Origin of the sequence: Alicyclobacillus sp. SO9 (assembly GCF_016406125.1) — a bacterium.
GTDB lineage: Bacteria > Bacillota > Bacilli > Alicyclobacillales > Alicyclobacillaceae > SO9.
Window position 1 is genome coordinate 2,249,182 of sequence record NZ_CP066339.1, and the last position, 57,671, is coordinate 2,306,852.

The 57,671-nt window shown below is 50.2% G+C and carries 51 protein-coding genes and 2 rRNA genes (2 of these 53 only partly in view); 49 read left to right on the top strand and 4 right to left on the bottom strand.

What is annotated here, in order from left to right; all coding sequences use genetic code 11:
- Positions 1–1,177: the 5' portion of a Glu/Leu/Phe/Val family dehydrogenase gene (locus GI364_RS10150; RefSeq protein WP_304503177.1), read on the bottom strand. It extends 113 nt beyond the left edge of the window; 1,177 of the gene's 1,290 nt are visible here — the first part of the coding sequence; its start codon is at positions 1,175–1,177; the stop codon falls past the left edge of the window.
- 110 nt (positions 1,178–1,287) lie between these two features.
- Here GI364_RS10150 and GI364_RS10155 point away from each other — a divergent pair, with 110 nt between their 5' ends.
- Positions 1,288–2,721 (top strand): DUF2254 family protein, encoded by a 1,434-nt coding sequence (locus GI364_RS10155; RefSeq protein ID WP_198853462.1) that lies wholly within the window; start codon positions 1,288–1,290, stop codon positions 2,719–2,721.
- Between the two features lie 139 nt (positions 2,722–2,860).
- Here GI364_RS10155 and GI364_RS10160 read toward each other — a convergent pair whose 3' ends face one another.
- Positions 2,861–4,645, bottom strand: coding sequence for an Rqc2 family fibronectin-binding protein (locus GI364_RS10160; protein WP_198853463.1), 1,785 nt, complete (start codon positions 4,643–4,645; stop codon positions 2,861–2,863).
- A 107-nt stretch (positions 4,646–4,752) separates the two neighbouring features.
- On the opposite strand from GI364_RS10160, the gene GI364_RS10165 reads away from it, so the two are divergent.
- From GI364_RS10165 to spoVM, 16 genes are all read left to right on the top strand, one after another.
- Positions 4,753–7,503, top strand: coding sequence for a calcium-translocating P-type ATPase, SERCA-type (locus tag GI364_RS10165; protein WP_198853949.1), 2,751 nt, complete (start codon positions 4,753–4,755; stop codon positions 7,501–7,503).
- Positions 7,504–7,668: 165 nt separating this feature from the next.
- The gene (locus tag GI364_RS10170) at positions 7,669–8,541 is read left to right on the top strand and encodes a YicC/YloC family endoribonuclease (protein ID WP_198853464.1); all 873 of its coding nucleotides are present in this window, start codon (positions 7,669–7,671) and stop codon (positions 8,539–8,541) included.
- Between the two features lie 40 nt (positions 8,542–8,581).
- Entirely contained in the window at positions 8,582–8,848 is a 267-nt protein-coding gene (remA, locus tag GI364_RS10175; protein ID WP_198853465.1) for an extracellular matrix/biofilm regulator RemA, read from the top strand.
- 5 nt (positions 8,849–8,853) lie between these two features.
- Complete coding sequence (gene gmk, locus GI364_RS10180) at positions 8,854–9,459, top strand: guanylate kinase (RefSeq protein WP_233096092.1); 606 nt, start codon at positions 8,854–8,856, stop codon at positions 9,457–9,459.
- A 127-nt stretch (positions 9,460–9,586) separates the two neighbouring features.
- A complete protein-coding gene (rpoZ, locus tag GI364_RS10185; protein WP_198853466.1) occupies positions 9,587–9,793 on the top strand; it encodes a DNA-directed RNA polymerase subunit omega in 207 nt (68 codons plus the stop codon).
- Between the two features lie 82 nt (positions 9,794–9,875).
- Positions 9,876–11,090, top strand: coding sequence for a bifunctional phosphopantothenoylcysteine decarboxylase/phosphopantothenate--cysteine ligase CoaBC (coaBC, locus tag GI364_RS10190; protein WP_198853467.1), 1,215 nt, complete (start codon positions 9,876–9,878; stop codon positions 11,088–11,090).
- Complete coding sequence (priA, locus tag GI364_RS10195; RefSeq protein WP_198853468.1) at positions 11,083–13,599, top strand: primosomal protein N'; 2,517 nt, start codon at positions 11,083–11,085, stop codon at positions 13,597–13,599. The genes coaBC and priA overlap by 8 nt, the downstream gene beginning before the upstream one ends.
- Before the next feature lie 45 nt (positions 13,600–13,644).
- Positions 13,645–14,130 (top strand): peptide deformylase, encoded by a 486-nt coding sequence (gene def / locus GI364_RS10200; protein ID WP_198853469.1) that lies wholly within the window; start codon positions 13,645–13,647, stop codon positions 14,128–14,130.
- Positions 14,127–15,116, top strand: coding sequence for a methionyl-tRNA formyltransferase (gene fmt / locus GI364_RS10205; RefSeq protein WP_198853470.1), 990 nt, complete (start codon positions 14,127–14,129; stop codon positions 15,114–15,116). Before def ends, fmt begins: the two co-directional genes overlap by 4 nt.
- Positions 15,113–16,501, top strand: a complete 1,389-nt coding sequence (gene rsmB, locus GI364_RS10210) for a 16S rRNA (cytosine(967)-C(5))-methyltransferase RsmB (RefSeq protein WP_198853471.1) — start codon at positions 15,113–15,115, stop codon at positions 16,499–16,501. Before fmt ends, rsmB begins: the two co-directional genes overlap by 4 nt.
- Positions 16,502–16,576: 75 nt before the next feature.
- Complete coding sequence (gene rlmN, locus GI364_RS10215; RefSeq protein ID WP_233096093.1) at positions 16,577–17,626, top strand: dual-specificity RNA methyltransferase RlmN; 1,050 nt, start codon at positions 16,577–16,579, stop codon at positions 17,624–17,626.
- A gap of 131 nt (positions 17,627–17,757) precedes the next feature.
- Complete coding sequence (locus GI364_RS10220; RefSeq protein ID WP_198853473.1) at positions 17,758–18,531, top strand: Stp1/IreP family PP2C-type Ser/Thr phosphatase; 774 nt, start codon at positions 17,758–17,760, stop codon at positions 18,529–18,531.
- Positions 18,528–20,546: a Stk1 family PASTA domain-containing Ser/Thr kinase gene (pknB, locus tag GI364_RS10225; RefSeq protein WP_198853474.1), complete on the top strand. Its 2,019-nt coding sequence runs from the start codon at positions 18,528–18,530 to the stop codon at positions 20,544–20,546. Before GI364_RS10220 ends, pknB begins: the two co-directional genes overlap by 4 nt.
- A gap of 39 nt (positions 20,547–20,585) precedes the next feature.
- A complete protein-coding gene (gene rsgA, locus GI364_RS10230; protein WP_198853475.1) occupies positions 20,586–21,473 on the top strand; it encodes a ribosome small subunit-dependent GTPase A in 888 nt (295 codons plus the stop codon).
- A complete protein-coding gene (rpe, locus tag GI364_RS10235; protein ID WP_198853476.1) occupies positions 21,470–22,156 on the top strand; it encodes a ribulose-phosphate 3-epimerase in 687 nt (228 codons plus the stop codon). The genes rsgA and rpe overlap by 4 nt, the downstream gene beginning before the upstream one ends.
- Positions 22,157–22,266: 110 nt before the next feature.
- The gene (gene spoVM / locus GI364_RS10240) at positions 22,267–22,347 is read left to right on the top strand and encodes a stage V sporulation protein SpoVM (protein WP_198853951.1); all 81 of its coding nucleotides are present in this window, start codon (positions 22,267–22,269) and stop codon (positions 22,345–22,347) included.
- A gap of 577 nt (positions 22,348–22,924) precedes the next feature.
- On the opposite strand, the gene rpmB is transcribed toward spoVM, so the two are convergent.
- Positions 22,925–23,116: a 50S ribosomal protein L28 gene (gene rpmB, locus GI364_RS10245; protein ID WP_198853477.1), complete on the bottom strand. Its 192-nt coding sequence runs from the start codon at positions 23,114–23,116 to the stop codon at positions 22,925–22,927.
- Between the two features lie 351 nt (positions 23,117–23,467).
- Between rpmB and GI364_RS10250 the strand changes: the two genes are divergently transcribed.
- The 8 genes from GI364_RS10250 to GI364_RS10285 all read left to right on the top strand — a co-directional run bounded on the left by GI364_RS10250 (position 23,468) and on the right by GI364_RS10285 (position 32,089).
- The gene (locus tag GI364_RS10250; protein ID WP_198853478.1) at positions 23,468–23,833 is read left to right on the top strand and encodes an Asp23/Gls24 family envelope stress response protein; all 366 of its coding nucleotides are present in this window, start codon (positions 23,468–23,470) and stop codon (positions 23,831–23,833) included.
- A gap of 10 nt (positions 23,834–23,843) precedes the next feature.
- Positions 23,844–25,517, top strand: coding sequence for a DAK2 domain-containing protein (locus GI364_RS10255; RefSeq protein WP_198853479.1), 1,674 nt, complete (start codon positions 23,844–23,846; stop codon positions 25,515–25,517).
- Between the two features lie 5 nt (positions 25,518–25,522).
- The gene (gene recG / locus GI364_RS10260; RefSeq protein WP_198853480.1) at positions 25,523–27,571 is read left to right on the top strand and encodes an ATP-dependent DNA helicase RecG; all 2,049 of its coding nucleotides are present in this window, start codon (positions 25,523–25,525) and stop codon (positions 27,569–27,571) included.
- A 204-nt stretch (positions 27,572–27,775) separates the two neighbouring features.
- On the top strand, positions 27,776–27,997 hold the full coding sequence (locus GI364_RS10265) for an alpha/beta-type small acid-soluble spore protein (RefSeq protein WP_198853481.1): 222 nt from the start codon (positions 27,776–27,778) through the stop codon (positions 27,995–27,997).
- 97 nt (positions 27,998–28,094) lie between these two features.
- A complete protein-coding gene (asd, locus tag GI364_RS10270; protein WP_198853482.1) occupies positions 28,095–28,940 on the top strand; it encodes an archaetidylserine decarboxylase in 846 nt (281 codons plus the stop codon).
- 300 nt (positions 28,941–29,240) lie between these two features.
- Positions 29,241–30,392, top strand: a complete 1,152-nt coding sequence (locus GI364_RS10275; protein WP_198853483.1) for an NAD-dependent epimerase/dehydratase family protein — start codon at positions 29,241–29,243, stop codon at positions 30,390–30,392.
- Between the two features lie 8 nt (positions 30,393–30,400).
- Positions 30,401–31,555: a glycosyltransferase family 4 protein gene (locus GI364_RS10280; RefSeq protein WP_198853484.1), complete on the top strand. Its 1,155-nt coding sequence runs from the start codon at positions 30,401–30,403 to the stop codon at positions 31,553–31,555.
- 72 nt (positions 31,556–31,627) lie between these two features.
- Positions 31,628–32,089, top strand: coding sequence for a GtrA family protein (locus tag GI364_RS10285; RefSeq protein ID WP_233096094.1), 462 nt, complete (start codon positions 31,628–31,630; stop codon positions 32,087–32,089).
- A gap of 132 nt (positions 32,090–32,221) precedes the next feature.
- Here the strand turns inward: GI364_RS10285 and GI364_RS10290 are convergent, their stop codons facing one another.
- Positions 32,222–32,854: a CBS domain-containing protein gene (locus GI364_RS10290; protein ID WP_198853485.1), complete on the bottom strand. Its 633-nt coding sequence runs from the start codon at positions 32,852–32,854 to the stop codon at positions 32,222–32,224.
- Positions 32,855–33,218: 364 nt separating this feature from the next.
- Between GI364_RS10290 and rsmD the strand changes: the two genes are divergently transcribed.
- The 24 genes from rsmD to GI364_RS10410 all read left to right on the top strand — a co-directional run.
- Positions 33,219–33,770 (top strand): 16S rRNA (guanine(966)-N(2))-methyltransferase RsmD, encoded by a 552-nt coding sequence (gene rsmD / locus GI364_RS10295; RefSeq protein WP_198853486.1) that lies wholly within the window; start codon positions 33,219–33,221, stop codon positions 33,768–33,770.
- Positions 33,771–33,833: 63 nt separating this feature from the next.
- The gene (gene coaD, locus GI364_RS10300) at positions 33,834–34,316 is read left to right on the top strand and encodes a pantetheine-phosphate adenylyltransferase (RefSeq protein WP_198853487.1); all 483 of its coding nucleotides are present in this window, start codon (positions 33,834–33,836) and stop codon (positions 34,314–34,316) included.
- A gap of 35 nt (positions 34,317–34,351) precedes the next feature.
- Positions 34,352–35,143, top strand: a complete 792-nt coding sequence (locus GI364_RS10305; protein WP_198853488.1) for a patatin-like phospholipase family protein — start codon at positions 34,352–34,354, stop codon at positions 35,141–35,143.
- Between the two features lie 14 nt (positions 35,144–35,157).
- Positions 35,158–35,667: a YceD family protein gene (locus GI364_RS10310; RefSeq protein WP_198853489.1), complete on the top strand. Its 510-nt coding sequence runs from the start codon at positions 35,158–35,160 to the stop codon at positions 35,665–35,667.
- A 36-nt stretch (positions 35,668–35,703) separates the two neighbouring features.
- Positions 35,704–35,877 (top strand): 50S ribosomal protein L32, encoded by a 174-nt coding sequence (rpmF, locus tag GI364_RS10315; protein WP_198853490.1) that lies wholly within the window; start codon positions 35,704–35,706, stop codon positions 35,875–35,877.
- A 317-nt stretch (positions 35,878–36,194) separates the two neighbouring features.
- Complete coding sequence (gene fapR / locus GI364_RS10320) at positions 36,195–36,794, top strand: transcription factor FapR (RefSeq protein WP_198853953.1); 600 nt, start codon at positions 36,195–36,197, stop codon at positions 36,792–36,794.
- Positions 36,778–37,800, top strand: a complete 1,023-nt coding sequence (plsX, locus tag GI364_RS10325) for a phosphate acyltransferase PlsX (RefSeq protein ID WP_198853491.1) — start codon at positions 36,778–36,780, stop codon at positions 37,798–37,800. The genes fapR and plsX overlap by 17 nt, the downstream gene beginning before the upstream one ends.
- 85 nt (positions 37,801–37,885) lie before the next feature.
- Entirely contained in the window at positions 37,886–38,869 is a 984-nt protein-coding gene (locus tag GI364_RS10330; RefSeq protein WP_198853492.1) for a beta-ketoacyl-ACP synthase III, read from the top strand.
- Between the two features lie 84 nt (positions 38,870–38,953).
- A complete protein-coding gene (gene fabD / locus GI364_RS10335; RefSeq protein ID WP_198853493.1) occupies positions 38,954–39,895 on the top strand; it encodes an ACP S-malonyltransferase in 942 nt (313 codons plus the stop codon).
- Between the two features lie 10 nt (positions 39,896–39,905).
- Positions 39,906–40,646: a 3-oxoacyl-[acyl-carrier-protein] reductase gene (fabG, locus tag GI364_RS10340; protein ID WP_198853494.1), complete on the top strand. Its 741-nt coding sequence runs from the start codon at positions 39,906–39,908 to the stop codon at positions 40,644–40,646.
- 65 nt (positions 40,647–40,711) lie between these two features.
- On the top strand, positions 40,712–40,945 hold the full coding sequence (gene acpP, locus GI364_RS10345) for an acyl carrier protein (RefSeq protein WP_198853495.1): 234 nt from the start codon (positions 40,712–40,714) through the stop codon (positions 40,943–40,945).
- 156 nt (positions 40,946–41,101) lie between these two features.
- Positions 41,102–42,346 carry a beta-ketoacyl-ACP synthase II gene (fabF, locus tag GI364_RS10350; RefSeq protein ID WP_233096096.1) on the top strand — a complete coding sequence of 415 codons (1,245 nt, stop codon included), beginning with the start codon at positions 41,102–41,104 and terminating at the stop codon, positions 42,344–42,346.
- Positions 42,347–42,503: 157 nt separating this feature from the next.
- Positions 42,504–43,211, top strand: a complete 708-nt coding sequence (rnc, locus tag GI364_RS10355; protein ID WP_198853954.1) for a ribonuclease III — start codon at positions 42,504–42,506, stop codon at positions 43,209–43,211.
- 19 nt (positions 43,212–43,230) lie between these two features.
- Positions 43,231–46,806: a chromosome segregation protein SMC gene (gene smc, locus GI364_RS10360; protein ID WP_198853497.1), complete on the top strand. Its 3,576-nt coding sequence runs from the start codon at positions 43,231–43,233 to the stop codon at positions 46,804–46,806.
- 99 nt (positions 46,807–46,905) lie between these two features.
- A complete protein-coding gene (gene ftsY, locus GI364_RS10365; RefSeq protein ID WP_198853498.1) occupies positions 46,906–47,823 on the top strand; it encodes a signal recognition particle-docking protein FtsY in 918 nt (305 codons plus the stop codon).
- Between the two features lie 136 nt (positions 47,824–47,959).
- Complete coding sequence (ylxM, locus tag GI364_RS10370; protein WP_198853499.1) at positions 47,960–48,310, top strand: YlxM family DNA-binding protein; 351 nt, start codon at positions 47,960–47,962, stop codon at positions 48,308–48,310.
- Positions 48,311–48,321: 11 nt separating this feature from the next.
- The gene (ffh, locus tag GI364_RS10375) at positions 48,322–49,824 is read left to right on the top strand and encodes a signal recognition particle protein (RefSeq protein WP_198853500.1); all 1,503 of its coding nucleotides are present in this window, start codon (positions 48,322–48,324) and stop codon (positions 49,822–49,824) included.
- Between the two features lie 36 nt (positions 49,825–49,860).
- A complete protein-coding gene (rpsP, locus tag GI364_RS10380; RefSeq protein WP_198853501.1) occupies positions 49,861–50,133 on the top strand; it encodes a 30S ribosomal protein S16 in 273 nt (90 codons plus the stop codon).
- A gap of 312 nt (positions 50,134–50,445) precedes the next feature.
- Positions 50,446–50,691, top strand: coding sequence for a KH domain-containing protein (locus GI364_RS10385; RefSeq protein WP_198853502.1), 246 nt, complete (start codon positions 50,446–50,448; stop codon positions 50,689–50,691).
- 76 nt (positions 50,692–50,767) lie between these two features.
- The gene (locus GI364_RS10390; protein ID WP_233096097.1) at positions 50,768–51,190 is read left to right on the top strand and encodes a YlqD family protein; all 423 of its coding nucleotides are present in this window, start codon (positions 50,768–50,770) and stop codon (positions 51,188–51,190) included.
- A 272-nt stretch (positions 51,191–51,462) separates the two neighbouring features.
- Positions 51,463–51,993, top strand: coding sequence for a ribosome maturation factor RimM (gene rimM, locus GI364_RS10395; RefSeq protein WP_198853503.1), 531 nt, complete (start codon positions 51,463–51,465; stop codon positions 51,991–51,993).
- Between the two features lie 198 nt (positions 51,994–52,191).
- Complete coding sequence (trmD, locus tag GI364_RS10400) at positions 52,192–53,031, top strand: tRNA (guanosine(37)-N1)-methyltransferase TrmD (protein WP_198853956.1); 840 nt, start codon at positions 52,192–52,194, stop codon at positions 53,029–53,031.
- Positions 53,032–53,791: 760 nt separating this feature from the next.
- Positions 53,792–55,338 (top strand): 16S ribosomal RNA (locus tag GI364_RS10405).
- A 319-nt stretch (positions 55,339–55,657) separates the two neighbouring features.
- Positions 55,658–57,671, top strand: a 23S ribosomal RNA gene (locus GI364_RS10410) (it continues 948 nt past the right edge of the window).
- Together the 16S and 23S rRNA genes form the textbook arrangement of a ribosomal RNA operon.

The window sequence follows — 57,671 nt, forward strand, 5'->3', positions numbered from 1 at the left end:
CCGATTTGACCATCAATTCTTCCATCTGTTGGTTGACCTTATCCTCGTCCCAATACCAACCTTGATTGTTCTGTACCCATTCAAAGTATGAGACCGTGACACCGCCTGCATTTGCAAGGACGTCAGGTACTAGCAAAACGCCTTTGCTGTGAAGAATTTCGTCTGCAGCGGGTGTGGTAGGACCGTTTGCGGCTTCGACAACAATGGACGCGTGAATGTCCGATGCATTTTCTTCTGTAATTTGGTTTTCCAAAGCAGCGGGAACCAGAATATCGCAGGGTTTGACCAAAAATTCCTCATTCGACAGCACGTTGCTGTAGTGTGTGCTGACCATCCCGAAGGAGTCCCGTTTCTCCATCAGGCTTGGAATGTCTAATCCTTCGGGCTCGTACAATCCGCCGCCGGCATCGCTGACACCTACGACCTTGACTCCCATCTCGTGAAGGATTGAGGCCACGTGACTGCCTACGTTACCAAACCCTTGGACAAGAGCTGTGAGTTCGTTAAGGTTTTTGCCCAGGCTTTTGGCAGATTCTCTAATCGCAATGCATACGCCCAATGCTGTAGCTTTCTCTCGACCCTTTGACCCGCCGAGAACGATTGGTTTACCTGTAATGAAGTTGGGGGAATCGTTCTCACGCATGAGGCTGTACTCATCGTACATCCATGCCATGATTTGAGGGTTTGTATACACATCGGGTGCCGGAATGTCCTTTGTGGGACCTACAATCTGACTGATAGCTCGCACATAGCCCCTCGCCAGACGTTCTTGCTCAGTCGTTGACATGGTTCTTGGGTCACAGATGATTCCGCCTTTCGCACCGCCGTACGGAAGGTCAAAAATGCCGCATTTAATGCTCATCCAAATGGACAGCGCTTTGACCTCATCAAGGCTTACATTGGGATGAAAACGGATTCCACCCTTGGTTGGACCAACGGCGTCGTTGTGCTGAGCACGAAACCCTGTAAACACTTCTGTATGGCCATCGTCCATTCGAACAGGGATGCGGACGGTCATGGTGCGAATTGGCTCGGCCAGCAATTCGAACATTTCGTCTGAATATCCCAGCCGCTCCAGCGCTGCTTCAACAGCGTTTTGAGTATTAATCAGGACGTTTTCGCCATGGGCCGGCATCCTTGCGCCCGCGGCTAGCCGTTTACTGACTTGACTCGTCATGAAATGCGCTCCTCTCGCAGTTAACCACTACATAATTGATTTGCTCCGTTTCATAATAAATCACTCGGGGAAGGATGGAAAGTAGCAGTGAGCACGAAAGGGAGAAAAGTATGGGGGAAAATCAGGGGAATGTAACGAAAAATGAGGGTGGCCTTCGCCGCTTGAACGCTTCCTGGAGCTTTCACGCAATTTTGGCAGTCCTCATCATCATTTTGGCATTTTCTCATCCGCCCATGTTATTTTACGGGGATACCGACACGGCGAGAAACTACCTCAATACTATTGTTTCCTCGCTGTCCACTATCCTGGCCCTGTGTATTTCCGTGATTCTTGTGGCTATTCAATTGGCCGCAAGTAACTATACTCATCGGGTGCTGGATTTTTACATTCGACTCCCCTACAATGCGTCATTGTTTTTGCTGTACTTAGTGACCATCTTACATAGTTTCTATTTAATGGCTAAGATTCGCGATCCCGTTCGAGAACCGCTTCAAGTCGCTCTTCGTCAAGAAATGAGTGCAGACCTGGTCCTTGTCATGATTTGCTTCATCAGCCTTTTGCTATACATGTACGCGGTAGTGACGCTGTTGAAACCTGACAGAATCATCCACTTGATTTATCGGGATTACCACATTGCATCCCGACGAAAACACTGGCAAAAAGCACAAGCAAATGTGGAGCAACTGTGCGACATTGCCAAACGAGCCGCTTCTGTCAGCGACTCCGTAACAGGTACACTGTGCATGAGAGTCATGCTGGATATTGGGAAAGACTTGCCGCTGCCGGAAAATGAGCAGGACAAACTGCTGAGAGTGCATCAAAACCTGATTGATCAATGGATTGAAATGGTGGGTGTTTGCGCCAAGGAAAAAGAAACTGGACTCATGAAAACTGTTTTGGACGGCTTGTATGAGCAGGGACAGTACTACATTCAAAAAGAGTTCTGGACGGCTGCAGTGGTGGTCATTCGTGCCTACCGCCACATTGTATTCAGTCACTTGTTGGAGGAGGGGCAGTACTACTATGTGGAGACTGTCGCCGTGAGGTTGTATGCTCTAGCAGATGAAGCGACGGCATACGGAGAGCGGGGGCAACTGTTTACGCTTCGGACTTGGAAGGTGATTTGTGCTATTGGTGAGCATATTTTTGCAAGTTCTCCTGAAACCGAGGTGACGTTTCTTCAAGGGTTTTTGCTGTCGAGACACGTTTTTACCACTTTGAACGAACTTCCAGAAGACTTGCGGATTGAAGGGCTGTCCCTTTATTTTCAATTGTGGAAGGCTTTCGCAGTCAGCGCGCAAATGCGTGAAGCTGCACGCTTTGCAACTTGGTGGAAAGAACAGTTTCACGGAAGGCGCGTGTTCCATCAAGGACAACAACTGGCCCTGCAGCTCTGCAGGCACCTGGGACGCGAGGAGATTGAAAAAACGCTTTGTCATGTCTGGGAACTCGAAGAGATTGAACTTCAGCCGCTGCCGGAATTTAATAAATTCCGGCTTGCGTTATTTGACGGTTGGCCAAAGGATACATTCGCCAAGGGATAAAGCGGTATGCTCCACACAGTGAATTCTTCTCTGGTGCAATCATGTCTTGCGGATGCAATACAACTGTCCGCTTGCAGCTTTCTGTTTCAGCGTCGTCAGTCAGGTGTTGTCTCTTCTTTATCCAAATGCGGTCTCTACTTCAGTCAGATGCCTCTTCTTCAGTCGTTTGTTCCATGCTTTTGACGACGCTTCTGTCGGGGGTTACATAGAGTGTTGACTGATCCTTATATAAAGCAAATCCAGGGCGCGCTCCGTTTGGCTTCCAAACGTGTCTGATTTCCGTGAAATCGACAGCAACGTTGGATGACTCCCGTCCTTTTGAGAAATATGCGGCCAAGGTGGCAGCCTGGTGAACCGTTGTTTCGGGGACATCCTTACCGGATGTACGGACAACCACATGTGACCCGGGCTGGTCCTTGACGTGAAACCAAAGGTCGCTTTGTTGGCTGCGACGAAACGTGATTTCATCGTTTTGTGTGTTGTTTCTTCCCACAAAGACAGCAAACCCGTCTTGACTCCGGTATTGTTCTGCTGACTTCTTTTTTTCGGTCCGCTTATCATTAGCTTTCTTTCGCTTTCGCGACGGCTTAAGAAAACCTTGGTCTGTCAACTCTGCTCGCAGTTGCTCTACGTCTTCCGCAGAAGCGTCTTGCGCAATCAGGAGGCAGCTTTCCAAATACGCGATGTCCTGCTCTACAGATTCTTCTTCCGAGACGAGCAAAGACAGGGCACGTTTTTTCTTTCGAGCACGTTTAAAGTATGCTTGTGCGTTTTCGATGGCATCTTTGGCAGGGTTAAGCTCGATAGTCTCCATTTCATTATTTTTATAGAAATTTGGCAGGGATACTTCGGTTTTCCCTTTCCCCAGCTCGTGCGCATAGGCTGTCAGGAGCTCTCCAAAAATTCTATCCGATTCGTGTTCTTCACCGCGGCTTAGTTCCCGGCTTAGTCTTGTCCGCTTGGCGTGCAGGCGGTCAATGGCCTCATTCAGTTTTGCAGTGAGTTCAGAATGCAGTGCTCCTGTTCGCTTTCGAATAGAAATGTCCCGATAGTATTCCTCTATGGCCTCATCCAGCGATGCACATGTTTCCGTCTGTTCGCATGAAGTCAATTGGAACGGTGCATAACTTGACAGTCGTCCAAAAGCGTCCATTCCAAGACACGGGACTTCCCGTCTGTTCTTGACAATTGAAAAGAGGGAAGAGAGGGCATTGACAACTGAAGTCAAGTCGCGGTCTCCATCACTACCCTGAGCCCGAGCCCGCACTAGGGCTTCTTTTGCCGTTACCGGGCCCACTCCTGAAATCAACTTTGGCAGTTGTTTAGCAAGCTTGTCTGCGGTTTGACCCCAGTCTAGATGAGTTAAGGTTTCTTCCGGTTTTGACGCAGACAGTTCAGCCACTGTTTGCTTGGCCTGTGCAGGAGCTCTTGTATATGTAGTTCCTGGAAGAATCGGCCGAACACGGCTCATGTCCGGTGTGACCCGCACAATGCTGTCAATAATACGTCCGGGCTGACCGTTTTCAACAGCGCATATCATTAAGTTGCTGTGGCGGCCCATTAGTTCGAGGATGATTGCGGTTTGAACGGGATCGCCTAAATCATCGTAGCCGTCCACGTAAATCTCCAACACTCGGTCTGTGCCTTGCTGTTGAATCCGTGCTATGCGCCCGCCTTCCATATGTTTCCTTGTCAACATACAAAACATCGGCGGTGCTTCGGGGTTTGCGGGTCGCTGGCCCCGTATCTGATGGGCTCGGTAAAAGTTTCGGTGTGCACTAAGCATTAGTCTTGTCGTACCGATGGATGAGCTTCGCAGTGTTATGACTAAATCCCTCTCAGCGGGCTGATGGATCTTTTCCACCCGCGCCCCAACGAAACACTGCCATTCCTGAATGAGAGCACTTAACATAAGTCCGTCCAAGTTAACTTCTCCCTTCTGCACTACGAGTATAACTGGGTGCGTATTACGTGTCTAACAATTTGGTGTGCTTGTCAGCCTTGTCGACATGTTTGTCCTCGTACAAGCATATGGATTATCAGACATTGCTTAAAGGGGTGGCTCCAGTGGAGAAGAACTGGCATTCTCTAACTCCCAAAGATTGTTTGACTCTGCTTGAAACCACACCAGCGGGTTTAGACCCAGGAGAGGTTGAAGAGCGCCGACGGCAATATGGTGCAAACCAGCTGGTGGAGGGCAAGAAAGTTTCGTTGTTGACGGTATTTTTTAACCAGTTTCGGGATTTTATGATTATCGTCCTGATTGTTGCCACGCTCATCTCAGGCCTCTTGGGTGAGTATACGGATGCCATCACGATTATTGCCATTATTATTCTCAATGGCATTTTGGGATTCGTGCAGGAGGTCAAAGCTGAGAAATCTCTGTCAGCCTTAAAAGAGCTGACAGCCCCTCTGGCCCGTGTGCGACGAAAGGGCGAGATGGTGTCTGTGCCGGCCAAGGAACTTGTTCCAGGCGACATTGTATTGTTGGAAGGCGGCGACAGGGTGCCAGCGGACGGGCGTCTGATAGACGCTTGGGGTATGGATGTAGAAGAATCGTCCCTTACAGGTGAATCAGTTCCTGTCAACAAGCAAGCCCACTCGATGGTTGAAGAGCTGTCCAATCTCGGTGACAGAACCAATATGGTTTATATGGGGACAATGGTGACGCGAGGCAAGGGTGAAATGATTGTAACGGGTACAGGTATGACAACCGAGATGGGAAAGATTGCAGACTTGATGGAGCAGTCGGAGGAGAGCTTGACTCCGTTGCAACAGAGGCTCGACCAACTGGGTAAAATTTTGGTATGGCTGGCACTGGCCATTACAGTTTTGGTCGTCATTGCAGGCGTTTTGCACGGTCAAAATATCTATCAGATGTTTCTTGCAGGTGTGAGTTTGGCTGTTGCAGCGATACCAGAAGGTCTGCCCGCCATTGTCACGATTGCTCTGGCTCTCGGTGTCCAGCGGATGATTAAGCGCAACGCCATTGTCCGAAAGCTGCCCTCCGTTGAGACGCTGGGATGCGCCACAGTGATTTGTTCAGACAAGACAGGCACCTTGACGCAGAATCGAATGACAGTGCAGCGCGTTTGGTCCGACGGAGAGTGGGTCAAAGTGACAGGTTCCGGTTACAATCCCGCGGGAGAGTTTCTGTCTCATGACAATCCTGTCACGCCCCTCAAACGTCCTGGACTAAGGCGGTTAATAGAAGTCTCCGCAGTTTGCAACAACGCTGTCATGCATGTGTCCCAAAGGTCGGAGGAGGAGAACTGGGAAGTGGACGGGGATCCGACTGAGGGAGCCCTGCTGGTTTTGGCAAAGAAGGCCGGGGCCGCTGATTTGGATGAAGAGTTTAAGCGAGTGGATGAAATTCCCTTTGATTCTGAACGAAAGCTGATGTCTGTGCTGGTGGAGCACAACAAAGAAGTCTATTTGTTTGTCAAAGGTGCTCCGGATGTCCTTGTCAATCGCTCGACAAAAATCTATTCCAGCGGGCGCGAAGAAACACTGTCCAAAAACTTGAAAAAGAAAGTCTACGACGCGAACAACCAGATGGCCTCTCAGGCCCTTCGAAATCTAGCCTTTGCCTATCGGGTGTTTCCGTCACTGGAAGCTGCGAAATCTCAGGCAGACCCGGAACAGGACTTAGTCTTTGTCGGTTTGGTTGGGATGATGGATCCGCCTCGTGAAGAGGTGTTTGATGCCATTGGGGTCAGTCACAGAGCTGGGATTCGGACAGTGATGATTACAGGTGATCACCAGGAGACGGCGACTGCGATTGCTCGGCAATTGAACATCCTTCCCAGCGATGGACGTGTGATGAACGGCAGTGAGTTGGACAATGTGTCTGATGAAGACTTGGTTCACCTTGTGGAAGAAACGTACGTGTATGCCCGTGTTTCGCCCGAACACAAGCTCCGCATCGTGAGGGCGCTGCAACAGAACGATGAAGTGGTAGCCATGACTGGAGACGGTGTAAACGACGCGCCTGCCATTAAACAGGCAGACATTGGTATCTCCATGGGAAACACAGGAACAGACGTGGCGAAAGAAGCTTCCGCACTAGTCTTGTCTGATGACAACTTCGCCACCATTGTAGCTGCGGTTGAGGAAGGGCGGGGAATCTACGACAACATTCGAAAGTTTATTCGTTATCTTCTCGCAAGTAACGTTGGCGAGATTATCACGATGTTTGTAGCGATGCTGGTTGGCTTGGCCTTACCCCTGCTCCCCATACAAATTCTGTGGGTTAACCTTGTTACTGACGGCCTTCCTGCCATCGCGCTGGGGGTAGACCCGGCAGAGAAAGATATCATGGCCCGACGTCCGCGCAATGTGAAGGAAGGTATCTTCGCGGGGGGACTGGGGCTTAAAATTCTGAGCAGAGGGGTTCTCATTGGAGCGGTGACACTCGGTATCTTCATCTTGACGCTGCGTCTTGCTCCAGGCAACTTGGCAAAAGCACAGACGATGGCTTATGCAACCTTAACCATGTCGCAATTGATTCTGGTGTTTGACTGTCGCAGTGTAAACGGCGGCATTTTCAACAGGAATATTTTTGAGAACCTGTGGTTGTGGTTGGCCGTACTGTCGTCGGTGGCACTGTTTCTCGTTACCATCTATTTACCGGGGTTGGCAAAAGTGTTTAGCACGGTGCAGCTTGGGCCAAAGGATTGGCTGTTCGTCCTGATTGCTGCAGCCATTCCGACCTTCGCGTTGTCACTGCGCAGAGCGGGCCGAAAGGCGCTCGGGAGCAAATTGTCATCACGTGAGGCGTAAGACCGCAGCAGCGACTCGCGAGCAGACATGAGCGCTTCTAGCGTTGCGGATTTGATATCATCCGATAAAGGCAGTGAATTGCAGGGGCTGTGAATTGTTCACAGCCCCTTACTTGTATTTTCAAAAAAATGTAGAGTAGAATAGAAGCACTCTGGAGGCGTTCACATGGCTGTAAAAAGTATGACTGGGTATGGACAAGCTTCTGTTAAGGAAGGCAATGTTGCGGTTTCCGTCGAGATTCGTGCTGTCAATCACCGTTTTTTTGAATGCGTTGTTCGTGCACCAAGAGATTTGATGATGGTCGAAGAGGCGGTTCGACAGCAGGTGAAAGCCAGTTTTGCCAGAGGTCGTATGGATGTGTATATCTCTTTAGACGAAACGTCGGCAGCAGGGACACTGTCGGTCAACTCAGGACTGCTGGACCAACTGAAGGCGGCAGCAGAAGAAATACAGGCTCAGATTTCAGATATTGGGCCAGCCACTGTGGTAGACTGGCTGCAGTACCCTGGCGTCATTACACCAGTTGTCAGTTCCGTTCAGAGTGAGACATTGTCCGCCGTAACCCTGCGTGCTGTGGCAGACGCGGTCGGCCAATTACTTGCGATGAGGATCCGCGAGGGACAGAGATTAGCAGAGGATATGAAGGAAAAAGTCAGAAACGCACAGGAGCTAACGAACTCTATTGAAAAGCGTGCTCCAATTGTTCTAAAGGCGTGGGAACAACGTTTGCGTGCCAAGTTAGAGGAAGTCGTAGCTCGAACGGATGAGAGTCGAGTGATGACAGAAGTCGTCCTAATGGCAGACAGAATGACAATTGATGAAGAGTTGACGCGACTTCGCAGCCATATTACGGAGTTTCATGCGTCATTGCAGTCTAGCTCAGCCATCGGACGAAGATTGGATTTTATCATTCAGGAAATGAATAGAGAAGTAAATACCATTGCCTCAAAGTCCCAGGACGTAGAAATTGCTCAGACCACGGTGAATCTGAAGGCAATCATTGAACAATTGCGGGAGCAGGTGCAAAATATTGAGTAGCGAAGAATACTAAAGTTTCTTCGCGGGAGGGGAGAACCTGATGCCTATCAAGCTCATTAACATCGGCTTTGGCAATATCGTTTCGGCAAATCGGATAATTTCCATAGTGAGTCCTGAATCTGCACCAATCAAACGAATCATTCAGGAAGCAAGGGACAGAAGCATGTTGATTGACGCAACCTATGGACGCCGAACAAGAGCGGTTATTGTTACCGATTCCGATCACGTAATTCTGTCCGCGGTACAGCCAGAAACAGTGGCTCACCGTCTAAATACGAAAGACCAACTTATTGACGAAGAGGAATGATGGTTTTGACACGTTCGCGATCCGGGATATTATTTGTTCTCAGTGGGCCCTCCGGAGCCGGGAAAGGTACGGTATGCGGCGCATTGATGCAAAGAACACCGGAACTCTCTCTCTCCATTTCAGCGACAACCAGAGCTCCGCGACCCGGAGAAGAGCACGGTGAAAATTATTTCTTTACATCGCGGAGTGAGTTTGAAGAGAAGATAGCGAACAATCAATTGCTTGAGTGGGCAGAGGTATACGGGAACTACTACGGGACGCCCAGGGATTTTGTGGAACAGAAGCTTGCTCAAGGACAGGACGTGCTCCTGGAAATCGATATTCAGGGAGCCATGCAAGTAAAACACCACTATCCAACGGGAGTGTTTCTGTTTCTCGTCCCTCCATCAGCCACTGAACTGAAAGCTCGCATCTTGGGGCGAGGAACCGAGTCTGAAGAATCTTTTCGCAAACGCTTTGGAGCTGCCAGACAGGAACTGCAGATGATGCGCGAGTACAACTACGTTGTGGTTAACGATGTCGTGGAGGCAGCGTGCCAGCGTATCGAAGCCGTCATCGAGGCGGAACACCTGAGCGTCAAACGAAACCTGGATCTATTGCTGGACTGGTGATGTCTTGCTTGATTCACAGGAACTTCGTAAAATAGGATAGAGGATTTGGAAAGTCCGGTTTTGTGGTATGCTAAGAGGTGCCTTAAGATAGAAGCCTTGAAGCAAGTGAAGGAGATGAACCAAGTCTGTGTTATACCCGTCAATTGATGAGCTGGTGAAGCTGGTTGACAGCAAGTACACGCTTGTTGTAACAGCGTCCAAAAGAGCTCGACAGCTGCAAGAAGAGACCATGGACCAACCAGGTGCATCGGCTACGAAAAACGTCAGTCGTGCCCTGTGGGAAATCTACAGTGGAAGCATCACTTATGTGCGAACGCACGAAGGCATTAAATAAGACCAAAGTTTTGCAGCAGAGCAACCACATGGTTGTTCTGTTTTTGTAAATACCTGATTCTAGAGATTGCGGAGGAATCCCCATGGCTCGAATTTTGGTTGGAGTCGGGGGCGGCATCGCCGCCTACAAAGCTGCCTCACTTTGCAGCTTGCTGATGAAGGCTCAGCACGAAGTACAAGTGCTGATGACAGAAAACGCAACGAAATTTATCACGCCGCTAACACTGCAGTCGCTCACGCGCAAACCCGTCGTAGTGGATACATTCAACGAACCGAATCCCACTGAAATTGCACATATTGCCCTGGCGGACAAGGCTGATTTGTATGTGATTGCTCCTGCGACAGCCAATCTCATTGGGAAGCTTGCGGCTGGCATTGCTGATGACATGGTGAGTACTACTGCTCTGGCCGTCACGTCTCCACTGCTCATTGCTCCGGCTATGAACGTTCACATGTTTGAGCACCCTGCGGTTCAACAGAATTTGGCTACCCTTCGGCACAACGGAGCTCTGATTATCAATCCGGGTTCCGGTCCCTTAGCATGCGGATATACCGGCAAAGGCAGACTGGCAGAGCCTGAGGATATCCTGCAAGTGATTACCGCTGTCCTGAACCAAAAGACTGACATGGCTGGGGTACACCTTGTGGTTACCGCTGGACCGACGATTGAAGACATCGATCCCGTTCGTTACCTCAGCAACAATTCCTCCGGAAAAATGGGTTATGCACTGGCCGAGGCTGGAAAACAACGGGGTGCACGAGTGACGTTGATATCAGGACCTACAAATTTACCAGACGTTAGCGGCATCGAGATGATACGCGTGCGGTCCACACAGGATATGTATGATGCAGTAGACAAGGTGGTGGATACAGCCGACATTTATATCAGTGCTGCCGCACCAGTAGATTTTCGCCCTGTGGTAAGACATCATCAAAAGTTGAAGAAAGGTGCCGGTGTCACGCACTTGGAGTTGGAACAGACCACAGATATTCTTCTGTCTGTTGCGGGTCGTAAGCAACCGAGTCAAACATTTGTCGGCTTTGCAGCGGAAACAAGCGATGTCCTGCAGTACGGCATGGCCAAACTCGAACGTAAGAACCTGGACATGGTGGTCGTGAACGACATTCTGGCACCCGGTGCAGGCTTTGCCGGAGACACCAATGTGGTTACTATTCTCATGCGAGGACGGGAGCCAATCGCACTGCCTGTTCTCAACAAGTTTGAGGTAGCAAACAGGATTTTGGACCAAATCCAGGTAGTTCGTCACGAACAGACAGGCGGAATGGATTGTGACTAGATTGACGGCAGAGGTCGTTGTCGATGCAAAAACACGACAAGTGAGCGGGAGTTATACCTACCTCGTCCCCGAGAGGCTAAAAAACACCATACGGCCGGGTCATAGAGTCTACGTTTCGTTTGGCAGACAGCATTTGCAGGGATTTGTTGTGAGCGTAGAGTCAGTTGAGGAAGACATTGATCGAACCGAAGGTACTGATATAGGACCCCGAGCAGATACATATGATAGAACTACGATACTGCGTGCGAGCGACGAAAACCCGAGCCCGTTCAAACCCGTGTTAGCCGTACTTGACAGTGAACCGCTGCTGCGACCGGAACTGCTCTCCTTGCTTCAGGACATGGCACACAGGTACGCGTGTACGCTGTTGGAAGCCATTCAAACAGCAATACCAGGGGCCTACAGAGTTCAGGCAAAGCAAGTATACAAAGGTAATCCGGATGTGAAGCCAGAGCGCCTTGAAGAGGTTCCCTTATGGGAGACGCTGTGCCGACGTCCCCTGTCATTTTCGGAAATTCTGCGGCGTTTTCAGGAGAATGCAAACATTTGGCTGGAATCGCTGATTGCTTGTGGTTCTGTGCATGAAGCGGCAGACCTCCGTGACAGGGTAGCAGCCAAAAAACAAGCCTCGCTGCATCTGACATCCGATGTGAATCAGGCGCGAGGGTTTATCGAGGAAAAGCAAAAGCAGGCCCCAAAACAGGCTCGCTTACTCGAGCAGTTGCTGCATCAATCACCTCAGTCTGTGCATTCGCTGGGCGTTGTCCCTTCAGATGGTGCTGTGAGGGCTTTACTTCGTGCCGGATTAGTCCGTGTCTCAGAAGAAGAGGTGTACAGACGACCGCTTGATACTGGGCTCAATGAGACGGTAGATTCCCAGCGCGAACTGACAAGATTACAGACTGCCGCTGTGAAGGCAATCGAAGAGGCAGTCAGTTCTTCTGTCTACCATGAATTTGTTCTGCACGGAGTGACAGGGAGCGGGAAGACGGAGGTTTATATCCGAACCATTGCCAGTGCCGTAAATCAGGGCGGCGCCGCCGCTGTTTTGGTGCCTGAGATTGTCTTGACCCCTCAGATGGTGGGACGGTTTACCGGTCATTTTGGGAGTTTAGTGGCTGTATTGCACTCGGGGTTGTCGCAAGGAGAGCGCCGGGACGAATGGCTCAGAATTCGTCGGGGTCAGGCAAGGGTTGTCATCGGAGCGAGATCGGCTGTGTTTGCGCCTGTGGAGAATTTGAAGCTGATTATTGTTGACGAGGAGCATGAGGCATCCTACAAGCAGGAGGAAACACCTTATTATGATGCTCGGGAAATCGCTTCGATGCGGGCAAAGAGGGAGCAGGCTGTGGTTGTGTTTGGCTCAGCAACACCGTCACTTGAGACGATGTACAAGGCAGAACAGGGTCAGGCCAGAATCCTGACACTCCCCTCGAGAATTAATGATCAGCCGCTGCCGCCGGTGGAGGTTGTGGATATGCGCGAAGAACTTCGCAGCGGCAATCGTTCGATTTTCAGCAACTCGTTGCAGGAAGGTGTCGAACAAGCTGTACGTCACGGTCAGCAAGCGGTTCTGTTTCTGAACCGGCGCGGGTTTGCTTCGTTTGTTTTATGCCGGGAATGCGGCGAAGTCATGCAGTGCCCGCGCTGCGATATATCACTGACCTTACACGGACGACCGGGACAACATTATCTAGAGTGCCATTACTGCCAGTTTCACACACCGATGTCGTCGGTGTGTCCTCACTGCGGTGAATCTGCTTTACGTCCGTTTGGAATTGGAACACAGCAAGTCGAACAGCATTTGAACGATTTATGGCCGGATTTTCGTGTGCTCCGCATGGATGTGGATACGACTCGCAAGAAGGGTGCCCATAAGCGGGCTGTCGAGCAGTTTTATGAAGGAGGGGCGGATATCCTGCTCGGAACGCAGATGATTGCGAAGGGTCTTGACTTTCCGAACGTGACCTTCGTCGGTGTCATTGCTGCGGACACTCTCCTAGCAATCCCGGACTACAGGGCTTCAGAGCGCACGTTCAGCTTGTTGACACAAGTGGCCGGCCGGGCCGGAAGAGCAGACTTGCCGGGACGCATTGTGGTTCAAACCTATCGACCCTCTCACTACGCCATCACGGCAGCTGCACGTCATGACTACCGCGAGTTTTATGAGCTGGAACGTCAACTGCGAGAGAATTTCTGGTATCCTCCTTTTTGCGAAATGACGGTGTTCAAAGCTGTTCACAATGAAGAGAACATAGCGAAAGGTGCGGCGAGGCGGTTCGAGCGTGAACTGAAAAGACGTCTGCAGGACGAGACTGTAACTGTGCTGCCGGCTGCTCCGGAGCGAATTGCGCGCATTGAAGATAAATTCCGGTTTCAAGTTGTGGTAAAGTATTCACAGTGGCACCGCGTTGCGCAGGGTATCACAGCGGCTTATCGCGTTGTGGACGAGAAAATGAGAAAACTCAAGGGCATTTGTGTCCTTGATGTCAACGCGGGTAGAATTTAATCCATACACTTATTTGGAGAGGTATATAGAAAAGGAGTTATCCAAATGGCAATTCGAATTATCCGTACGGGCAATGATCCAGTGTTAAGGGACAAAGCAAAACCTGTCCCGAAAATTAACAAAGCAATTGAAAAGCTGTTGGACGATATGGCACAGACCATGTATGATGCTGACGGAATTGGTCTGGCTGCAAACCAAATTGGAATTGCGAAACAGATTGTCGTAGCAGATGTGGGAGATGGGTTGTTCGAACTCATTAACCCTGAAATTATAGAACGCTCTGAGGAGACCGACGCAGCCCATGAGGCTTGCCTGTCTCTTCCGGGGTTGCGGGGAGTTGTTACTCGGCCAAGCAGAATTCGTTTCCGTTATACAGACCGCAACGGAAACGAGAAAGAACTGGAAGCTGGAGAGTTGTTTGCTCGCTGCATCCAACACGAGATTGATCACCTTCATGGGATTCTCTTCACAGACTATCTGAAACCAAATGAAGTGGAACGCGTTCAAGAGAAGGAGTCTCAAGGACGATGAAGCAAGCTCCACGCGTAGTGTTTATGGGAACACCGGATTTTTCGGTACCAATTTTGCGCTCCTTGGCTGAGCATTCCTATGACATCAGAGCTGTTATTACACAACCTGACAAGCCGGTGGGACGCAAACGGACTTTGACACCGCCGCCGGTCAAGTCTGAAGCGCAGCGCCTTGGCTTGACTGTGCTGCAGCCAAAAAAGGTACGAGATGAGGCGTCCTTAGACGCGATTGCAAAGTTGGATCCGGATGTGATTGTGACCGCCGCCTATGGACAGATACTTCCGCAAAAGCTCCTGGAGATTCCGAAAGCAGGCTGTATCAATGTGCACGCTTCTCTGTTACCGAGGTGGCGGGGGGCTGCACCGATTCACCGGGCCCTGCAAAACGGAGACAGGAAAACCGGGATTACACTCATGGAAATGGTACTTGAATTGGATGCCGGCCCGATTCTTAGCACGCGTGAGCTGTCTATTACCGCAGAAGACAATGTGGGGACACTACATGACAAACTTGCCCATTTAGGCGCAGAACTGCTCATTGCTACCTTGCCTGAGTATGTGGCTGGCCATATTACACCGCAGCCTCAGCCCACAGACGGCATTACGTATGCGAACCGGATTTTGTCAGACGACGAGGAAGTCGACTTCACGAACTCATCCGAAGCAGTCCACAACCACGTGAGAGCATTGTCGCCATGGCCTGGGGCACGTACGAGCTGGAACGGAGTGCGGCTGAAACTATGGCAAACAAGACAGATGTCCGCAGATTCGTTTACCGGTACAAATCACATCGGCGAGGGTATTGTTCCAGAATCTCTTACCCCGGGTACAGTCTTTGCCAGTGCTCAAGGCAGCGTGCTTGTACAATGCCGAGACAAACCTGTGCAACTGGTTCAAGTGCAGCCTGCAGGTAAGAAGGCAATGGCTGCTGAGGACTGGTTCAGAGGGATTCAGACGGATAGGACCATGCTGGGTGAAAACGGATGAAGATAACAACACGGCGGTGTGCCTACAGTGTTTTGTACGAAGTTGCAGTGAAAGACGCCTATGTCAATCTGGCCTTGCAACAAGCTTTGCGCACATCGGCTCTTGATGAACGAGATAAGGCTTTGTGTTCTGAAATTGTCTACGGCACTGTAAAACGTCAGCGTACCCTGGATGTTCTCATTGGGCAGGTCTGTAATCGGGCTGTCACTGACTTGGAAGCAAGTGTTTTGACTATATTGAGAATGTCAGTGTACCAATTGGCATTTTTGGACAAGGTGCCTGTATATGCAGTGTTAAATGAAGCGGTGGAATTAGCGAAACAAGAACAACGCCGTGCCGCAGGCTTCGTGAATGGTGTACTTCGTTCTTATGTTCGGGATAAACGATCATGGCGTGAACGTGTTGATACGGCTGCAATCAGGGATGAAGCAACGAGAATTGGAGTCGAGCTGTCCTACCCCACGTGGTTGGTCAAGCGTTTATTCGCAGCATACGGAAAAAAGCGCGCACTCAGTATATTACAGCATTCGAACCAAAAGTCTCATTTATCTGTGCGTGTTAATACACGAGTGACTACGGTTGAGAAAGTGCTCGACGACATAAACAACAGGGATGGTTTAGCAGAAGCGGTCGCGTCAGAGGTGTCTCCCGTTGGGCTCAGATTGATGCGGGGTTTGGATGTGGAACGGTGGTCGCTGTACCAGGAAGGAAAGGTGTCTGTGCAAGACGAAGCAGCCATGTTAATTGCACCGTTGCTACAACCCTCTCCTGGTCAAAGAGTGCTCGATATGTGCGCTGCGCCTGGAAGCAAGACGGCACATATTGCGGAACTGATGGACGACGACGGTGCTGTTACAGCCGCGGACATCCATCCTCATAAAGTGAAACTCATTGCTGGCACGGCAACGAGGCTGCACCTCGAAAGTATTCAGACAATGGCAATGGATGCTAGACTGTTACCTCAGTTTCCTCATTACCAGGCCATGTTCGACAGTGTGTTGCTTGATGCTCCCTGCAGTGGTCTGGGTGTCCTCCGACACCGACCGGACATTCGCTGGCGCCGCAAGGAGTCGGATATCGCTGAACTGGCAAAACTCCAGGTGCAATTGCTGGAGGCCGCAGTGGAAGTTGTCAAGCCTGGCGGCGTCATTGTCTACGCTACTTGCACTTTACTGCCTGAGGAAAACCAGCAAGTCGTTGCGGATGTACTGGCAAGACACAGTGAAGTAACTGAGGACTCGGTCATCCCGGATCTTCCGAAGGAACTGCGTGATGCGTTTGCCGAAGTACAAAATGGCCCCGGTTTCATTTTGACCCCGGATGTATACGGTACTGATGGTTTTTTTATGTGTCGGATTCGGAAAAATCGGGATGATCGTGCATAATACATGGATGCAATCCGCTTGTGTAACAGATTTTTTGAAGAAGAGAAACTAGGGCAATTTAAGGAGAAATTAAAAGTGAAACACTTATATGGTTTGCGACGCGAGGAATTGGCTGATTGGCTCAAGACAGAACTGAATGAGCCGTCTTACCGAGCGACACAACTGTTTGAATGGATGTATCAAAAAAGAGTAACGAAGTTTAAGGACATGACGAACTTGCCAAAGCATCTTCGCACCAAGTTGGAAGAATCCGCTGTTCTCGATACATCTGCTGAACGACTGCGCCAGACGTCGAAAGATGGTACCGTGAAGTTTCTTTTGGGCTGGTCAGATGCAGTGACTGCTGAAACGGTGCTGATGCGTCACGATTACGGGAACAGCGTATGTGTGTCGTCTCAGATTGGCTGCAAGATGGGGTGCAACTTTTGTGCTTCAACTCTTGGCGGTATGATTCGCCAGGTATCTGCAGGAGAAATGGTTGAGCAGTTGCTGCACAGTCAAAAACTGCTGGACCGGGAAGGGGGAAGAGTCTCCTCAATCGTCATGATGGGCTCTGGCGAGCCCATGGACAATCTAGACGAAGTCTTCCGGTTCATGGACATTGTGCACGATGAAAAGGGATTAAACATTGGCTTTCGGCATATCACGATTTCCACCGTCGGTATCGTTCCCGGCATAAAGCGGTTGGCTGACGACGGGCGTCCTGTTACACTTGCTGTTTCATTGCATGCAGTGACGGATGAGAAGCGGTCATCCATGATGCCAGTCAACAAAGCGTACCCTATTGCGAAACTGTTGGATGCCTGTCATTATTACGTAGAACACACAGGAAAGCGAATCAGCTTTGAGTATGCCCTGATTGGCGGAGAAAACGACAGTTTGCAAGATGCTCGCAATCTAGCGAATCTCCTTAAGGAGATTCCAAACCATATCAATCTCATTCCAGTTAACTATGTTCCGGAACGGGATTATACAAGAACTCCTGAAGAGCAAGTTGAGGCGTTCGTCAAGGAACTGCAGCGTCTCGGGATGAATGCTACGGTGCGAAGAGAAAAAGGGCACGATATCTCTGCGGCCTGCGGGCAGTTGAGAGCGGAACATGAAAAACAAGGAGTTGAAAACTAAACTGGCCAAAAGAAGCCAAACTGAACAATATACGGCCATTGTCTCACAAAGTATCGTATATTGGAAATTGGAACGTTGAACACGAAGCAGTCGGGCACACAACGGCCCGCAAAGGTAGTGGAGGTGGCTTTATGCTGTATGCGGCACAATCCCACGTGGGACTTGTTAGACAGACGAATCAAGACGTATTCGAGCTCAGTGACATCCCGGCAACACATCAATATATGATTGTCGCAGATGGTATGGGAGGCGCCTCTGCTGGTGATGTGGCAAGTCGAATGGCCGTCGACACGGTTGCAACAGGCTTGAAACAAGCCTTGCAAGACCATCGTACAGAGGACATTCCTGAGGTGTTGCGAGAAGCCGTTCTGGAGGCGAATCGAAAAGTCTGGGAGTCGTCACAAACTCATGAAGAGTACTTTGGCATGGGGACAACTATGGTCGCAGCGATGTTTGATGGCAACGAGGTCGTTTTTGCCCACGTTGGAGACAGCAGGGGATACATTTTAATGGCAGGCAGTTTGCAGCAAGTGACCAGTGACCACTCCCTTGTGGCTGAACTGGTCCGCAGAGGTCAGTTGACCCCGGACGAAGCTGTGCATCATCCTCAGCGGAACATTGTTACTCGGTCCTTGGGTACTGATAGTCAGTCCATTGTCGACATTGATGTTTTGAAGTGGAAAGAAGGAGACGTAGTCCTGTTGTGTTCAGACGGATTGACCAATTTGGTTGGAAAAGAGGAACTTGAACACACCTTGTTTCCACTGCAGATTGCAACAACGAATGTTGAGGTCGAAAACGTGGTGCAAAAGCTGCTGCAGATGGCACTCCATCGGGGTGCACCGGACAATGTCACAATTGCGATTGCAGTACATAATGGCAGCATGAGGAGTGAAGACGCATGACCCGCCGTCTGGGAAATCGTTATGAATTACAAGAGCAGATTGGCGGCGGCGGAATGGCGGTTGTGTATCGAGCTGTAGATACACTTCTGGATCGGATTGTTGCTGTAAAAATGTTGCGGCCTCAGTTTGAGGGAGACGAAGAACTGATTGAAAGGTTTCGGCAAGAAGCACAATCTGTTGCGAAGTTAGCTCATCCTAATATTGTTAACATCTACGATGTCGGTATTACGGATGGTGAATACTACATCGTGATGGAATATGTGGATGGGCCGACTCTGAAGGATTTGATTCGCGAGCGCGGTCCGCTGTCTCCCTCGGAAACCGTTAACATTACTCAGCAAATCTGTAAGGCTTTGGAGCACGCCCACAGCCATCACATTATTCATCGCGACGTGAAACCACATAACATTCTGCTGACAAAATCCAATCAAGTGAAGGTCACGGATTTTGGCATTGCTCGTGCGATTACCGGAAATACTGTGACTTATCACAACGAGAAGTCAGTCATGGGTTCGGTACACTATTTTTCACCGGAACAGGCACGGGGCGGTACAACCGATATTAAGAGCGATATTTATTCTCTCGGTGTAGTGATGTACGAAGTCCTGACAGGGCGGTTGCCCTTTTCCGGAGACTCTGCGGTAAGTGTGGCGTTAAAACACTTGCGCGATAATTTTACGGATCCGCGGCACATCAATCCTGACATTCCGCAGAGTTTGGAGAATATCGTGCTGCGTTGTTTGGTTAAAGCGCCGGAATACAGGTACCGGGACATGAATGAAGTTCTGCAGGACCTGAACGGCGCCTTGCAGAATCCTGATGTACCAAAGTTTCAACCTCCATCCAGTGTCACGGAGCAGACGATTGCTGTTCCCGCGGTTCAGGATGAACAGTATCGGCGCCAGCAGGATGGGCAACAAGAGGAAAACGCTCCGGCGAAAAAACGGTCCATCTGGAAAACTCTCATGTGGATCACGGTAGCCGTCGTCATGGTCGTGGTCGCTGTACTGGCGGCGTACTACATCTTGATGAGTCTGCTAAAAGTTCCCAACATCAATCTCCCGAATGTGGTGGGAGACAAACAATCACAAGCTGTTACTAAGCTAGTCGGGGCAGGTTTGACGAAGTCCCAAATTACAGAACAACAAGGTCATAGTTCAAAACCCAAGGGAATTGTGTATCAACAGGACCCCAGCGGGAATCAGGAGATTAAGAAAGGCCGGACTGTGACCATCTATGTAAGCACTGGGGCACAACCCATCAATATGCCAGACTTGTCGGGCATGGAACTCAGTCAGGGTGAGTCTTGGTTAACAGGACCCAATTACGGTTTTCCGAAAAAGAACATCAAGGTACAAAAGGCTCTCAGCAGCAACTTTCAACAGGGACAAATCATATCTACCAATCCTGCAGCGGGATCGAAGGTGACGACCAATCAGACAATCACCATCAAAGTCAGCAAGGGTGCACCGCAGACAACGGTTCCTGCGATTGTCGGAAAATCGATAGACAAGGCTACTCAAATGCTGAAGCAAAACGGATTGACCGAAGGCACAATTACGCAGCAGTCAAGCAGTCAACCCTCAGGAACGGTGCTTAGCATCGACCCTTATAAGGCAGGGCAGAAGGTTGACAAAAATACATCCATTGATTTGGTCGTATCAAGCGGGCCGGCACCTGGTTCCGGGAATAACAATTCAACAGGGTCGTCGAACTCAACGGGATCGTCCAATGGCGGCGGGTCTTCAAGTGGAGGCGGGACCTCAACTGGAAACTTACCTCCTGGCACCAAGCAGAAGACTGTGGATGTTACCATTCATGACAATAACAATCAAACACATCAAGTGTTGATTACGAAAACAGATGCCACAGGACAGGACCAAACGGTTGTCAGCAAAGTAATCAATAAGACGTCGTCCTTCACGGTACAGATGTATATCGCCCCGAACACCACAGGGACGATTCACGTGACGGAAGACGGAAAGGAAATCAAGACGATACCGGTGTCATACTAAACCAGGAAAATCAGGAAATATGCTTAAAGGGGGATTTGCGTGAAGGGAACAGTTGTACGAGCATTCGGCGGCTTCTTTGCTGTAGACAGCGAAGAAGGCACGGTAGAGTGCAAGGCCAGAGGTGTGTTCCGTAAGCAAAAAGTGAGCATACTGGTTGGCGATGTTGTCGAGTGGGACGCTGTTTCCAGCACAGACGGAGTTGTGACAGAGGGGCTGATCACGAAAGTGGAGCCTCGTCAGACTCATTTGATACGTCCTCCTATTGCAAACTGCAATCAGGCTGTTCTCGTGTTCTCGGCGCTCTCTCCTGATTTTCACAGCCACTTATTGGACTGCACACTGATTTCTGCAGAAGCCGAAGGGTTGCGGACGGCCATTGTCCTGTCAAAGGTGGACCTCATTTCGGATGAGCAAGCGACGAAGCTGGTAGAGCCTTACGTTCAGGCAGGGTATAAGGTTGTCTTTGTGGGTTCGCAAGACGGCACAGGTGTGGCGAAAGTTCGCGCTTTGCTGCAAGGCAAAATTTCAGTTTTTGCGGGGCCGTCCGGGGCTGGCAAGTCATCTTTGGCTAATCGAATCGCACCTGAACTGGGACTGAAAATGGGGAAGATAAGCGATAAGTCTCGTCGCGGCAAGCACACCACGACGCACGTCGAGTTGTTTCGTTTGGAGAATGAGACCTATGTGGCTGATGCCCCAGGTTTCAGTCAGATAAATGTTGAACTTCCAAGTGAAGAACTGCGCACCTACTTTCCAGAGTTCATGCTGGTTTCAAACGATTGCGAATATCGTGGTTGTCTGCACATTGATGAGGAAAACTGTGCTGTAAAGGAGGCCGTCCAATCCGGTCGGATTGCAAGCAAACGCTACGAGAGCTACCGGACACTGTATGAACACGTCAGGTTGAAGGAGGAACGAAAGTATTGACAGTGAAAATTGCTCCATCCATTCTTGCCGCAGATTTCGCCAATCTTCAAGGCGAAGTGAGGTCTGTGCTCTCGGCCGGAGCTGACTGGATTCACGTAGATGTCATGGATGGCCGCTTTGTTCCAAATATCACAATGGGCCCCAATGTCGTTTCGGCGTTGCGTAAACACTTTGACTGTTTCTTGGATGTCCATCTTATGATTGTGGAACCTGAAAAATACATTGAACAATTTGCAGCGGCCGGTGCCGACATGATTACGGTACACGCGGAGGCATGCCCCCACTTGCACAGGACGCTGCAACAAATTCACGACTCCGGTGTCCAAGCAGGTGTTGCACTGAATCCTGCAACAGATTTGGGAAGTCTGGAATATATCGCGGAAGAGATGGATATGTTGCTATTAATGACCGTGAATCCAGGCTTCGGTGGACAGTCTTACATCTCTGCTGTAACGAGGAAAATCCTCGAAGCTCGTACAACTCTCAAACGGTTAGGCAGAGGAGATGTTCCCATTGAAGTAGATGGAGGCATCAAGCGGGAGACAATTGGTGAAGCGGCAACAGCCGGGGCGTCTGTATTCGTTGCGGGATCAGCAGTTTTTGGTCAACAAGACAGAACGAGTGCAATTCAAGAATTGAAGCAACTCGGAGAACATGCCTTCGAGAATGGAGTTAACAGCTAAGCACACTCTCTCGCGCACATTTTATGCCCCCGGGAATATACATGTAGCGATGAGGACATTCGTCCAGAAAAGTCGACTCCTGTGGTACACAGGACAAGGAGGGACCGGGGATGAAATTCTACACGATAAAGCTCCCAAAGTTTCTTGGAGGAATTGTCAAAGCGTGCATCGGAATGTTCTCGAAGGACTGAGGGCTTATATCGAGGCGAGGGCTGTCCAAAAGTCATTACTGATGGCTGCAGGACAGCCCGTTTAACTTACGTGTAGGAGATTATTTGGTGTTTCATTTATTTTAGGTCGCACTTATGCGACAGTACACTGATATAGGTGTCTGCCGAGGAACTGCCGAGGAACTGCCGAGGAACTGAGGGCGGAGATGAAATAGTGATCCCTAATGACACTATCACTTCTGGCGCGGAGCCATAGTGATCATTTGTCGCACTATGGCCCATGAGGAGTCTACCCTTAGTGATCTGCATGATCACTATCACCTAGGCTAGAGTCCAATTTCATCTACTTAGTGCCTCTTCGTGACACTAAGTTTTATGTATTTGTGAGTTAGGGATCTTTCGGATCCTTAGCCTAGCTGAGTTTCGATTAATAGGGAGATTTGCGATCACTAAGGATCGCCTTGCCGCCTTGCCTTTCCGCAGTCCGCAGTCGCACCCGTTGTAGTCGTAGTCGGCGGATGTGCCCTATAGAAATGAAAAAAGCACCGACATCGGTGCTTCTTCAGTAGTGCTTTACGTTTAAAGTATGGTGACTCAATTATACCGCACGGGTAACTTTTCCCGCTTTCAAGCAACGGGTGCACACACGAACGCGTTTAACAGTTCCGTTCACGTTGGCCCGAACTGTTTGGATGTTCGGTAACCAACGGCGCTTGTTGAGGATGTGCGAGTGACTCACCTTATGGCCGGTTTGCGGACCTTTGCCGCAGATTTCGCAACGTCTCGCCATTCTTCCGCACCTCCTAAAGACCATCATGGGCCAGACTGTGCAACGCTCGTATTTTATCACAGCACAAAACATATGTGCAACTACATTTATTGAATGAAGCTAAATGCAGTTGAATGCTGCTGATTTCAATTGAAGGAAATTGAGTAAAGCAGCACAAGAAACTCTATAGTATTCGCGAGACACTGTGTGCAATGTCTGAAATATGTCTGAAACATGCCTGAACCGTGTCTGAATTATGTCAGAAAAAAATGTAGGTGATTCGTTTTATTACAGTGTAAACATAGATGATTTTATAGTCTGTGCATGATATAGTACAATTGCATTAAGTTGGAGTTTCCAGGGGGTGCCCTCATGCCAAAGACAATAGAGACACCGCTTGGGACCATTTCGATTGCAGAAGACGTGATTGCAACCGTTGCCGGTATGGCAGCGATAGATTGCTATGGTCTCGTCGGAATGGCTTCCCGAAAACAAGTGAAAGACAGCCTCAGCGAGTTACTGGGCCGGGATAATCCGGGTCGTGGAGTGGTTGTTCATGTTTCCGACGAGCGTGTAGAAGTGGATCTCTATATTATAGTCAGCTACGGAACAAATATTTACGAAGTGGCGCAAAATGTACGTGAAAAAGTAAGGTACTTTTTGAACGATTCTATCGGTATCGAGGTAACTCGGGTCAATATCTTTGTGCAGGGTGTTCGTGTCACCAGCGACATGTAGGAGGCAAAGGATGGCGTTGAAGTATCAGCTGTCAACAACTGAATTCATGGAATTAATGGCTGCGGGTCATGGACGCCTGAAGGAAAAGGTAAGCGAAGTCAACGCGCTGAATATTTTCCCTGTTCCCGATGGGGATACAGGAACAAATATGGAAATGTCCATGGCGGCCGGGGTTGAGTATCTTCATACGAGCAATGCAACTCAGCTGCGTAAGGCTGTTCAAGCTTTTTCGACGGGACTTATGATGGGAGCGCGAGGCAACTCCGGTGTCATTTTGTCACAGTTGTTCCGCGGCTTTTCTAAAGCAGGTCAAGACGCCGAAACCTTGAATGTGGCTGCTTTTGCGTCTGCTCTGCAGGAAGGCGTGCAGATTGCCTATCGGGCCGTTGCGAAACCCGTAGAAGGTACCATTTTGTCTGTCGCACGCGCCGCCGCGCAGACGGCGTTGAAAGAAGCCAGACAGACCGAGGACATAGCTGCTCTGTTTGAGGTCGTATATGAAAGCGCGCAACGGGCTCTGGAGAAGACCCCAAGTCAGTTGGAAGTTCTAAAACAAGCGGGGGTTGTCGATTCAGGTGGACAAGGGCTTGTTTTTATTTTCGAAGGCTTTCTTCGTTATCTAAAGGGCGGTCAGCTTAGTGTTGCGTCGGCGGCAGTAACCAACTCGGACGCAAACGGTGTCGGGACACTGCAACTCGACTATGCTGGTGCTCATATTAGTCACGACGGGGAATACGGCTACTGTACGGAATTTCTATTGCGAACAGAGGCTGTGTCAGCGTCAGAGGCTGAACAGAAATTGAGGAGAGACCTGTCCCGGCATGGGGATTCATTGCTGGTGGTCGGGTCTGAAGAACTGGTTCGTGCTCATGTACATACGCTTCATCCTGGTAAAGTGCTGGAAGAGGCTCTTGCCATCGGACCGCTTCTTAAGGTTAAAATTGACAACATGACTGAGCAACATAGCGAAATTAGGGCGCAGCAGGATGCCGTGCCTGCTCCCTCCTCCTCTAATGCGTCAGAGCGCAAGCCGCTGGCGGTCGTTGCGGTGGCAGCGGGGGACGGGTTGCGGGAAGCTTTCGTCAGTCTGGGAGTCGATGTAGTGCTTGAAGGCGGACAGACGATGAATCCAAGTACGGAAGACATTGTAACGACCGTGAATTCGGCCAACTGCGATGAATGTATTCTGTTACCAAACAACAAAAACATATTGTTGGCAGCTGAACAAGCCAAGAGTGTCGTGGGAGCAAAACTCCATCTTGTCAAAACGGAGACGATTCCTCAGGGAATTGCTGCAATGATGGCATTTCATCCGAATCATTCAGTTAACGATAATGTGCTGAAGATGATGTCGGCAATTCACGATGTGTTGTCGGGTCAAGTTGTGCGGGCTGTGCGAGACAGTACATTTCAGGAGAGGGAAATTCGGCAGGGACAATATCTTGGTCTGGTAGACCAGGAGTTGATGGAAGTGGGGGAATCCCGCGTTGACACTGCAGTAGCCGTCGTAAAGGAAATGAACAAGGACGGCCTCGCCGAGTTATTGACGCTGTTTTACGGAGCGGATGTTTCAATGGATGAAATTCAACAACTGCGGCTAAGGCTTGAAGCTGAGTATGACATCGAGATTGAAGCAAATTACGGAGGCCAACCCGTCTACGATTATATATTTTCCTTGGAGTAGTCGACATGTTGAATAAAAAGCCAGTCTCGCATGTTGCCGGTGTCGGAAAGGTGAAGCAGCAATTGTTGGCTCAATTGGGAGTCCACACGGTGTCAGACTTGCTTCACTACTTTCCGTTCCGATATGAAGACAGGTCCCTTAGACCGTATGAGGCCTTCGTGGACGGAGATAAAGTAGCTGCCAAAGCTGTCATTCAGGGAGCGGCTTCTGTTCGCTGGTTTCAGCGAAAGGCTATGGTGTCTGCAGAATTGCGTATAGACGGAGTTCACAGGGTCCGCGGCATCTGGTTTAATCAGCCTTATTTGAAGGGGAAACTCACTGATGGTCGAAGCTTGGTCGTATATGGTAAATACAACCAATTGCGCAGGCAGATCGTCGTGGAAAAAACCGAGTTCAGCTTTGGCAAGGCAACGGCACTGGCCGGGGACTGGATTCCGGTTTATAGAGTTGTTCGCGGTCTCACTTCGCAGCAACTGCAGGTTATTATTCAGAAAGCACTAGGTCAATATGCCAATCAGCTTGAAGAAATACTGCCGTACGAACTTACGGCCAAGTATCGGTTGATTTCTCATCAAGAAGCCGTTGTGCACATGCATCAGCCGAATTCGGAAGAGGCGAGGCGCCAAGCGCATCGCCGTTTGTCGTTCGAGGAGTTTTTTCTGTTTCAATTGCAGTTACACTGGTACCGCATGAATGGGACTTCTGGCCCAAGTGGAGTAGTACGGCCTGTGTCCGATGACGACTGGCGGCAATTTACGTCCTCCTTGCCGCACGAGCTCACGAATGCCCAAAAGAAGGCTTGTCACGATATCATGACTGACCTCCAGTCAGACAGAGCGATGGCCAGATTGATTCAGGGTGATGTCGGTTCAGGCAAGACATGGGTCGGGCTGTGGGCCGCATATGCGGTGGCCAGGTCGGGGGCACAGACGGCCTTTATGGCTCCGACAGAAATCCTTGTCGAGCAGCACTATGTAGAAACGAAAAGGCGTCTGAGTCCACTGGGACTGCAAGTAGGACTAGTGACAGGAAACACGCCTCAATCCCGGCGAAATGCTTTGGTGAAGGCGATTGAGCAGGGAGAAATCAATGTTGTTGTGGGCACACACGCGCTTCTCACAGAAGATGTTTCATTCCACAACCTAGGCTTAGTCATTACGGATGAACAGCATCGGTTTGGTGTATCACAGCGATCGGGCTTGCGTCAGAAAGGGCAGACTCCGGATGTCTTGTTCCTGTCTGCTACACCTATTCCAAGGACACTGGCCATGGCTGTGTACGGAGATTTAGATGTGTCGGTGCTAAATGAACTTCCGCGGGGAAGACAACCAATCAAGACCTACATTGTTGGGGAGAGCAGGCTTGAACGAGCACTGCGTTTTGTGCGCAAACAATTGTCGCAGGGTAGACAGGTCTATGCAGTGGCACCGTTGATTGAGGACTCTGATGAACTTCCGGATATACTCTCTGCCGCGCGTTTGTACGACGACTTGCGAGAGAGTTTTGCAGGATTTACGGTGGGCTTGCTTCATGGGCGCTTGCCGGCACGGGAGAAAGAAGGCATTATGGATGACTTCGGAAACGGGAAGATCCAAGTTCTTGTCAGTACCACAGTGATTGAAGTTGGAATTCACGTACCTAATGCGACTGTTATGATGATCTATCATGCGGAGCGGTTTGGATTGGCGCAACTCCATCAATTGAGAGGTCGTGTCGGAAGAGGAGAATTTCAAAGCTATTGCTTTCTCGTGTCTGCATCAGCTTCAGATGTAGCGAAAGAACGCCTTCAGACTATGGAGAAGACAACGGACGGTTTTGAAATTGCAGAACGGGACTTGGAACTGCGGGGACCGGGTGAGCTCTTTGGCACGAGACAGAGCGGATTGCCGGAATTTAGTGTCGGCGATCTCGTTCGTGACTTTAAGGTGATGGAAGTCGCCCGCGAAGAAGCCGAGCGAATCCTCGGCTCTTCGGATTTGTGGCTTCTGCCGCAGTACGAAGGTTTGCGAAGGTCCATCTTTGAGGCGGTATCGGACATTTCTGTGAAGGACTAGAAAAAACCAAAACGCTGGCGGCGCCGCGCTCGAGGAGACCGCGCGGCGCCCGGAACCCAAACTCTCGTTTGCCCGGGTTTCAGATTGTTTTCGACGGTTATCGCGGAAATTTGGCTGCATTCGCCATTTTACCGGGAATAATGTGGAATTCATATCTTTCTTCCCCTGCAGGCATAATAGGCGTACAACAAGGGGGTGAGAGAGATGGCAGAAGGACAGAAAAGCAACACTCCGATTTATCCAGGCGCCCTGAAAGCCTTGGAGCAATTCAAGTATGAAGTTGCCTCAGAGCTTGGCATCAATCCTCCACAGGATGGATACTGGGGAACGATGACCACGCGAGATACTGGATCCATTGGTGGTAACATGACTCGGAAATTGGTGGCGCTGGCTGAACAGCAGCTTTCCAACCGCGGCAGTTACTAATCCGCTTGTTGTTAACAGGAAGGGGTCAGCTATAGCTGGCCCCTTTTTGAATGTGATAAAATACGGGAAGAAATGTCTACTCAGGAGAGAAAACAGTTTGAGATTATCGAAAACGTTACTTTACGCAATGCCCAAGCGGACCCTGACCGCTGCAGTTGGAGCCTTTTCAAGGAGACCTGCAAGTCGGCATGTCATTCCCCTATATGCAAAATTTTATCACATCAATACGAACGAATCGGAACAGGATGTCTCCGAGTACACGTCATTGGCTTCCTTCTTTAGCCGTCGGTTACACCAGGGAGCACGTCCGGTGTCACACCAAGGCATTGTTTCTCCCGTGGATGGTACGGTACAGGGCCACGGGGAGATTCGTCAGCAGGAGTTGCTTCAAGCCAAAGGCTCTCACTACACTGTGGAAGCCTTGCTTGGCGACAAGAAAGATGCGGAAAAATTTATTGGAGGACAGTATGTAACGTTGTATCTGAGTCCTCGTGATTACCATCGGATTCACATGCCGATAGCCGGAGTCTTAAAGCGCTGGCGTTACATCCCCGGAAAGCTGTACCCAGTAAATGCCCTTGGCGTACGGCACATACACGGGTTGTTCACCAAGAACGAGCGCCTCGTTACCTTTGCCGACGCTTGTCAGGGCCAGTTTGCCGTTGTCAAAATAGGAGCCACCATCGTGGGCAGTATTAGAACACCCTATGGACCAAGCTATAAGGGAGCTTTTGTCCGTACGAGAAGGACGTATTCCGAAGGTACTGTAGCCTCAAGCCTCAGTGCGGGAGCAGAGCTTGGATACTTTGAATTTGGTTCAACGGTTATCCTCTTGTTTTCAAAAGACATGGGGGTTGAGCTAAATGTGTCGACAAATCAATTCGTTTTAATGGGCAGTAAAATTGGAAATTGTGAAAAGGATTATTCTGGATTTCGAGAATAAAGATGTACGAAGCGGACACCCTAATTTCGAGGTGACCGCTTATGAAAAAAGTCTGGAAAGCCTGTGGAAAAGGGCTCAAATGGTATTGGACTTGGTTTGTTAAGACCCAAGAAATGCAAGCGAATAATTACCATAGGTGGGAATGAGCTACATGGAGAGGCGCACAGACGCCTCTCTTTTTTGTCTTGTCAGAGATTGTGTGCTTGCCCAATTGGGCGAAAACTTGTACATTGTAGGGGAGAATGCCGATTCTGCGCTCCCTATTTTTGGTGCGTACTAAGGTTATGAGGTGACAAGCGAATGAGAATTTTGGTTGCTGGCGGTGACGGTTTCTGTGGATGGCCCACTGCTCTGTATTTTTCCGAACGCGGGCATGAGGTGGCTATCGTGGATAACATGATCCGCCGTCAGTGGGATGAAGAGTTGGGTAGCAACTCGCTCACTCCGATTTATTCTATGGAGGACAGGATTAATGCTTGGGAAGACAAATCAGGGAAGGCCATGAAGCTTTATGAAGGGGACCTTACCGAATACGAATTTGTCCATTCTTTTATGCAGGACTTCAAACCCGAAGCATTTATTCACTATGCTGAGCAACGTTCAGCGCCTTACTCCATGATTGATCGCGAACATGCGGTCTTTACTCAGATGAACAATGTGGTAGGCACCTTGAATGTGCTGTATGCCATTAAAGAGATTGTCCCTGACTGCCATCTGATTAAGTTGGGTACAATGGGTGAATATGGGACACCGAATATCGATATTGAAGAAGGCTATATCAAAATTGAACACAACGGCAGAGAGGATGTACTTCCTTATCCCAAACAACCGTTTTCGTTCTACCATTTGTCCAAGGTTCACGACAGCCACAACATCATGTTTACCTGCAAATCTTGGGGCATTCGCGCCACGGATTTAAATCAGGGTGTTGTGTACGGTTTGTGGACAGATGAAACTAAGCTGGACGAGAAACTATATAACCGTGTAGACTACGATGGGGTGTTTGGAACTGCCCTGAACCGCTTCTGTATTCAAGCGGCCGTGGGCCACGACTTGACTGTCTATGGAAAGGGAGGACAAACCCGCGCTTTCTTAGACATTCGAGACACACTGCAGTGTGTGGAACTGGCGACATTGAATCCTGCCGATCGCGGTGAGTTCCGCGTGTTCAACCAGTTCACTGAACAGTTCTCTGTGCTGGAGCTGGCCGAGCGCGTTAAGCGTGTTGCCGAAGAACAACTGGGCTTGACTGTCAACATTGCGCACCTGGAGAATCCACGCGTGGAAAAGGAACAACATTACTATAAGGCGGTTAATTCCAATTTGGTGGATTTGGGACTTAAACCTCATTTCCTATCAGATGAATTAATTGCTGACTTAATTAAAACCGCACAGCGGTACCAAGACAGAGTTAAAACAAGTGTGATTGCACCAAGCACAACTTGGAGGTAGTGATAGGAATGCGGATTGCCATGTTTACAGAAACCTTTTTACCGGGAACCGATGGGATTGTAACTCGTTTGTGTGCTACGCTAAAACACTTGGAGGAAGAAGGACATGAGGTCCTGTTATTTGCGCCTGCAGGGGCTCCAAGCGAATACGCTTCGGCAAAGGTGATTGGTGTACCGGCTTTCCGTTTCTTTCTCTATCCTGAAAAGAAATTTGCAATGCCGTGGGGTGGCTTTGCGAAGCAAATTCGAGAGTTTCAACCTGACTTTATCCACACGATAAACCCTGCATTTGTGGGATTGTCAGCTATCTATTATGCAAAGCGGTTTCGACTGCCCTTGGTGGCGTCCTACCACACCAACGTTCCAGCCTATGCCAGGCACTACCACCTGAATTGGCTGGAACCCGCTTTGTGGTGGTACTTTCGAACGTTGCACCGGCAGTCACAAATAAATTTATGTACGTCGCGAGCAACCATGCGTGAATTGGAGCAACACGGATTTGAAAATTTGGGCCTGTGGGAACGCGGTGTGGACGTACAATTGTACTCCAGTGCCCGCCCGAGTGACGCAATGCGGCAGCGTCTCGCACCGTCTGCAGGACCGACAGATAAAATTCTTTTATACGTCGGACGCTTGGCCACAGAGAAAAACCTGGAGGGATTGCGTCCGGGTCTGGAACGCATGCCGAATGTTCATTTGGCGATTGTAGGTGACGGACCGCATAGACAGGGTTTGGAACGCGTCTTCAGTGGAACGCATACAGTGTTCACAGGTTACATGCATGGAGAAGAACTGGCACAGGCATACGCTTCAGCAGATGGATTCGTATTTCCGTCTACGACTGAAACCTTAGGCCTCGTGTTGTTTGAAGCCATGGCCAGCGGACTGCCGATTATGGCAGCGAATAGTGCGCCGACGCAGGAAGTTTTGGAACACGGGAAAGCTGGGCTCATTTTTGACGCCGATGATATTGAATCCATGGTCGCTACGATGGACGAGTTGCTGTTTAATGAGGAACGCCGAGCTGTCTTGAATCAGCGGGCACAGGAAATTGCCCAGGATTTGGATTGGAGTGGACCGACCGAACAATTGCTGCACCACTATGAGCGGCTGTACGCCGAATCTGTGAAGCTTCAGTCCACGCCAATACGCGGGTCACGGTAGTTTAATACTGTGAGGCGAGATCAGACCTCCGGGAAGGATGATTCTCGGGATGTCCAGTCAGGGGGACAGCAGTTGCAAACCTCAGAAGTGCAGTATACTGGTGTTTTTAGGCATTCCATCAAACGCTATACGAAGTTTTTGCTTGTAGGAGCGGCAAACGCGTTTGTAGATTTGCTTGTCTTGAATGTTCTTATGCTGTTGACGCCAAATGCAACCGCGGTTGAGATTTTGGTGTACAACACGATTGCGGTTATGTGTGCGATTGCAAACAGCTACTTTTGGAATCGGCGCTGGACTTTTGCAGATACGACGGACGGAAGTGTCAGGGAGCGGTTGCTGTTCTTCTTTCAGGCCCTCATCAACATTGGACTGAACGACGTCATTGTAGTTTTGCTGTCCACTTACCTGATTTTTAGCAAATCTGTCCCTGTCTTTGTCAGCAGCAATGCTGCAAAAGGTCTTGCGATGTTTTTGTCCTCTTCCGTCAGTTACCTGTTTATGCGCTTGTTTGTCTTTCGCTCTAGCAAGCGGTGATATTCCGTGTCAGGTGACCACCGCCGCGTCAAGCCCCATCTGTTGCTAGGCGGTTCTGCTTGCAGGTTCCCCGCGTAGTCCCATCTGTTTTTTGAAGGCTGTGCCTAAATCCCAATTCTGATGTGGAACGACTTAATTTCCTGAATCGACTACATAAAAACCCGCCTTTTCCAGGTCAGCAATCAAGGTGTGCAGGTTCTGGGTTGGCTCAATTCTCAAAATAAGGCGCCGGTTCAGCATGTTAGGACCAGCGTCAAACGGGATTGCCGTAATGACATTAATCCCCAGCCGGTGCGTAACACGGAAGAGTTGGTGCAATGCTCCTTCAATTTCAGCCATTCCGAGCAATAAACGCTGGGACTCAACATTGGTAGCGAATGCGATTTCCAGGGCTCTGTTGATGTCTCCCCGTTTTACAATTCCCAAAAATTGATTGCCGTCTACCACAGGCACAAAAGGATACCGAATAATGACGTCAATGGTATGTTCAAAGTAGTTAGAAACACTAAGAGCAGGAATCGTCGTATCAACGGCTGGTTTAATGGCCTGAGTCAAAAATGATTCATATGTAATGCCACTGTCAAAAGACTCCTCAAATGCTTCAAAAATAGTCCTTTTACTCACTATTCCGACAAACTTGTTGTCGTCATCTGCACATGGTACGCTTAAGTGTCCCTCCATTCTCTGAAGCACCGACTGAACAGAATCTGTCGGACGTACCACCGTTAGTTCTGATTTATCCGTCATGTAGTTTTTAATAAACACCTTATCTACCTCCCACAAGCGTCTAATTTGATTATACTATGCCCTGTTGCTTTTGCGAGATGATTTCACGCAAAAACCCACGCCCGGGTACGCGTGGGTTTTTGCTGCCGTTGTTGTCGATGTTTATTCAACAACAACGATGCTTTCTGGGAGAGGAGAAACCGGAGGAAGCGCTTATGGGGAACTAAGCTCTTCCACGGTTGCCTACAACAGCTTGCTGCCGTTGTTAGTATCATCATGGACTATTGGAGCAAACTCTATACCTTTCCCCAGTAATTTTGGAGACTAATCAGAAATTGTGGTACAGTGAGCATAAATCTTATGGAATTACTAAGACAAACTCTGATTTAGCAGGTGTAAACTGTTGAGAATTATATCCGGTGAGTGGAAAGGGCTTAGATTGCAAGGCCCAAAAGGTGCACAAGTTCGCCCCACAACTGACCGCGTAAAAGAGGCAATGTTTAACTTGATGGGCAGTGTTCATGAGACTTTACCCGTCGTAGACTTGTTTGCGGGTTCTGGCGGGCTTGGGCTTGAAGCATTAAGCCGAGGGGCGGCGCATGCGGTCTTTGTCGATAAGAGCGGCCTTTCTTTAAAGGTACTGAAGGAGAACATTAGTCGATGTGGCGCAGAGTCCAGGAGTTCTGTCCGAAGGATGGACTGGAAAGAGGCTCTGTCCCAATTGCGAACGGAACACAAGCGACTTGGGTGGGTTTTTGTCGACCCGCCGTACCGGATGGATTTGTGGGAGTCAGTGCTGGAGTTCCTTCAAGAGCTCGGATTTGAAATGGTCAATGGAATCGTATGTGAGCACGGACGTCAATACCAGTTGCCACAGGTAAAAGGCGTCTATGAGATGTTTAAACAAAGGGCATACGGCGACATTGTTTTGACTCTTTACCGTGAGCGGAACTAGAGACCATCAGGGCGCTAGAGACGTTCGAGGAACGAGAGATACTGTGTCAAAGGACGATGCAAAATGAGGATTGCCATTTATCCAGGGAGTTTTGACCCAATTACATACGGACATTTAGACATTGTAAAACGGGCTGCAAAGTTGTTTGATAAAGTGATTGTGGCTGTTTTAAACAATCTTGATAAAAAGCCTGTTTTTACAACGCATGAGCGCATAGATTTGATAGGTGACGCTGTGTCGCAAATTGACGGTGTCAGTGCTGACAGTTTTGACGGTTTGCTTGTGGATTATGTGCGGTCTAAGGGTGCGGATGCAGTGATTCGCGGTCTCAGGGGAATTTCGGACTTTGAGAGTGAGTTTAGAATGGCACAGATGAACCGCAAACTCGACGAAGGAATCATTACTGTGTTTTTACCCAGCGATGCTGGCAATTCTTATGTGAGTTCTTCGCTAATTAAGCAAATTGCAGCTTATGGAGGAGATTTGTCAGAGTTCGTACCTGTACAAGTGGCGGCTGCACTACGAGATAAGTTCAGAGGGCACTAACACAACTGGCTGTCGGCTAATCAGGGGTGATAAAAGTGACACAGAGGAGAGTTGGAGTTGCACTCGGTTCAGGCGGAGCCAAAGGATTCGCACACGTAGGTGTGCTAAAGGCGCTTCAGGAATATCACGTGAACATTGATGTGGTTGCAGGCGCCAGTATGGGGAGTTTAATTGGAGCATTTTACGCCACCGGCATGACAGTCGACTTCATGGAGCGCTTGGCGTATACGCTTCGTTGGAGACACTGGGTCGATCTTACGGTTCCGAAAGTTGGTTTGATTGCAGGCGATAAGTTGCATGCTATGGTCAAGTTGTTGACCCGAAGCCTAACCATTGAAGAATCTCCGATGCCTTATGCAGCCGTAGCTACAGAATTGGTTGGAAAACAGCTAACGGTGTTTCGCACAGGTTTGATGGCAGATGCTGTGCGGGCCAGTACGGCAATTCCTGGAGTCTTTGTTCCTTTTGCCAAGGGTGACAACATCTATGTCGATGGCGGAGTGATGGAACCAGTCCCTGTGCAGGCAGCGAGGGACCTCGGGGCTGAGGTGGTAATTGGTGTGGATGTTTCAGCACCGGCCCGCGGCATCCCTCCATCAAATATGATGGAGGTTATTCTTCACTCTTTGGAAATCATGCAGGAGCAAGTCCGCGTCAGTGATGAAGCGACGGTCATGATTGTCCCGGACTTGCAAAACGTGGGCTCGTCTCAGTTCCACCGTGCGAAGGAGGCAGTTGCTGCCGGTTATACGGCTGCTGTCAACGCAATGGATGATATCTTGGCCGCAGTGTCTGAGCACCAGTCGTCCGATGCTGCTGGAGTATAGAAGGGGTGTTCTATGTGTTGTTCGATATTGATGAAGTGTTAAGGACAGGGGCTGTGGAGAAAACAGCACAATTGGACTGTGATTCCATTGCAAGCGAAAATGTTCAGGTAAAGGATATCGATAAAGTGGAGGTACAGCTTCGAGCCTTTGCAGATGGAGACGTGTGTATCACCAACAGTCATGTACAGACAACAGTCCGTTATATCTGTTCTCGGTGTCTCTCTCAGTTTAAAGAGCCTTTGGCCACAGATTTTCAGGAGCTGTTCACGCGAACTCAGGCCGCAGCGGATGAAGCAGAGGAGATCCACTTTGTCAAACAGGGCGAGGTTTTATTAGACCCATATGTGGAGCAAGCGATTAATCTTGTATTAAAGCTAAAGCCATTGTGTACAAGCGACTGTAAAGGTCTCTGCCCGGAATGCGGCACAAACCTCAATGAACACACCTGCAATTGTACGGTAGAAACCATTGATCCGCGTTTGGAAGTGCTAAAGGGGTTGCTTTCTGGGGACGAATCGGAGTAAGATGTTGAACGGTAGTGTATTAGGGAGGTGTTCGTAATGGCTGTACAACAACATCGCGCCTCTAAGACTCGCAAAAGGCTGCGCCGTACGCATTTTAAGCTTGAAATGCCGGGAATGGTACGTTGCTCTGAATGTGGAGAATATAAGCTTTCTCATCGCGTTTGCCCAAGTTGCGGGACTTATAAAGGACGAACTGTCGTTTCAAAGTGATGTATGAGTGAAGAGCAAGGGGGTCGGCACAGGTCGGCTCCCTTGTGTTTTTATTTCTGTGCGCGACCTTGTGAATTTTCACTCAACAACGCCAGACAGTGCCTTGAAGCAATGAGTTTTACTGGTTGACCGTATTTGTGTTCGGTGCACGATGGTGCAGAGTGTTGAGTTTGAACATATTTTACAGTAAACTTATGACCAGGTCTTAAGACTTGGTGCTAAGACTTGGTCATAAGTCTACTGGGACCTTTGTTTGGGCCTTGGCACACCAAGGGACGCTATTGGGATGTTGAAGAGCAACAAGGAGGCGACCATTCCTGAAAAAATCAGAGCGCAGAGTAGCCTTGGTTCGCACGGTAGCGGAGGTTCCTTTTGCTACTGATGAACAGTTAGCTGAGCGCTTCGGGGTGAGTGTTGCGACGATTCGGTTAGACAGGCAAGCATTGAACATTCCAGAAGTCAGAGAGCGTATTCGCCAGGTAGCCACGACACGCCGGGACGAAGTTCGCGCGTTGGAGCAACAGGATGTAATTGGGGATATCGTCGAACTGCATCTGAACCGCTATGCTGTTTCTGTACTCTCGGTTCAGTCGGGTCACGTCTTTTCTCGAAACGAAATACTCCGTGGTCATTTCCTGTTTGCCCAGGTGAATTCTCTTGCGATAGCACTTATGGACGCAAATATTGCCGTCACGGCACGGACTGATTTGAAGTTCCATAGACCCGTATATCTTGGCGAGCAATTGCGCGCGCGCGTAGATGTGATTGCCGAGCATTATGGCGTCGTGAAGTGTCATGCGGCGACCGAGTCTAATCATGACACCGTATTAGAAGGTACAATTTTTGTTGCAGTGGAACCGAGGGGACTCGTTCTCCCGAATTCTGAGAGGAGAGATGGCATTGAAGCTGGCGATTGATGTAATGGGGGGCGATTACTCACCTCAAGTGCCAGTAGAATCCGCTCTGGCTTTAGCGGGAGCACGACAAGATGTGGATTGGATATTGTTTGGTAATGAAGCACAAATTAGGGAATATACCGCAAACCGACCGCTTAGTAATGTGGAAATTGTCCATTCCTCAGAGGAAATTGAAGCTGGGGAAGAACCTGTGCGAGCGGTCCGGAAAAAACGGTTATCCTCACTCGTGTTGGCAGCCACAGCTGTTCGTGACGGTCGTGCCGATGCCATGGTTTCAGCAGGTAATACAGGGGCGCTGGTAGCCGCAGGTCTGCTGGTTCTAGGCAGACTGACAGGTATTGAAAGACCCGCCTTGGCTCCGGTGTTACCTACCTTCGCCGGAACGGGAGTACTGCTTCTTGATGCTGGCGCTACAATGGACGCTTCCGTTAAAAATCTGATTCAATATGCTCACATGGGGACGACCTATTCCCGGTACGTGCTCGGTGTCAAGGAACCGCGGGTGGGACTCCTTAACGTCGGGACAGAACCTGGAAAAGGCAATCAGCTGACAAAGGAGACATTTTCTTTGTTGCAGGCAGAAACATCAAACTTTGTGGGAAACATTGAAGCGAGAGACCTTTTGAACGGTGAATGCGATGTGGTTGTCTGCGATGGATTTGTGGGGAATGTCGTGCTGAAACTCGTTGAGGGCGTTGGTTTGGGTATGTTTTCGACGCTAAAAGAATCGCTGTCTGAGGCTAGTTTTGTCAGTAAAATCGGCGGTGCATTGCTCAAACCCGAGCTTCGTCGATTCAGAGACAGATTTGACTATGCAGAGTATGGAGGTGCACCTTTCCTTGGTGTTGGCGGCGGTTGCATCAAAGCTCATGGAAGCAGCAATCACAGGGCCTGGCAAACTGCTTTGAAACAGGCAATTCAGTTCTGTGAGCAGGACCTATTGGCAAAAATGAAGCAGGAAATATCTGTTTCTGCCCCGTCTCAATCAAACAACAATGAAGGCTAGAGATAACCAAGGTGGTTTGCATCTGAAGCTTAGACCGGTGGAGTTCTGAATTTTAGTCAAAAAACGAGTAGCGGGAGGAAGACTGATGAGTTATCATGCAGGCATTGTAGGAACGGGATCGGCATTGCCGACGCGCATTTTAACAAATGCTGATTTTGAAAAGATGGTAGATACCAATGACGAGTGGATTGTTTCCAGAACAGGAATACGAGAACGAAGGATTGCAGAAGAGGGGGAGGCTACTTCAGACTATGCGACTGCGGCCTGCCAAAATGCTTTGGATGCCGCTGGAGTGGCAGCCGAGGATGTGGATTTGGTGATTTGCGCAACGGTCACGCCTGACATGATGTTTCCGGCTACGGCATGTTTGATTCAGGACCGTCTCGGCGCGACACATGCTGCAGCGTTTGACTTGTCAGCAGCGTGCAGCGGCTTCATGTATGGCGTAACTGTTGGCTCTGGATTGATTGAAAGCGGCGTGTACAAGAACGTGTTGGTTGTTGCTGGGGACCTTCTGTCGAGGATCACGGACTATGAAGACCGGTCAACGTGTGTTCTCTTCGGAGATGGTGCAGGAGCTGTCTTGTTGTCGCGGGTTGAGGAAGGTAGAGGTGTTTTGGCAAGTGACTTGGGCTCAGACGGGAGCGGAGCAAAATACCTGTTGCAACCCGCAGGCGGCTCGCGAATGCCGGCGTCGGTTGAATCCGTAGAACAGCGACAACACTATTTGAAAATGGAGGGCCGCGAAACCTTTAAATTCGCTGTCAAAGCCATGGCTTCATCCACAGAGCGCGTGCTTGAGCAAGCGGGTCTCACGAAGCAAGATATCGATGTGCTGGTACCTCATCAAGCTAATATCCGAATTATCGAAGCTGCGAGAACAAGGTTTGGGCTCGATGAAGACAAAGTGGTTGTCACGATTCACAAGTACGGAAACACTTCAGCGTCTTCGATTCCCATCGCACTTGACGAAGCAGTTCGTTCCGGGCGAGCAAAGCCTGGAGATGTTATAGTGATGGTAGGCTTTGGTGGAGGGCTTACTTGGGGTGCCCTGGCAGTCCGTTTGTGAGTATGTACTTGGGGAGTGCGGGGCCGAAAGTCGGAGGTCCCTGTTCCGCCTTGGCTAGTGCTAACGATTCGTAGGAGGGATTTGATGAGGTTAGGCTACTTGTTCCCTGGACAAGGGGCTCAATACATAGGTATGGGAAAAGAGTTAATAGAGACTTACAAAGAGGCAAAGCAACTGTTTGCACAAGCAGATGACGCTTTGGGGTTCTCTTTGTCACGGATTATATTGGAAGGCCCGGAAGAACAGTTACGCTTGACATACCACACGCAGCCGGCACTGTTAACGGTTAGTGTGGCTGCTTACAGAGTGTTTTCCTCTGAATGTGGTGATGTCGTTCCGGTGGTATGCGCCGGTCACAGTCTTGGTGAGTATTCCGCATTGGTGGCCGCCGGTGCAATAGATTTTACGGATGCTGTTCGGTTGGTGCATCATCGGGGGAAATGGATGGACGAAGCCGTCCCTGCCGGACAAGGAGCTATGACGGCTGTGATGGGAATGGAACGGGACAAGTTGGAGGAAGTCTGTCGCCAAGCTGCGGAAGAAGCTGGAGTAGTGGAACTTGCCAACATTAACTCGCCAGGTCAAATTGTCATCTCGGGAACTGCCGAAGGTGTGGAAAGAGCTGCTGCTCTGGCCAAAGAACAAGGGGCTAGGCGCACCATCCCCTTGGTCGTGAGCGGACCGTTCCACTGTAGTCTGATGAAACCTGCAGCGTCTAAGCTGAAAGAAATGTTGCTTGAGACCGACCTCAAAGACACCTCTGTACCTGTGGTTGCCAATGTGGATGCACAACCCAAAACACATGCACAGGATATTCGCACTGCTTTGGAACGTCAGCTGTATTCGCCTGTTCTTTGGGAAGAAGATGTGCGGGCTATGATGCAACTCGGTGCAGAGGGTTTTATCGAATTTGGACCGGGGACAGTCTTGTCTGGTTTAGTCAAAAAAGTGGAACGCAGGATTCCGACATTTCATGTAGAAAATGAAGAATCACTGCAGCAAACCATGGCAGCAATCAAGGGTTAAGGAGGGGGAATTGGTGAAGGAGAAAGTATCTGTAGTCACCGGGGCTTCCCGCGGCATAGGACGAGCCATCGCCGTCGAATTAGGGAGGGACGGCGGTAAAGTCGTCGTCAACTATGTTGGGCGAGAAGATGAGGCGCGGCAGACAGCCAATCTCATTCGGGAGGCCGGTGGAAACGCTGTAGTAGAACAGGCCGACGTGAGACAAAGTGCGGATGCACAACGGCTTGTGGAAACAGCTCTGGCATCCTTCGGGCGGGTGGACGTGCTTGTCAATAATGCCGGCGTAACAAGAGACGGGCTGCTGATGCGGATGAAAGACGAAGACTGGGATACAGTTCTCGATACCAACCTGAAAGGCGCATTTCATCTCATCAAGGCAGCGGTACGCCCCATGATGAAACAGAGAATGGGGAGAATCATCAATATTGCCTCTGTAGTCGGATTAATCGGCAACCCTGGCCAGGCAAATTATGTATCTGCCAAAGCAGGGTTGATTGGACTTACCAAATCCACAGCCAGAGAACTAGCTGCAAGAAATATTACTGTCAATGCAGTCGCTCCAGGGTATATCGATACAGAGATGACAGCAGCTTTGGGCCAGGACAATACTGACCTGTTGAAGAGTCAGATTCCGTTGGGAAGAGTTGGCGTACCTGAAGATGTGGCGAAAACAGTTGCTTTTTTGGCCTCGGATGACGCATCATATATAACGGGACAAGTTCTGAATGTCGACGGTGGCATGGCAATGTAGTACAATGCTCCGGTATAGTGTGAAATGCAAAACGCTATAGTATACTCGCATGGGGAGGTGAAAGCATGTCTGATACGTTCGACAGGGTAAAAAACATTATTGTCGACCGCCTGGGTGTTAAGGAAGATCAAGTGACTCTGGAGGCGACCTTTAAAGACGACTTGGGTGCGGATTCCCTCGACGTCGTAGAACTGATTATGGAATTAGAAGACGAGTTCGATTTGGAAATCTCGGACGAGGATGCGGAGAAGATTAGTAGTGTGGGAGATGTAGTTACATACATTGACCAGCATAAGTAGGCTTTTTCTTCGTGTTTTGAGAAGTCCCGAGCCAAGGCCGGGGCTTTCTCTTATATAGTTTTGTTAATTTGGTTTGTGCCGTGAAAACGGCACACATACCATCCTGAAAATGCTGGGGCTGACCAATACGGCTGCAGCTGGATGTGGGGTGAAGTTGTGAATCGGCGAGTAGTCATCACAGGAATGGGAGCAGTTACACCTATTGGCTGTGATGTAGAAAGCTTTTGGAATAATCTTAAAGCCGGAAAATCCGGTATTTCTCGTATTGATACCTTTGACGTATCTGAGTATACTACTCGGATTGCTGGAATTGTACGGGATTTTGATATCGCTCAGTATATGGACGAAAAAGAATCACGCCGACTCGATCCATTTGCAAAGTTCGCCATCGGTGCCTCAATGCAAGCTATGCAGGATGCAGGCTTAGAGATAACCGAGGAGAATGCAACGAGAATTGGTGTGTACATTGGCTCAGGGATTGGCGGGATTTCCACTCTGCTTGGAAATTATAGGATTCTGATGGAACGGGGACCGCGTAGAGTCAGCCCCTTCGTTGTACCCATGATGATTGCCAACATTGCTTCTGGACAAGTCTCCATCATGCTTGGCGCGAAAGGGCCGAACAGTTCTCCGATATCTGCTTGTGCCACTGGTACAAATGCGATTGGTGATGCCTTCAAAATTGTTCAACGCGGAGATGCTGACGTCATGATAGCAGGCGGTGCTGAATCCGCGATTGTCGATTTGTCCTTGGCTGGATTCGGAAAGATGAAAGCCTTGTCGACACGCAACGATGAGCCAGAGTTAGCCAGCCGACCGTTTGAAGCCAATCGAGACGGTTTTGTCATGTCCGAAGGGTCCGGAATCCTGATTGTAGAGAGCCTTGATCACGCGTTGGCAAGGAATGCAAGAATTCATGCGGAAATCGTAGGTTATGGCATGTCAGGGGATGCTTACCACATCACTGCACCGGCACCAGAGGGAGCAGGAGCCAAGGAAGCAATGCGGCGAGCTGTGGCGGACGCAGGATTGGAACCGGAGTCCATTGACTATATTAATGCTCACGGTACTTCCACAGAGTACAACGATAAATTTGAAACAATAGCCATTAAGTCGCTGTTTGGCGATCACGCTTATAAACTTGCAGTCAGTTCCAACAAGTCGATGATTGGACATATGTTGGGAGCTGCAGGCGGTGTGGAAGCCGTGGCTACCATCCGTTCAATTCAGGATGGAATTTTGCCTCCTACTATAAACTATGAAGTTGCAGATCCGGAGTGTGACCTGGATTATGTACCGAACAACGCTCGTGAGGCCCAGGTACAGTATGCTATGTCCAATTCACTGGGCTTCGGCGGCCATAATGCGAGTATCATTCTAAAGCGCTATGACGCGTCTTAGACCGTGAAAGTCGTGTGGCAGCGATAGTACTTGGACGTGACGCGACAGGTAATGTACTGGGTATTGACTAAGGCTGCCCCGAAGCGGGGCAGCTTCCAATCCATGCAATTCGGCAGAGTTCGTTTTGCAAATTTCTAGGTTTGGTGTTGATGAACAGTTGCATCAGGAACAAGCTCCCCATAACAATCAATGGTTGGAATTACAAGAACGTCTTCATATTCGTTTTAAGAGTATTGCTCTTCTGAAACAGGCCTTTACGCACGCATCCTATCGGAATGAACACAGGAGGTCTCATATCCAGGACAATGAACGTTTGGAGTTCCTTGGCGATGCCGTGCTCGAACTGATTGTCAGCGAGCATTTGTACAGGACATATCCGCATCTCCCAGAGGGAGAAATGACACGCTTGCGGGCTGCTATGGTCTGCGAGCCGTCCTTGGTACATTACGCTCAAAACACTGGTTTTGGCAGGTACATTCGACTCGGCAAAGGCGAAGAGCGATCAGGTGGGCGAAACCGTCCCGCGCTGCTCGCCGATGTGTTCGAAGCGTTCATCGGTGCTCTGTATCTCGATCAGGGCTTTGAGGCTGCGGAGGTATTTATTTCAGAGTCTGTCATCCCTCATTTTCACGAGGATCCCACTCTGACGGACTTTAAGACTCGACTGCAGGAGTTTGTTCAGCAGCAGTTGGGAAAAGAGTTGCGCTATACGGTCACGGAAGAGAGAGGGCCTGCTCATGCAAGAGAATTCTCCGTAGAGGTCAGCATCGGGGGAAAGGTCATGGGGGAAGGTGCAGGAAGGTCCAAGAAGGAAGCGGAACAGAGAGCTGCGTCTGTTGCATTGAGTCAGTTGCAAGGCACGTAGAGTTCAAGGGGGACGCAAGGTGTTTTTGAAACGGTTGGATATCATTGGGTTCAAGTCGTTTGCAGACAAAACCGCCATTGAGTTTTCTCCTGGTATAACGGCTGTGGTCGGCCCCAATGGAAGCGGAAAGAGCAATATTTCTGATGCGATTCGCTGGGTCCTTGGCGAACAAAGCGCTCGCAGTTTGCGGGGAAGCAAAATGGAAGATGTGATTTTTGCAGGCAGTGAAACCCGGCGTTCCATTAATTTCTGTGAAGTTTCCCTAACCCTCGATAACACGGACAGGTATCTTCCTGTCGTATATGACGAAGTGAACATTACGCGTCGTGTATACCGCAGCGGTGAGAGTGAATACAGGCTGAACAAGCAAGCGTGCAGACTGAAGGACATTACCGAACTATTTATGGACTCCGGACTTGGCCGTGAGTCCTATTCCATTATTGGACAAGGACGCATTGAAGAAATGCTCTCTACTCGTCCTGAAGACCGCCGCGGTCCGTTTGAGGATGCCGCCGGGATTGTGAAATTTAAGTTCCGAAAGCGGGAAGCCACGCGCAGGCTGGAGGAAACAGCCAACAACATTTTGCGTGTTGACGACATTGTATCAGAACTGGAGCGACAAGCGGGACCTCTCGAACAGCAAGCCGAAAGAGCCAAAACCTACAAGAAACTCCACGGCGAGTTGACGAGTCTGGATATATCGCTGCTGGTTCACGATATTGAACAGTTAAAGATACGGTGGAAACAAACCGCTGAGGATATTGCCGAGTGGAAAAGACGTCGAGAAGAAGCAGCGAAGCACTTGGCAGAACTGGAACACAGTGCATCTGTGTCAAGACAAGAACTGGACTTCAATCTGCAAGCAGCGGAATCCTTACAGCAGCAACTGATGGCATCAGTTGAGCTGCGGCAAAAAAATCAGGGGCAATTGGAACTGCTGACAGAGCGTCGAAAAAACTCCCGCCAATCACTCGAGGAGAGACGACGGCAACGGGCTGAGTTGAGTTCAGAACTGAATGAAATTGAAAACCAGATTAAGTCGGAAAAGCGCCGACTGCAGGAACTGACAGCCTCACTGGAAATCAAAACCGCTGAGCTCGAGCTTGCTGCAAATGAAGTGAATCCGGATGCACGTACTGCACTTGAGCAAGAAATTAATCAACTGAATGCTGAGTTGATTGAGATGCATCAGGAGGCCGCCAATGCTAGGAACACCATGAAGCAGGCTGAACAGTCCGCGGGGGATGAGGAGAGGCGTCGAAGGCGAGTTGTTGAGGATCTTCAGCAACGAGCACAGGAAACTGACACGTTGCACGCCAAAGTCGAAGGGCTTATCCGAGAGCAAGAGGAGAAGTCAGACGAAATGAATGCCCTTATCGGGCAGTGGCAGGCTGCAAAGGACCGTTCGGAAGAAGTCACGGGTGAAGAGTCAGAGACCGCTTCAAAGTTGGGTCGTTTACAGTCACAACTGGCGGCTCTGCGCTCTCGCGCAGAATTGTTGCAGGACCTCGAATCTGGTTACGACGGTTATGCTTTTGGAGTACGTTCGGTCTTGCAGGCAGCAGACAAGGGACGGCTTAATGGGATTCACGGTTCTCTTGCTTCACTGCTTCGCGTCGAGAAACGTTATGAGACGGCTATCGAAACCGCCCTTGGCGGCGCGTTACAGAACATTGTGGTTGACGATGAAGAGTCCGCTCGCGTCGCTATCCAAATGCTGAAACAACGACAGGCCGGACGCGCTACCTTTATGCCGCTTACCGTCATTAAGGGACGCTTCTTGAACAATGGCGACTACAACAAAGTGTCTCATCACCAAGGCTTTTTAGACATGGGCAGTGGTCTTGTTCAGACCGATTCAGCTTATCGCTCTGTCATTGAGCACCTCTTGGGAAACGTGATTGTTGCACAAACGCTGCAGTCTGCCAACGAGATTGCCAGACTGGTGAATTACCGGGTACGTATCGTTACATTAGACGGGGACGTTGTGAATCCGGGCGGAACGATGTCAGGCGGGACGCATAGTCGCAAGGGGCCTGGTTTGCTTGGACGCAACCGGGAGCGCAGTCAAGTGGAGCATGAGCTTGAGGAAGGTGGAAAAGAGCGGTCCGAGTTAGAACAAAAGCAACAACAGCTTCGGAATGAATTAGTACAGTTAAAGGCGCGTCAACGCGAGTTGGAAGAGCAGATTGGGACCTATCGCGACGCAATGGGCGACATACAGATTCGGTTGCAGGAAATGAAGACCCGTGAACACCATTCTCAGGAACTTTACGATGCCTTAGTGCTGGAACAGCAACAAATGGATGAGGGCCAGAACGTATGGCGTGATAAAATCGAGCAGGCTGCCGTGCGGTTAAAGAGTATTGAAACAGAACTGGAGAGTATTGAACAGCGTTTGTCGGAGCGCCGAGCGCAGCTAGAAGCACGAGACAAACGACTTGCTGCAGTCCAAGAAAACATGACTGCGATGCGTGTTGAAGTTGCGACGTTAACGCAGGAGAGGGACAGTGTCCACCAAAGAATTCAGGATGCTTTCCAGAGGAGAAGGCGCCTGCTTGAACGCAGCGGGGAACTGAAAAATGAAGAAAGCAGTTTGGAAGTACTCCTCACTGAAACGGAGAACGAAATTGTACGATTGGAAGAACAGAGTACGGAGTTGTCTTATGGAGTGGGCGGCATTGAAGATTCCATTGCGCAGGCAAAAATGCAGCGCAAGGAAGCTGAGGAAAAACTCCGTACAGCTGACGAACGAGTGCGCGAGCAACAGCAGACGGTGCACACTACGGAAGAACAGGTACACCGTGCCGAGGTGCAAGCGGAGCGGGCTGATGTTGAGTTAGGCCATGCGCTTCAACGAATGGGCGATCAGTTCAAAATGACTTACGAATGGGCCAAGGACAACTATCCTGCTCTAGAAAATGTAGAGACAGTGAGAAGTCATGCAGAGGGTCTGCGGCGCAACATCAATCAACTTGGAGAAGTCCAACTGGGGGCCATCGAAGAATGGGACAGGTTGTCAGAACGGCTGACCTTCCTGCGCTCTGAGCGCAGTGATTTGGAAACAGCCAGAATGCAGTTGACGCAGCTTATCGGTGAGATGGACGAGGAGATGTCGCAGCGTTTCGCTGCTACGTTCGAGCAGATTCGCACAGAGTTTCAGGTTGCATTTCGACAACTGTTTAGCGGCGGAAAGGCAGATTTACAGCTGACAGACGCAGACGACCTTCTCAATGCAGGAATTGAAGTGATTGCTCAACCTCCAGGTAAGAAACTGCAGAACTTAAACCTGATGTCTGGCGGTGAGCGCGCTCTGACCGCGATGGCATTGCTGTTTGCAATTCTCAAAATTAAGCCTGTACCCTTTGTGGTCCTGGATGAAGTGGAAGCGGCTCTTGACGAAGCAAATGTCGGTCGATTTGCACAGTATTTGCGAAGTTTCTCAGACGACTCTCAGTTTATTGTCGTGACCCACAGGCGTGGAACAATGGAAGAGGCAGATGTGCTTTATGGCGTTGCGATGCAAGAATCTGGAGTCTCGTCCCTCATTGCCGTAAAACTGAGTGAACTGGAGCCGGATACGGAAACGGCTTGACATAAAAATAGAGAACTTGAAATAGGAACTTGAAATAGGAACTTGAAATAGGAACTTGAAATAGGAGCAGTTGTCGGTTGAATGGAAGGGTGTTGTGAAGTGGGACTGTTTGACAAGTTCAAAAAGGGCCTGACAAAAAGTCGAAATGCAGTCTTTGGACGGATTGGCCAAGCCTTGTCGGGTAAAAAACTAGACGAATCATTGTTTGAAGAACTGGAAGAAGTATTGATTTCCGCAGATGTAGGCGTTGACACTTCCCTGTGGCTCGTCGATGAAGTTCGTAAACAGGCAAAGGCTGAACGCGCACAAGACGGTGGTGAGTTGCCGAGGTTACTTCAAAGCGCCATGGAGAAAGCGCTGAGCGACTGCGACACAGAAATGGCAGTTGCACCAGACGGGCCAAGTCTGTATATGTTTGTCGGCGTCAATGGAGTTGGAAAGACCACTTCAATAGGGAAGTTAGCACGTCACTACTTGGATCAGGGCAAAAAAGTCATTTTGGCTGCTGGGGACACTTTCCGCGCTGCGGCTATTGACCAGTTGCTCGAGTGGGGCGAACGGGCTGGTTGCGATGTTATTCGTCACGCACCGGGCGCCGATCCCGCTGCGGTCATCTACGATGCCATCGTAGCCGGAAAATCGCGGGGCGTAGATGTGATTCTCTGTGATACAGCCGGCCGGCTGCACAACAAAGCCAACCTGATGGCTGAACTAGCGAAGATGGCGAAGGTGGCGAAGCGGGAACTACCGGGATCGCCCCATGAAGTGCTGCTGGTACTGGACGGGACGACGGGTCAAAATGCGTTGAGTCAGACGAAATCGTTTCAGGAAGTGGCAGACGTCACAGGAATTGTTGTGACTAAGTTGGACGGTACTGCCAAAGGCGGTGTGATACTTCCGATTGTCAGGGAATTTGGGCTTTCTGTAAAATGGGTTGGCCTCGGCGAAAGCATTGATGACTTAGAGCCGTTCGACGCATCCATTTATTCCGAGGCGATTTGTCAGATTGACACATGACATTGATTCAGTTTCTCATCAGTCTGTACGTATTCATTGACGCGGCTACCGTTTAAATCACTCCATGCAGACTGGTTCAATCAGGTTATTTAAGTGTGTCAAGTGTCATAGCTTGACATCATTCGGAGGGGCAGTTATGATAGATAAGGTCACGCGTGTAGGACTGCTCTATGATTTTTATGGAGAGTTGCTGACAGCACATCAGCGACAGGTGCTTGAGATGTATTACTTCGACGATTGGTCCCTGTCTGAGGTTGCGGAAGCAGTTGGTGTGAGCCGACAAGCGGTGCATGACAATGTGAAACGTTCAGAAGAACAGTTGGAACACTACGAGTCCATACTGCATCTCTATGACTCGAATGAAGGGACAAAGGCTGCAGTGAAAGACTTACTTGCGGCTTGGAATCGCGCGCGGCAGTTTGTGTCGCGAGAGGCTGCAATTGAAGTGGAGACTGCCCTTCAAGTATTGCGGCAGCGATTTGAGTAAGGAGGGGCAAAGTGCTCGAAGGACTATCGAACAGCCTGCAAAAGGCGTTAGGTAAGCTAAAGTCAAAAGGAAAGCTCACTGAAGAAGATGTCCAATCAGCAATGCGAGAAGTTCGCTTAGCCCTGTTGGCGGCAGACGTCAACGTCAAAGTTGTTAAGGACTTTGTGGGCCGCATTCGCGATAGGGCTGTCGGTCAGGAAGTTCAAAAGAGCTTGACTCCTGGACAGCAGGTTATCAAGGTGGTTCACGAAGAACTTACGCAGTTGATGGGTGGAGAGGAAGCACGCATTAACCTGAGTTCGAAGCCGCCGTCAGTGGTGATGCTGGCAGGTTTGCAAGGCGCAGGTAAGACAACTGCCGCTGCAAAACTGGCTCTGTCCTTCCGCAAGCACAATCACAGGCCGCTTTTGGTAGCGGCTGATGTCTACCGTCCGGCAGCGATTCAGCAGTTAGAAGTGCTTGGGAAGCAAATAGATGTTCCTGTGTTCTCACAAGGTACGGACGCGAACCCAGTGGACATTGCGATTGCGGGTCAGCAGGAGGCCGTTCGTCAGGGCGCTGATATTGTCATTGTCGATACAGCAGGTCGGTTGCACATCGATAATGAGCTCATGCACGAACTTGAGGGAATTAAGCAAGCTGTCGAACCTTCGGAAATTCTGCTCGTGGTGGATGCGATGACAGGGCAGGATGCAGTACACGTTGCGGAGTCGTTTCACGAACAACTGTCCGTTACCGGCGTCATCTTAACGAAGCTTGACGGTGATACTCGCGGCGGTGCGGCTTTGACTGTGCGAGCGGTGACGGGTTGCCCCATTAAGTTTGTGGGTACCGGCGAAAAGATCGAAGCATTGGAGGTCTTCTATCCCGACAGGTTGGCCTCAAGGATTTTAGGCATGGGCGATGTCATGTCTTTGATTGAGAAGGCCCAAGAGACTGTTGACCTTGAGCAGGCCAGAGAAATGGAAGAGAAGCTGCGCAAGGCGGAATTCACCTTGGATGATTTTCGGTCTCAGTTGCAGCAGGTTCGCAATTTGGGTCCTTTAGATCAAATTATGAAAATGCTTCCGGGTGCCAACAAGCTGAAGGGCTTGGAGAACATCAATATGGACGACAAGCGGTTCAATCGCATAGATGCTATCATCTCATCGATGACGAAATCAGAACGGGTAGAACCGTCCGTCATGAATGCGAGTCGCAGACGCCGGGTTGCAAATGGCAGCGGTGTTACCGTGCGTGAAGTGAACCAGGTGCTAAACCAATTCGATCAAATGCGTCAGATGATGAAGCGTTTTTCAGGCGGCAAGGGCGGCAAGAAGATGAGCAAACGTGGCATGATGAGCGCTTTAAAGTCGATGGGCGGCGGTGGACTTGGTAATCTTGGCGGCATGGGAGACACAGAAGCCCTGCAGGAATTGCAGAAGCTTTCTAGTGATGATGGGGAACTGTCAACACCTCGCATTGGCGGCGATGGCAAACGCCGGCACAAGGGCAAGAAGAAGAAAAAGAAATAAAAACAACACATACAACACATTTGGAGGGAATTCATTATGGCAGTAAAGATTCGTTTGAAGCGTATGGGAGCAAAAAAAGCACCTTTCTACCGTTTGGTGGTCGCGGATTCGAGGTCACCGCGCGACGGTCGCTTTATTGAGGAAATTGGGACGTACAATCCCTTGACAACTCCAGAGCAAGTTCACATTAATGAAGAAAAAGCACTGCAGTGGCTGCAAAATGGTGCACAACCGTCTGACACAGTCCGTCATTTGTTTAGTAAACAAGGAATTATGAAAAAACACCACGAATTAAAATATCAAAAGTAAATGAATGCGGCAGCAATGCCGCTTCAACTTAGCAGAGAATTGTGCAAGTTAGCAGAGAATTATGCAAGGTCAGGCTTAGGCCGGATGCAGCTAAACGAGCTTGAGGTTGGATTCATCTTGGCCTAGGCTTGGTTGAGGCCTACACTGCATGATTGGCTGAATGGGCGGCTCAATGAGCCGTTGAATGAGTGGCTGAAGAATCTCGAGACTTGCGGGCGGGTGTTTAAGTTGATGTGCCGCAAGCTGCTCACACGATGACTGGCAGATGGCAGATTCGTGAACTGTCGATTGATGGCGGAGGAGGTCGTGCTGGTGAGAGAACTTGTGGAATACTTGGCAAAGTCTTTGGTCGAACATCCAGACCATGTTATGGTCATGGAGGAGGAAAAGGGAGATACGGTTGTGTATCGTCTCAAAGTAGAGCCTTCAGACGTCGGCAAGGTCATTGGAAGACACGGGAGAATTGCAAAAGCTATTCGAAGTATCGTCGGCGCGGCTGCGTATCGCCTTGACAAACGAGTGGTTATCAATATTGATTCCCCGGAATCAGCATCCTAGTATTTGTAGCTGCCAGAAGAGATTGTAACATTGGGCGCAGACATTAAGAGGCAAGGAACTAAAGGGAGGATACTTCATGCTGACGATTCGGCAACCAGTAGCAGTAAAACTGATTCTGACGGAAGAAACCAAGCAACAGATTCTTCAGGAATCCCGCGAACAAATTGACCGTCTCAACTATGAGTTGGAGCAAATCGAGGAGCAGGGCAAACAGGCCCTCGAGCAGGCCATGAGTCAGGGCGGAGACGTGGCTCAGCAACTGCGGGAACAGATTGAGCAGGAGCAGGCAGAACGAATTCAGCAGCGTGACGAACTGATTGAACAAATTCAGCAGATTCAGCAGCTTGAAATTGGCACTGAGGTGCAAAATATGACTGTGGAAACAACGGTCGATGTCAATGTAGGCGATGATTGGAATAGCATCTTGCAAGGTTCTGAGATTGTGGTGAAAGACGGGATTGTACAAGAGATTCGGCGTGGCGGTATCGGTCTGGCCTAATTAGACAGTCATGCGTGAGGTGACGGTCGTGAAAGCAGTGTCGGCGGTTTAATCATTGCCATCGCTGACCGGTAGAGTTGCCGTGTTAATGCAACGTGTGTGAAATGAGATGGAACGCTGACTCTGGATGAAAGGGTCAGTATTCTATCTCATTTCGCATGTTACAGGAAGTATGGACAGTATGGACGTGGAGCTTCATGGACGTGGAGCTATGGACGGTTGGTAATTGTTTTGTTGGCCGTTTGAGACGGTACGGTACTTGGAGGTGCAGAATGGAACTGGATTATGTAACTGTGGGGTCTATCGTCAACACTCACGGTCTACGCGGAGAAGTACGAGTGATTTCAAAGACGGAGATTCCTAATGAACGCTTCGCTCGCGGTTCAGAAATGTATTTGCAAGGAGAGGACGGCAGAATCACTGATAAATTGCAAGTTGCTAGTTCTCGACCCCACAAACAGTTTTGGTTGGTAACCTTCGTAGGCATGGAAACTGTACAGGCGGCTGAGCGACTTAAAGGGATGGACCTGTGTATTCACGTATCTGAACTGCCTGAACTAGAGCCTGGCAACTATTACATCCACGAACTAATTGGGCTTTCAGTTGTGAGTGACGAAGGTGAGACACTTGGAGTTATCAAAGAGGTGCTGACTCCGGGTGCCAACGATGTCTATGTTGTGTCGCAGCCGGGGCAGAAAGACCTGCTCGTGCCAGCGCTGAAGGAATGCATCTTGAAAGTCGATCGCGATAAGAAGGAAATGACAGTTCACCTTCTGCCGGGGTTGCGGGAAATGAATCAGTAAGTCCAGTCCACAGATCTGGACGCTGGCGGCGCCGCACGCGAGGAGACCCCGCGGCGCGCATTAGCGTAGCGTGGCTGTCGTCATACCGACTTGACAGAACAGAGACTCAATCAGAGCGAGTGTATCACTGTAAGCCAGGTATGGTAAGCCAAGTGTGGTAAGGCAAAAACTATCACAGTAAGACGAGGTGACAAGGTGCTGCGAATCCGAGTTCTAACTCTGTTTCCTGAAATGTTTACGGGTGTGTTGAACGAAAGCATCATTAAACGAGCGCGGGATGAGGAGTTGGTTGATATAGAGGTTGTCAACTTTAGGGATTATGCGACGGACAAGCATCGAACGGTGGATGACTATCCCTTTGGCGGCGGAGCGGGCATGCTTCTGAAGCCGGCTCCGATTTTTGACGCGGTAGATTCGGTCATTGCGTCTTTAGATAATCACGTTACCAGTCTTCATCAGGACGCGGCGAGAATGGATGTCGATACTCGAATCAATGGAGACACCGAGTCTGCAAAGGGGCGAGAAATCGTTCTCATGACGCCGCAGGGGGCGCAGTTTACTCAAAAAATGGCACAAGAACTGTCGCAGTTGGACGATCTCGTATTGATATGCGGACATTACGAAGGCTTCGACGAGCGAATTCGATCTTTTGTTGCGACAAAGGAATTGTCCGTTGGAGATTTTGTGCTGACAGGTGGTGAAATCCCCGCTATGGCCGTAATGGATGCTGTCGTGAGATTATTGCCAGGCGCCTTGGGGAATGAAGCATCTGCTGAGGAAGATTCGTTTGCTTCAGGCCTGCTTGAACATCCTCAGTACACTCGACCAGCCGACTACAGAGGTCACACTGTGCCAGCAGTTCTGTTGTCTGGAAACCATGCCAAGGTTGCACAGTGGCGTCACGAGCAGTCCCTCTACAGAACTTGGATACGCCGCCCGGATTTACTTGAAACAGTTGCCCTGTCTGCTGAGGATCGGCGTTTAATTGACAAGTGGGAACGGAACGTCTCCGACGGAAAGGGAGAAGGCGTGGAGTGATTTCATCTCTGCCCCATGCCTCAGGTAGAGATTTCTCGTGGAGTGCGCGCAGAGATTGAATTGTATTCATCTATTAGCTCGCGAGTATTAGCTCGCGATGCGCAAGTTTCTCCTATGCTTGTGAAAAACACAGCAGATGACTTGCTGCTAAACCGCAAGTCCGTTGCACTGGCTGTAAAATAGAGGATAGACAGAGCATAGGTGCGCGAACTTTGCTTGCCTTGCTCCTTTGGTACCGCAAGTCCGGGATGGGGCTTGACCTGTTTGGGCGAACGAAGGTGACCTCCCTTAGTGACGATTTGAGGCTGTATCCCATGTTGGTCACTAAGGAAGGCCCACAATCATGGTATGATATTGCGTGGAAAATGGTGCAATCAGAAGTGCGTGTCGGCAGGACCATCGAAATCCGCGGTCAGGGTCAAATCTTTTGAATTTAGGGGTTGATCTGCCTCTCACATCGTGGTATATTAGTCGATGTCGCCGCGAGAGCGGGCCGGACAACAAAGCCTTTAAAACCCGCGCCATAACAGCATTTATGAGACATCATGAAGGACTTCAGGCGGGATGATTCAGCCGAGATTGACAAGTGGATGAGCGGAGAAAGATGGACCGCCAACCCAGTGGATTGACAGCAGAATGGTTCATCGGGATTTGAAGCAAAGGGTTCCTTGAAAACTAAACACACGAAAGAGACGCTTGTGTAAGAAATGAGCTTCGTCTGTTCTTTGAGAGAAGAGCAGTACAGGATATAAGCAAGACCAAATTTGAGAGTTTGATCCTGGCTCAGGACGAACGCTGGCGGCGTGCCTAATACATGCAAGTCGAGCGGACTGATGGGAGCTTGCTCCCAGAGGTTAGCGGCGGACGGGTGAGTAACACGTGGGCAATCTGCCTGTCAGACTGGAATAACATCCGGAAACGGGTGCTAATGCCGGATAGACAGCGGGAAGGCATCTTCCTGCTTTGAAAGCTGCTACGGCAGTACTGACAGAGGAGCCCGCGGCGCATTAGCTCGTTGGTGGGGTAACGGCCTACCAAGGCAACGATGCGTAGCCGACCTGAGAGGGTGACCGGCCACACTGGGACTGAGACACGGCCCAGACTCCTACGGGAGGCAGCAGTAGGGAATCTTCCGCAATGGGCGAAAGCCTGACGGAGCAACGCCGCGTGAGCGAAGAAGGCCTTCGGGTTGTAAAGCTCAGTCAATCGGGAAGAGCGGACAGGAGAGGGAATGCTCCTGTCGAGACGGTACCGGAAGAGGAAGCCCCGGCTAACTACGTGCCAGCAGCCGCGGTAATACGTAGGGGGCAAGCGTTGTCCGGAATCACTGGGCGTAAAGCGTGCGTAGGCGGCCTTGTAAGTCTGGGGTGAAAACTCAGGGCTCAACCCTGAGAATGCCTTGGAAACTGTGAGGCTTGAGTACTGGAGAGGCAAGGGGAATTCCACGTGTAGCGGTGAAATGCGTAGAGATGTGGAGGAATACCAGTGGCGAAGGCGCCTTGCTGGACAGTGACTGACGCTGAGGCACGAAAGCGTGGGGAGCGAACAGGATTAGATACCCTGGTAGTCCACGCCGTAAACGATGAGTGCTAGGTGTTGGGGGTTACCGCCCTCAGTGCCGAAGGAAACCCAATAAGCACTCCGCCTGGGGAGTACGGTCGCAAGACTGAAACTCAAAGGAATTGACGGGGGCCCGCACAAGCAGTGGAGCATGTGGTTTAATTCGAAGCAACGCGAAGAACCTTACCAGGGCTTGACATCCCCCTGACCGGTGTAGAGATACACCTTCCCTTCGGGGCAGGGGAGACAGGTGGTGCATGGTTGTCGTCAGCTCGTGTCGTGAGATGTTGGGTTAAGTCCCGCAACGAGCGCAACCCTTAATCTGTGTTACCAGCATGTAAAGATGGGGACTCACAGGTGACAGCCGACGCAAGTCGGAGGAAGGTGGGGATGACGTCAAATCATCATGCCCTTTATGTCCTGGGCAACACACGTGCTACAATGGGCGGAACAAAGGGAAGCGAGACCGCGAGGTGGAGCAAAACCCAGAAAACCGTTCGTAGTTCGGATTGCAGGCTGCAACCCGCCTGCATGAAGCCGGAATTGCTAGTAATCGCGGATCAGCATGCCGCGGTGAATCCGTTCCCGGGCCTTGTACACACCGCCCGTCACACCACGAGAGTTGGCAACACCCGAAGTCGGTGGGGTAACCCTTAGGGGGACTAGCCGCCGAAGGTGGGGCTGATGATTGGGGTGAAGTCGTAACAAGGTAGCCGTATCGGAAGGTGCGGCTGGATCACCTCCTTTCTATGGAGTACTAGACAGACCGCGAGAGTCTGTCAGAACGCAAGCGTCTCTGAACTAACTGCAAGTCCCATTGTGGAAACTGGAGTTAGTGTGTGTGTTTAGTTTTGAAGGTGCCCTGCCTGCAGGAATGCAGGGAAGTGTATCTTCAACTTTTGTGTCTACGGACACAGAGGTGTGTACCTTGACAACCAGATAGCGAGAAGTGAATTTTCCTGTTCACAAATAAGAAATGGGTAACTGCACTTCGTTCACAGGGATGTGAATGAAAGTGATAGTATGAAATACCGAAAATCGGGAAGCAGCAATGCGGACCGAATGTGGTGAAGGTAGAAAGGGCGCACGGGGGATGCCTAGGCGCCAGGAGCCGAAGAAGGACGGGGCGAACACCGAAATGCCACGGGGAGCTGTAAGCGAGCCTTGATCCGTGGATGTCCGAATGGGGGAACCCCCTGGTCGTGATGGGCCAGGACTGCAGGCTGAATCCATAGGTCTGTAGAGGCAACCGGGAGAACTGAAACATCTCAGTACCCCGAGGAAGAGAAAACAAGAGTGATTCCGTCAGTAGTGGCGAGCGAAAGCGGAAGAGCCTAAACCGGATACGCGGGAAACCTTGCAGGGGATGCGTAGACGGGGTAGCGGGGCAAGCGAAGAACGGGCTGCAACCGGTTCACAGAGTGAGAAAACGATGTTCGTAGAGGAAAGGTCTGGGAAGGCCTGTCGAAGAGGGTGAGAGCCCCGTACTCGAAACGGACGCGACTTTGTCGCATGACCCCAAGTACCGCGGGACACGAGAAACCCCGTGGGAATCTGGGAGGACCACCTCCTAAGGCTAAATACTCCCTGGCGACCGATAGTGATGAGTACCGTGAGGGAAAGGTGAAAAGCACCGCGGGAGCGGAGTGAAAGAGAACCTGAAACCGTGTGCCTACAATCAGTCGAAGCATCCGTAGAGGTGTGACGGCGTGCCTTTTGTAGAATGAACCGGCGAGTGAGGGCGGCGAGCAAGGTTAAGGTGAGAAGCCGGAGCCGAAGCGAAAGCGAGTCTGAAAAGGGCGATAAGTTGGCAGTCCTCGACCCGAAACCGGGTGATCTACCCCTGGTCAGGGTGAAGTGCGGGTAACACCGCATGGAGGCCCGAACCCACTGGCGTTGAAAAGCCAGGGGATGAACTGGGGGTAGGGGAGAAATTCCAATCGAACTCGGAGATAGCTGGTTCTCCCCGAAATAGCTTTAGGGCTAGCGTCCGGGGATGAGTTGCGGAGGTAGAGCACTGATTGGGTGCGGGGCCCGTCCAGGGTTACCAAGCTCAGTCAAACTCCGAATGCCGCAATATTAACCCGGGCAGTCAGACTACGAATGCTAAGATCCGTGGTCAAAAGGGAAACAGCCCAGACCAACAGCTAAGGTCCCAAAGTACCAGTTCAGTGGGAAACGATGTGGCGGTGCACAGACAACCAGGATGTTGGCTTAGAAGCAGCCACCATTGAAAGAGTGCGTAATAGCTCACTGGTCGAGTGACGCTGCGCGGAAAATGTAACGGGGCTAAACTGGACACCGAAGCTTTGGATGCACAGAGATGTGCGTGGTAGGGGAGCGTTCCATGAGCGGCGAAGTTGAGCTGAGAGGCTTGGTGGAGGTCATGGAAGTGAGAATGCCGGTATAAGTAGCGAAAAGACAAGTGAGAATCTTGTCCGCCGAAAGCCCAAGGGTTCCTGGGGAAGGATCGTCCGCCCAGGGTTAGTCGGGACCTAAGGCGAGGCCGAAAGGCGTAGTCGAAGGACAACTGGTGGAAATTCCAGTACCACTCCAGACTGTTTGAGCGAAGGGGTGACGCAGGAGGTCCAGGGAAGCGGCCGGATGGAAGAGGCCGTCCAAGCAGCAAGAGGGGAATCGAGGCAAATCCCGGTTCTATTAACCTCAAGCTGTGATGGGGAGGGAAGAACAGTACCGAAGTCCTGAGGATCACACTGCCGAGAAAAGCCTCTAGTGAGGAAAGGAGTGCCCGTACCGAAAACCGACACAGGTGGGCGCGTGGAGAACACGAAGGCGCGCGGGAAAACTCTCGTTAAGGAACTCGGCAAAATGGCCCCGTAACTTCGGGAGAAGGGGCGCTCATCGAGAGATGAGCCGCAGTGAAAAGGCCCAAGCGACTGTTTATCAAAAACACAGGTCTCTGCCAAGCCGAAAGGCGAAGTATAGGGGCTGACGCCTGCCCGGTGCTGGAAGGTTAAGAGGAGGGCTTAGGGTTTCGACCCGAAGGTCTGAATTGAAGCCCCAGTAAACGGCGGCCGTAACTATAACGGTCCTAAGGTAGCGAAATTCCTTGTCGGGTA

Excerpts from the sequence above, each read along its gene's own strand:
- GI364_RS10155 (WP_198853462.1), top strand. The coding sequence starts at position 1,288 with ATGGGGGAAAATCAGGGGAATGTAACGAAAAATGAGGGTGGCCTTCGC.
- GI364_RS10165 (WP_198853949.1), top strand. The coding sequence starts at position 4,753 with ATGGATTATCAGACATTGCTTAAAGGGGTGGCTCCAGTGGAGAAGAAC.
- GI364_RS10170 (WP_198853464.1), top strand. The coding sequence starts at position 7,669 with ATGGCTGTAAAAAGTATGACTGGGTATGGACAAGCTTCTGTTAAGGAA.
- remA (WP_198853465.1), top strand. The coding sequence starts at position 8,582 with ATGCCTATCAAGCTCATTAACATCGGCTTTGGCAATATCGTTTCGGCA.
- coaBC (WP_198853467.1), top strand. The coding sequence starts at position 9,876 with ATGGCTCGAATTTTGGTTGGAGTCGGGGGCGGCATCGCCGCCTACAAA.
- def (WP_198853469.1), top strand. The coding sequence starts at position 13,645 with ATGGCAATTCGAATTATCCGTACGGGCAATGATCCAGTGTTAAGGGAC.
- fmt (WP_198853470.1), top strand. The coding sequence starts at position 14,127 with ATGAAGCAAGCTCCACGCGTAGTGTTTATGGGAACACCGGATTTTTCG.
- rsmB (WP_198853471.1), top strand. The coding sequence starts at position 15,113 with ATGAAGATAACAACACGGCGGTGTGCCTACAGTGTTTTGTACGAAGTT.
- GI364_RS10220 (WP_198853473.1), top strand. The coding sequence starts at position 17,758 with ATGCTGTATGCGGCACAATCCCACGTGGGACTTGTTAGACAGACGAAT.
- pknB (WP_198853474.1), top strand. The coding sequence starts at position 18,528 with ATGACCCGCCGTCTGGGAAATCGTTATGAATTACAAGAGCAGATTGGC.
- spoVM (WP_198853951.1), top strand. The coding sequence starts at position 22,267 with ATGAAATTCTACACGATAAAGCTCCCAAAGTTTCTTGGAGGAATTGTC.
- rpmB (WP_198853477.1), bottom strand. The coding sequence starts at position 23,116 with ATGGCGAGACGTTGCGAAATCTGCGGCAAAGGTCCGCAAACCGGCCAT.
- GI364_RS10250 (WP_198853478.1), top strand. The coding sequence starts at position 23,468 with ATGCCAAAGACAATAGAGACACCGCTTGGGACCATTTCGATTGCAGAA.
- GI364_RS10255 (WP_198853479.1), top strand. The coding sequence starts at position 23,844 with ATGGCGTTGAAGTATCAGCTGTCAACAACTGAATTCATGGAATTAATG.
- recG (WP_198853480.1), top strand. The coding sequence starts at position 25,523 with ATGTTGAATAAAAAGCCAGTCTCGCATGTTGCCGGTGTCGGAAAGGTG.
- GI364_RS10265 (WP_198853481.1), top strand. The coding sequence starts at position 27,776 with ATGGCAGAAGGACAGAAAAGCAACACTCCGATTTATCCAGGCGCCCTG.
- GI364_RS10275 (WP_198853483.1), top strand. The coding sequence starts at position 29,241 with ATGAGAATTTTGGTTGCTGGCGGTGACGGTTTCTGTGGATGGCCCACT.
- GI364_RS10280 (WP_198853484.1), top strand. The coding sequence starts at position 30,401 with ATGCGGATTGCCATGTTTACAGAAACCTTTTTACCGGGAACCGATGGG.
- coaD (WP_198853487.1), top strand. The coding sequence starts at position 33,834 with ATGAGGATTGCCATTTATCCAGGGAGTTTTGACCCAATTACATACGGA.
- rpmF (WP_198853490.1), top strand. The coding sequence starts at position 35,704 with ATGGCTGTACAACAACATCGCGCCTCTAAGACTCGCAAAAGGCTGCGC.
- GI364_RS10330 (WP_198853492.1), top strand. The coding sequence starts at position 37,886 with ATGAGTTATCATGCAGGCATTGTAGGAACGGGATCGGCATTGCCGACG.
- fabD (WP_198853493.1), top strand. The coding sequence starts at position 38,954 with ATGAGGTTAGGCTACTTGTTCCCTGGACAAGGGGCTCAATACATAGGT.
- acpP (WP_198853495.1), top strand. The coding sequence starts at position 40,712 with ATGTCTGATACGTTCGACAGGGTAAAAAACATTATTGTCGACCGCCTG.
- ylxM (WP_198853499.1), top strand. The coding sequence starts at position 47,960 with ATGATAGATAAGGTCACGCGTGTAGGACTGCTCTATGATTTTTATGGA.
- rpsP (WP_198853501.1), top strand. The coding sequence starts at position 49,861 with ATGGCAGTAAAGATTCGTTTGAAGCGTATGGGAGCAAAAAAAGCACCT.
- GI364_RS10390 (WP_233096097.1), top strand. The coding sequence starts at position 50,768 with ATGCTGACGATTCGGCAACCAGTAGCAGTAAAACTGATTCTGACGGAA.
- rimM (WP_198853503.1), top strand. The coding sequence starts at position 51,463 with ATGGAACTGGATTATGTAACTGTGGGGTCTATCGTCAACACTCACGGT.